General features: G+C 65.0%; 45 protein-coding genes and 1 pseudogene (1 of these 46 cut by a window edge). 27 read left to right on the top strand and 19 right to left on the bottom strand.

The window, feature by feature from the left end:
• From B0O95_RS09680 to B0O95_RS09670, 3 genes and pseudogenes are all read left to right on the top strand, one after another.
• Positions 1 to 234: pseudogene (locus B0O95_RS09680) on the top strand (ShlB/FhaC/HecB family hemolysin secretion/activation protein); the annotation flags it as partial.
• A 308-nt stretch (positions 235 to 542) separates the two neighbouring features.
• A complete protein-coding gene (locus tag B0O95_RS09675) occupies positions 543 to 797 on the top strand; it encodes an AbrB/MazE/SpoVT family DNA-binding domain-containing protein (protein WP_104077731.1) in 255 nt (84 codons plus the stop codon).
• Positions 797 to 1159 carry a type II toxin-antitoxin system PemK/MazF family toxin gene (locus tag B0O95_RS09670; RefSeq protein ID WP_104077702.1) on the top strand — a complete coding sequence of 121 codons (363 nt, stop codon included), beginning with the start codon at positions 797 to 799 and terminating at the stop codon, positions 1157 to 1159. The genes B0O95_RS09675 and B0O95_RS09670 overlap by 1 nt, the downstream gene beginning before the upstream one ends.
• 32 nt (positions 1160 to 1191) lie before the next feature.
• Here the strand turns inward: B0O95_RS09670 and xerD are convergent, their stop codons facing one another.
• The 3 genes from xerD to queG all read right to left on the bottom strand — a co-directional run bounded on the left by xerD (position 1192) and on the right by queG (position 3865).
• Positions 1192 to 2118 (bottom strand): site-specific tyrosine recombinase XerD, encoded by a 927-nt coding sequence (gene xerD / locus B0O95_RS09665; RefSeq protein ID WP_104077701.1) that lies wholly within the window; start codon positions 2116 to 2118, stop codon positions 1192 to 1194.
• A complete protein-coding gene (locus B0O95_RS09660) occupies positions 2115 to 2606 on the bottom strand; it encodes a methylated-DNA--[protein]-cysteine S-methyltransferase (protein WP_104077700.1) in 492 nt (163 codons plus the stop codon). The genes xerD and B0O95_RS09660 overlap by 4 nt, the downstream gene beginning before the upstream one ends.
• 104 nt (positions 2607 to 2710) lie before the next feature.
• The gene (gene queG / locus B0O95_RS09655; protein ID WP_104077699.1) at positions 2711 to 3865 is read right to left on the bottom strand and encodes a tRNA epoxyqueuosine(34) reductase QueG; all 1155 of its coding nucleotides are present in this window, start codon (positions 3863 to 3865) and stop codon (positions 2711 to 2713) included.
• Positions 3866 to 3879: 14 nt separating this feature from the next.
• Here queG and tsaE point away from each other — a divergent pair, with 14 nt between their 5' ends.
• Together tsaE and B0O95_RS09645 are read left to right on the top strand one after the other, a co-directional pair.
• Complete coding sequence (tsaE, locus tag B0O95_RS09650; RefSeq protein ID WP_104077698.1) at positions 3880 to 4404, top strand: tRNA (adenosine(37)-N6)-threonylcarbamoyltransferase complex ATPase subunit type 1 TsaE; 525 nt, start codon at positions 3880 to 3882, stop codon at positions 4402 to 4404.
• On the top strand, positions 4386 to 5963 hold the full coding sequence (locus B0O95_RS09645) for an N-acetylmuramoyl-L-alanine amidase (protein ID WP_104077697.1): 1578 nt from the start codon (positions 4386 to 4388) through the stop codon (positions 5961 to 5963). The genes tsaE and B0O95_RS09645 overlap by 19 nt, the downstream gene beginning before the upstream one ends.
• A gap of 4 nt (positions 5964 to 5967) precedes the next feature.
• Here the strand turns inward: B0O95_RS09645 and B0O95_RS09640 are convergent, their stop codons facing one another.
• Complete coding sequence (locus B0O95_RS09640) at positions 5968 to 6642, bottom strand: DedA family protein (RefSeq protein ID WP_104077696.1); 675 nt, start codon at positions 6640 to 6642, stop codon at positions 5968 to 5970.
• A gap of 332 nt (positions 6643 to 6974) precedes the next feature.
• Here B0O95_RS09640 and mutL point away from each other — a divergent pair, with 332 nt between their 5' ends.
• Positions 6975 to 9077 (top strand): DNA mismatch repair endonuclease MutL, encoded by a 2103-nt coding sequence (mutL, locus tag B0O95_RS09635; RefSeq protein ID WP_104077730.1) that lies wholly within the window; start codon positions 6975 to 6977, stop codon positions 9075 to 9077.
• A 7-nt stretch (positions 9078 to 9084) separates the two neighbouring features.
• Positions 9085 to 10098 carry a tRNA (adenosine(37)-N6)-dimethylallyltransferase MiaA gene (miaA, locus tag B0O95_RS09630; RefSeq protein WP_104077695.1) on the top strand — a complete coding sequence of 338 codons (1014 nt, stop codon included), beginning with the start codon at positions 9085 to 9087 and terminating at the stop codon, positions 10096 to 10098.
• Positions 10099 to 10251: 153 nt separating this feature from the next.
• Here miaA and purM read toward each other — a convergent pair whose 3' ends face one another.
• Positions 10252 to 11313, bottom strand: a complete 1062-nt coding sequence (gene purM / locus B0O95_RS09625) for a phosphoribosylformylglycinamidine cyclo-ligase (RefSeq protein ID WP_104077694.1) — start codon at positions 11311 to 11313, stop codon at positions 10252 to 10254.
• Between the two features lie 111 nt (positions 11314 to 11424).
• Here purM and hda point away from each other — a divergent pair, with 111 nt between their 5' ends.
• The 6 genes from hda to panB are packed head-to-tail and all read left to right on the top strand — an operon-like array spanning position 11425 to position 16676.
• A complete protein-coding gene (gene hda, locus B0O95_RS09620; RefSeq protein WP_104077693.1) occupies positions 11425 to 12135 on the top strand; it encodes a DnaA regulatory inactivator Hda in 711 nt (236 codons plus the stop codon).
• 10 nt (positions 12136 to 12145) lie between these two features.
• Entirely contained in the window at positions 12146 to 12844 is a 699-nt protein-coding gene (locus tag B0O95_RS09615; RefSeq protein ID WP_104077729.1) for a histidinol-phosphatase, read from the top strand.
• Positions 12841 to 14559, top strand: a complete 1719-nt coding sequence (gene pcnB / locus B0O95_RS09610; protein ID WP_104077692.1) for a polynucleotide adenylyltransferase PcnB — start codon at positions 12841 to 12843, stop codon at positions 14557 to 14559. The genes B0O95_RS09615 and pcnB overlap by 4 nt, the downstream gene beginning before the upstream one ends.
• Before the next feature lie 43 nt (positions 14560 to 14602).
• Complete coding sequence (folK, locus tag B0O95_RS09605) at positions 14603 to 15145, top strand: 2-amino-4-hydroxy-6-hydroxymethyldihydropteridine diphosphokinase (RefSeq protein WP_104077728.1); 543 nt, start codon at positions 14603 to 14605, stop codon at positions 15143 to 15145.
• On the top strand, positions 15142 to 15834 hold the full coding sequence (locus tag B0O95_RS09600; RefSeq protein ID WP_104077691.1) for a deoxynucleoside kinase: 693 nt from the start codon (positions 15142 to 15144) through the stop codon (positions 15832 to 15834). The genes folK and B0O95_RS09600 overlap by 4 nt, the downstream gene beginning before the upstream one ends.
• A 23-nt stretch (positions 15835 to 15857) precedes the next feature.
• Complete coding sequence (gene panB / locus B0O95_RS09595; RefSeq protein WP_104077690.1) at positions 15858 to 16676, top strand: 3-methyl-2-oxobutanoate hydroxymethyltransferase; 819 nt, start codon at positions 15858 to 15860, stop codon at positions 16674 to 16676.
• A 10-nt stretch (positions 16677 to 16686) separates the two neighbouring features.
• Here the strand turns inward: panB and pabB are convergent, their stop codons facing one another.
• From pabB to hrcA, 7 genes are all read right to left on the bottom strand, one after another.
• Complete coding sequence (gene pabB / locus B0O95_RS09590; protein ID WP_104077689.1) at positions 16687 to 18600, bottom strand: aminodeoxychorismate synthase component I; 1914 nt, start codon at positions 18598 to 18600, stop codon at positions 16687 to 16689.
• A 1-nt stretch (position 18601) separates the two neighbouring features.
• Entirely contained in the window at positions 18602 to 19729 is a 1128-nt protein-coding gene (gene dnaJ / locus B0O95_RS09585) for a molecular chaperone DnaJ (RefSeq protein WP_104077688.1), read from the bottom strand.
• Between the two features lie 170 nt (positions 19730 to 19899).
• Positions 19900 to 21894, bottom strand: a complete 1995-nt coding sequence (gene dnaK / locus B0O95_RS09580) for a molecular chaperone DnaK (RefSeq protein WP_104077687.1) — start codon at positions 21892 to 21894, stop codon at positions 19900 to 19902.
• Positions 21895 to 21988: 94 nt separating this feature from the next.
• The gene (grpE, locus tag B0O95_RS09575) at positions 21989 to 22615 is read right to left on the bottom strand and encodes a nucleotide exchange factor GrpE (RefSeq protein ID WP_233203269.1); all 627 of its coding nucleotides are present in this window, start codon (positions 22613 to 22615) and stop codon (positions 21989 to 21991) included.
• 501 nt (positions 22616 to 23116) lie between these two features.
• The gene (locus B0O95_RS09570) at positions 23117 to 23524 is read right to left on the bottom strand and encodes an RNA-binding S4 domain-containing protein (protein ID WP_104077726.1); all 408 of its coding nucleotides are present in this window, start codon (positions 23522 to 23524) and stop codon (positions 23117 to 23119) included.
• A gap of 8 nt (positions 23525 to 23532) precedes the next feature.
• Positions 23533 to 24609 (bottom strand): ferrochelatase, encoded by a 1077-nt coding sequence (hemH, locus tag B0O95_RS09565; protein ID WP_104077686.1) that lies wholly within the window; start codon positions 24607 to 24609, stop codon positions 23533 to 23535.
• A 145-nt stretch (positions 24610 to 24754) separates the two neighbouring features.
• The gene (gene hrcA / locus B0O95_RS09560; RefSeq protein WP_104077685.1) at positions 24755 to 25774 is read right to left on the bottom strand and encodes a heat-inducible transcriptional repressor HrcA; all 1020 of its coding nucleotides are present in this window, start codon (positions 25772 to 25774) and stop codon (positions 24755 to 24757) included.
• A gap of 117 nt (positions 25775 to 25891) precedes the next feature.
• On the opposite strand from hrcA, the gene B0O95_RS09555 reads away from it, so the two are divergent.
• A complete protein-coding gene (locus B0O95_RS09555; protein WP_104077684.1) occupies positions 25892 to 26791 on the top strand; it encodes an NAD kinase in 900 nt (299 codons plus the stop codon).
• A gap of 85 nt (positions 26792 to 26876) precedes the next feature.
• Positions 26877 to 28529, top strand: a complete 1653-nt coding sequence (gene recN, locus B0O95_RS09550; protein WP_104077683.1) for a DNA repair protein RecN — start codon at positions 26877 to 26879, stop codon at positions 28527 to 28529.
• 7 nt (positions 28530 to 28536) lie between these two features.
• On the opposite strand, the gene glnE is transcribed toward recN, so the two are convergent.
• Positions 28537 to 31389 carry a bifunctional [glutamate--ammonia ligase]-adenylyl-L-tyrosine phosphorylase/[glutamate--ammonia-ligase] adenylyltransferase gene (glnE, locus tag B0O95_RS09545; RefSeq protein ID WP_233203268.1) on the bottom strand — a complete coding sequence of 951 codons (2853 nt, stop codon included), beginning with the start codon at positions 31387 to 31389 and terminating at the stop codon, positions 28537 to 28539.
• Between the two features lie 57 nt (positions 31390 to 31446).
• Between glnE and B0O95_RS09540 the strand changes: the two genes are divergently transcribed.
• The 4 genes from B0O95_RS09540 to aroG all read left to right on the top strand — a co-directional run bounded on the left by B0O95_RS09540 (position 31447) and on the right by aroG (position 39845).
• Positions 31447 to 35961: a YhdP family phospholipid transporter gene (locus B0O95_RS09540; protein WP_233203267.1), complete on the top strand. Its 4515-nt coding sequence runs from the start codon at positions 31447 to 31449 to the stop codon at positions 35959 to 35961.
• Positions 35958 to 36800 carry a carbon-nitrogen hydrolase family protein gene (locus B0O95_RS09530; protein ID WP_104077725.1) on the top strand — a complete coding sequence of 281 codons (843 nt, stop codon included), beginning with the start codon at positions 35958 to 35960 and terminating at the stop codon, positions 36798 to 36800. The genes B0O95_RS09540 and B0O95_RS09530 overlap by 4 nt, the downstream gene beginning before the upstream one ends.
• 130 nt (positions 36801 to 36930) lie before the next feature.
• Positions 36931 to 38397 carry a metalloprotease TldD gene (tldD, locus tag B0O95_RS09525; protein ID WP_104077681.1) on the top strand — a complete coding sequence of 489 codons (1467 nt, stop codon included), beginning with the start codon at positions 36931 to 36933 and terminating at the stop codon, positions 38395 to 38397.
• A gap of 353 nt (positions 38398 to 38750) precedes the next feature.
• A complete protein-coding gene (gene aroG, locus B0O95_RS09520) occupies positions 38751 to 39845 on the top strand; it encodes a 3-deoxy-7-phosphoheptulonate synthase AroG (RefSeq protein ID WP_104077724.1) in 1095 nt (364 codons plus the stop codon).
• A 73-nt stretch (positions 39846 to 39918) separates the two neighbouring features.
• Here the strand turns inward: aroG and B0O95_RS09515 are convergent, their stop codons facing one another.
• Complete coding sequence (locus B0O95_RS09515; protein WP_104077680.1) at positions 39919 to 40467, bottom strand: cob(I)yrinic acid a,c-diamide adenosyltransferase; 549 nt, start codon at positions 40465 to 40467, stop codon at positions 39919 to 39921.
• Positions 40468 to 40640: 173 nt separating this feature from the next.
• On the opposite strand from B0O95_RS09515, the gene B0O95_RS09510 reads away from it, so the two are divergent.
• Genes B0O95_RS09510 through proC form a run of 6 tightly spaced genes read left to right on the top strand, consistent with a single transcriptional unit; the run spans position 40641 to position 47477 of the window.
• A complete protein-coding gene (locus B0O95_RS09510) occupies positions 40641 to 42083 on the top strand; it encodes an FAD-binding oxidoreductase (protein WP_104077723.1) in 1443 nt (480 codons plus the stop codon).
• Positions 42084 to 42104: 21 nt separating this feature from the next.
• Positions 42105 to 43598, top strand: a complete 1494-nt coding sequence (locus B0O95_RS09505; RefSeq protein ID WP_104077679.1) for an FAD-linked oxidase C-terminal domain-containing protein — start codon at positions 42105 to 42107, stop codon at positions 43596 to 43598.
• Between the two features lie 13 nt (positions 43599 to 43611).
• Positions 43612 to 44694 (top strand): glycolate oxidase subunit GlcE, encoded by a 1083-nt coding sequence (gene glcE / locus B0O95_RS09500; protein ID WP_104077722.1) that lies wholly within the window; start codon positions 43612 to 43614, stop codon positions 44692 to 44694.
• 8 nt (positions 44695 to 44702) lie between these two features.
• Positions 44703 to 45929 carry a glycolate oxidase subunit GlcF gene (gene glcF / locus B0O95_RS09495; RefSeq protein WP_104077678.1) on the top strand — a complete coding sequence of 409 codons (1227 nt, stop codon included), beginning with the start codon at positions 44703 to 44705 and terminating at the stop codon, positions 45927 to 45929.
• 19 nt (positions 45930 to 45948) lie between these two features.
• Positions 45949 to 46653 (top strand): YggS family pyridoxal phosphate-dependent enzyme, encoded by a 705-nt coding sequence (locus tag B0O95_RS09490; protein ID WP_104077677.1) that lies wholly within the window; start codon positions 45949 to 45951, stop codon positions 46651 to 46653.
• An 11-nt stretch (positions 46654 to 46664) separates the two neighbouring features.
• The gene (gene proC / locus B0O95_RS09485) at positions 46665 to 47477 is read left to right on the top strand and encodes a pyrroline-5-carboxylate reductase (protein ID WP_104077676.1); all 813 of its coding nucleotides are present in this window, start codon (positions 46665 to 46667) and stop codon (positions 47475 to 47477) included.
• A gap of 15 nt (positions 47478 to 47492) precedes the next feature.
• On the opposite strand, the gene ubiA is transcribed toward proC, so the two are convergent.
• The 4 genes from ubiA to recG form a co-directional block, all read right to left on the bottom strand.
• Entirely contained in the window at positions 47493 to 48365 is an 873-nt protein-coding gene (gene ubiA, locus B0O95_RS09480; RefSeq protein WP_104077721.1) for a 4-hydroxybenzoate octaprenyltransferase, read from the bottom strand.
• Positions 48366 to 48519: 154 nt separating this feature from the next.
• The gene (dps, locus tag B0O95_RS09475; RefSeq protein ID WP_104077720.1) at positions 48520 to 49002 is read right to left on the bottom strand and encodes a DNA starvation/stationary phase protection protein Dps; all 483 of its coding nucleotides are present in this window, start codon (positions 49000 to 49002) and stop codon (positions 48520 to 48522) included.
• 24 nt (positions 49003 to 49026) lie between these two features.
• Positions 49027 to 49986, bottom strand: a complete 960-nt coding sequence (locus B0O95_RS09470) for a hydrogen peroxide-inducible genes activator (RefSeq protein WP_104077675.1) — start codon at positions 49984 to 49986, stop codon at positions 49027 to 49029.
• A gap of 116 nt (positions 49987 to 50102) precedes the next feature.
• Complete coding sequence (gene recG, locus B0O95_RS09465) at positions 50103 to 52562, bottom strand: ATP-dependent DNA helicase RecG (RefSeq protein WP_199180484.1); 2460 nt, start codon at positions 52560 to 52562, stop codon at positions 50103 to 50105.
• A 104-nt stretch (positions 52563 to 52666) separates the two neighbouring features.
• Between recG and queA the strand changes: the two genes are divergently transcribed.
• Complete coding sequence (gene queA / locus B0O95_RS09460; RefSeq protein ID WP_104077674.1) at positions 52667 to 53719, top strand: tRNA preQ1(34) S-adenosylmethionine ribosyltransferase-isomerase QueA; 1053 nt, start codon at positions 52667 to 52669, stop codon at positions 53717 to 53719.
• A gap of 64 nt (positions 53720 to 53783) precedes the next feature.
• Positions 53784 to 54914, top strand: coding sequence for a tRNA guanosine(34) transglycosylase Tgt (tgt, locus tag B0O95_RS09455; protein ID WP_104077673.1), 1131 nt, complete (start codon positions 53784 to 53786; stop codon positions 54912 to 54914).
• Positions 54915 to 54944: 30 nt separating this feature from the next.
• Here the strand turns inward: tgt and B0O95_RS09450 are convergent, their stop codons facing one another.
• Positions 54945 to 54963, bottom strand: the 3' portion of a protein-coding gene (locus tag B0O95_RS09450) for a PqiC family protein (RefSeq protein WP_104077672.1). The gene runs 722 nt beyond the window's last position; 19 of the gene's 741 nt are visible here — the last part of the coding sequence; its start codon lies off the right edge, out of view; it ends in the stop codon at positions 54945 to 54947.

Raw genomic sequence — 54963 nt, 5'->3', positions numbered from 1 at the left:
CACACCGGGCAGCACGCCTACGCGGCGCTTGATTATGGCCAAGTCTTCGGTCCACTGACACGAGACCAGGGCGGCACGCGGCTCGTTGGCACGGCCCTTGGGCTGCGCGGTACGGTGCCCACGCGCTTGGCCATCTACACGTACGAGTTGTTCGCTGGCACGCCCCTGTATCGTCCAACGGCGTTATCGACGGCCCGCGTCACAGTCGGCTTTCGATTGAGCGCGCAGCTGTAAGCGGGCACACATCATTGATACATTTTCATTTTCCCGCCTTTTCGAGAAAGCCCTATGCGCATCCGGACGAGTAGTCTTGCGTTGTTTGCCGCTTTAGCGCTGTCCCTGACCTCTCATACCGCATTTGCAGCGGACCTAGCTGCCCATACTTGAGGCTCCTCCATGTCTGCACCGCCGTCTAACATCGGTGGTGAAACAACGAACTGCGCGACTTTCGTGTCGCACAAGGCGCATAATGTATAAACACGTTGATACCTCCGGTATGTTTGTATATACTTGTTTATACGATGATAGGAAGGAGTGACATCATGGCAAAAACCGCGACGCTCACAATCCAACAGTGGGGGAACAGCCTGGCTGTGCGCATTCCCGCTGCAGTTGCACGCTCAGCGCATTTCCAGGTTGGCCAAGAGGTGGAGGTGACGACGGATGAAGTTGGTGTAACAGTGAAGCCGGTGGGTCCGCGTAAGCTTACGCTCGCGGAAAAACTGGCGCGGTTTGATCCAATAAAGCACGGCGGTGAAGCGATGGCAACAAGCCGCGTTGGTGCGGAGGTGTTTTAATGACAGGAGCTTTTTGGGTGCCTGACCGACGTGACATTATCTGGATTGACTGCAATCCGCAGGTCGGTCGTGAAATGAAGGATTTGCACCCGATGCTGGTCTTGTCACCGAAACCGTTCAACGAGCGAACCGGCATTGTCATCGGGCTTCCGATCACACCTGCCGACTTCAATGACACTAATCCGTTTGCTATCAAGTTTCAGGGGCCGAAAAACGTCACGAGCTACGTGCTTGGACACCAGCCCAAGTCATTTGACTGGCGAGCACGGGGAGCGAAGGCACATTCGTGGAAGCGCGTGCCAGATGATGTGTTTACAGCCGCATGTGAACAATTAAACCAGATTATTGCGATTGGCGATTAGGAAAACGGGAAAAGACAGTCAGTCCCGCGCACTCACCCGCGCGGATGATGTATCGCATGCAGCGCTTTAAGGCGCTCACGTGCAACATGAGTGTAAATCTGAGTCGTCGAAATATCGCTGTGGCCAAGCAGCATCTGCACCACGCGCAGGTCCGCGCCATGATTGAGCAGATGCGTCGCAAACGCATGCCGCAACGTATGCGGCGACAGCGGCACGTGAATGTCGGCGCGCAACGCATATCGCTTAATGATGTTCCAGAATTGCTGACGCGTCATCGCGCCGCCGCGCGCCGTCACGAACAGCGCATCGGCGCCGCGCCCCCCGAGGAGCACCGCGCGCGCCTCGCGCAGGTAGCGCTCCAGCCAGCCTCGCGCCTCGTCGCCAAACGGCACCAAGCGCTCTTTCGCACCCTTGCCCATCACGCGCACCACACCTTCGTTCAACCCCACCTCGACCGTCTTGAGCGTGACCAACTCCGAGACACGCAACCCACTCGCGTACATCAACTCAAGCATCGCGCGGTCGCGCAATCCGAGTGGCGTGTCTAGGTCGGGCGCACCCAGCAACGCCTCAACCTGCGCTTCATTAAGCGTAGACGGAAAACGGGGCGGCTGCCGGGCCGAACGGATGCGCAGCGTCGGATCAGCCGCGACGCGATGCTCACGCAACGCCCATGCGAAGTAGCGCCGGAACACCGACAGGCGCCGGTTCGCGGAACTGGCCTTACCATCGCTGCGCACCGCCAGGTAGCCATTCAGGTCCGACTCGCGCGTCGCATCGAGTGTGCGCTCATGCGTCGCCGCGAGCCAGTCGCAATACAGCGACAAGTCGCGACGATACGCATCCAGCGTATTGCGGGACAACCCATGCTCGAGCCATAGTGCGTCGCAGAACGCGTCGATCGCTTGCGCGCTCGTGTTGCGATACGCGCTCAATTGTGGGTCTTGCACGTCGCTCATGCGTACAACTCACCCTGCTGCGGCACCCGGATGCCTTCATGGCGCAGCAGCCAACACTTGACGTCCCGAAAAAAACCCTTTCCGGCATGATGCGCAAAACCGCCGAGGCCGTTTGCCGCCACGACGCGATGACATGGAACGACCAGTGGCGCGGGATTGGACCCACACGCCTGTCCAACGGCACGCGGCACCGCGCCGATCGACGCCGCCAGTTGCCCATAGGTCCAGACGGTGCCGGATGCAATGCGACAGATGCCGTCCCATACCCGGCGCTGGAACGCGGTGCCAGCGAGCGACAGCGGCAAGTCGAACACCGTGTCGGCCCGTTCGAAATAGGCCACGATCTGCGCTGCCGCACGCTGGGCCAGCGCATTGTCCGGCGCGCACAACGGGGTCGTGCCGGGCAGGTAAACAATTTCATGAACAAACCGGTCGTCGCTGCGGATGCCGATCCGTCCGAATGGTGCATCGATCACGGCATTGAACATGCCAATCCTCCTGGATGCGCGCGCGGCGGTACGCGGCACGCACGGGTGGATTCTACGTCCGAATTGTATCTGCGGCATCGCGACGGCCGGCAGATGGGCGACGGCTACCCGTGGTCCAACGCCCAGCGCACGTGCTCGCGCACCAGCGCAGATGGATCGTCTTCGCGCTTGCGCAACGCCGCCAGCACAGCGTCGCGCCCCGCCGCGCCGCCACCGGCGCGCAGCGCATTGCCGAGCCCGACCGCGAGATTGCGCAGCCAGCGCTCGTAGCCGATCCGGCGGATCGCGCTGCCCGCCAGGCGCGTGTCGAAATCCTGCTCGCTCCAGCTAAACAATTCGGTCAGTTGTGCGCCATCCAGCCCATTACGCACATCGAAGTCCGCGCATCCGCTCGGCTGCGCAAACTTGTTCCAAGGGCACACAAGCTGGCAATCGTCGCATCCGTACACGCGGTTGCCAATCGCCTCGCGCAGCTCGACCGGAATGCTGCCGCGCAACTCGATCGTCAGGTACGAGATACACTTGCGCGCATCGAGCCGGTACGGCGCCACGATAGCGCCCGTCGGGCACGCGTCGATACAGCGCGTGCAGGCGCCGCAATGCGCGCCCGCGTGTTGCGGCGCGCGCGACGGCTGGCTTTGCGCATCGGTGGGCAACGGCACGTCGACGAAAATTTCGCCGAGAAAAAATAACGAACCGGCGTCGCGATCGAGCAGCAACGTGTGCTTGCCGCGCCATCCGAGTCCGGCCTTTTGCGCGAGTTCGACCTCCAGCACCGGCGCCGAGTCGGTGAACACCCGGTAGCCAAGCGGGCCGATGGCGGCTTCAATCCGCTCGGCCAATCGCTGCAGGCGCTGGCGCATCACTTTGTGGTAATCGCGACCGCGCGCATAGATCGAGACCACCGCAGCGTTCGGATCGGCCAGCCGCGCATGCTCGCGCGCGCGCCACGACGCCGGCGTCTCGGCGGGCAGGTACGGCATTCGTGCGCTGATGACCCGTTGCGTTCCGGGTACAAGTTCGGCCGGCCGCGCACGCTTCATGCCATGTTTGGCCATATAATCCATCTCGCCGTGATAACCTGCGTCGATCCACGCGGCGAGCGCCGCTTCGGCATGGGACAAATCGGTATCGCAGATGCCGATTGCGCTGAAGCCCAGTTCGCGCGCCCATTCGCGCACACGCCGCGCCAGCGACGCAAGCTCGGCGTCAGTGAGCGGCGCGCGGCAAATCTCGGTATCCGGCGGTTGTTTCATCATTCCTATTGTACGCAATGCCAGACGCACCAGCCTCGCCTCGTCCGTTGACAGAACGCGTGTTCGCGCTGCCGGACGAGCGCGCGGCTAACGCGTTCGGCGCAACGTTGGCCACGGCGATCACGGCGGCGATGCGTGCCGCGCCCGCTCATGGCGTGCAAGTGCACTTGGTCGGCGACCTCGGCGCCGGCAAGACGACGCTGGTGCGCGCGATGTTGCGCGCGCTCGGGCACACGCAACGCGTGCGCAGCCCAACCTACACGCTTGTCGAGCCCTATACGATCGAGAACGTCGACGGCGCACCGCTGTCGATCTATCACTTCGATCTATACCGCTTTACGGATCCGGCGGAATGGGAGGATGCCGGTTTTCGCGAGTACTTCGACACCGGGGCGCTGTGCTTGGTCGAGTGGCCGCAGCGCGCCGGCGGCGTGCTTGGCGTACCCGACTTGCAGATCGACCTCGAAGTCCAAGGCGAAGGCCGCAAGCTGACTGCGCGTGCCTATAGCGAAACCGGAAAAGAGTGCCTCGCCCGATGCTGATCAAACCGTTCCGCTCGATTGAATCCGCCGCCACCGCATCGCATTGCTGGCGACGCCGGCAGATCCTGCGCGCGGGCGCCTCGACGCTGTTGCTGGGCCTGGCCACGCCGCGCGTCGCGCATGCGGCTGCGGTGCTGGGCGTGCGCGTGTGGCCGGCGCGTGACTATACGCGCGTGACGATCGAGTCGGACCAACCGCTGCAGAATTCGCAAAAACTGCTACAGGAACCGGACCGGCTCGTCGTCGATCTCGATGGACTGGAGCTGGACCAGACGCTGAAGGATCTGGTCGCGAAGATCACGCCCAACGACCCGCAAATCCAATCGGTACGCGTGGGCCAGTTCCAGCCGCACGTGGTCCGGATGGTGTTCGACCTGAAGGGGTCGGTCAAGCCGCAGGTGTTCGCGCTCACCCCAGTCGGCTCGTACAAGTACCGGCTCGTGTTCGACCTGTATCCGGCAGTGCCGCCCGATCCGCTGCTGGAGCTGCTCGCGCAGACGCAACGCAAGGAGGAAGCGCTCGAGCAACGTTCGGTCCCCGGCGCGACGCTGTCGGGCCCGGCGCTCGCGATGCCGTCGCCGCCCGACAGCGACCCGGGGCGCGACGCGCTGGCTGGCATCGCGCCGCCGGCCAGCGGGCGCGACCCTGCGAGCGACAGCAGCGATGCGTTCTTCCAGCGCTTTGCGCAGGGCGATGCGGCGCCGCCAAGGGGCGCCGCATCGGCCAAGCCCGACCGAGCGCCGTCGGCACCGCCGCAATTCAGCCGCAATGCCGATCGGGGCGCGCTGGCGGCGCGCCGCGACGACGACGGCTACGGCTTCAAGGTGCCGTCGGGCAAGCCCGCCACGGTCCGCCTGCTGACCGTGGCGATCGACCCCGGGCACGGCGGCGAGGACCCGGGCGCGATTGGCGGCGCCGGTACCTACGAGAAGCATGTCGCACTGGACATCGGTAAGCGGCTGCGCGCGAAAATTGACGCGCAGCCGAACATGCGGGCGATGATGACGCGCGACGCGGACTTTTTCGTGCCACTCGCGGTGCGTGTACAAAAGGCGCGGCGTGTCGGCGCCGACCTGTTCGTGTCGATTCACGCGGACGCGTTCACTTCGCCGCAGGCGCGCGGCTCGTCGGTGTTCGCGCTGTCCGAGCGCGGCGCAACCAGCGCTGCGGCGCGCTGGATAGCGCAAAAGGAGAACGCTTCCGATCAAATAGGCGGCGTGGATTTCAAGACCCGGGACGTAACATTGACTCGGGCGCTGTTCGATATGTCAACGACCGCGCAGATCCGCGACTCGCTGAAGTACGGCAATTACGTACTCAAGGAGATCGGTGGCATCAACAAACTGCACAAGGCCAGCGTCGAGCAAGCGGGCTTTGCGGTGCTCAAAGCGCCGGACATTCCATCGATCCTCGTGGAAACCGCGTTCCTCAGCAATCCGGACGAGGAGCAGCGGCTAAACTCCGAAGCGTACCGCGACCAGATGGCCAATGCAATTCTGAAGGGCATCAAGCGCTACTTCGCCGCGAATCCGCCGCTCTCGAAGAACCGGATGGCTTAATGCGTCAGCGCGCTCGCGGCTGGCCGGCCCGGCGCCGGCGCAACATTTTCCAGCCCGCGCCCAGCGCCACCGGCACGATGGCCGCGGCCACGCCGACCAGTACGATCGTATTCAGATGGTCGCGGATGAACGGAATATTGCCGAACAAGTAGCCGCACACGGTCAGCAGCACGACCCACAGCAACGCGCCCAGCACGTTGTATAGCTGAAAGCGCATCATGCTCATGCCGGATACACCGGCCACGAATGGTGCAAACGTGCGCACCACCGGTACGAAGCGCGCGAGCACGATCGTCTTACCGCCGTGGCGCTCGTAGAATTGATGCGTCCTCGTCAACGCGGCCCGATCCAGGAAGCGTTCGCCGAACTTCCAGTGCGCATCGAAGACTTTCGGCCCGATATAGCCGCCGATCAAATAATTCACCGTGTTTCCGCCGATTGCCGCCACCAGCAACAGCACGTTCAGCAATAGCAGATCCATTGAGCCGGACGCGCTAAACGCACCGCCGATGAACAGCAGCGAGTCGCCCGGCAGGAACGGCAACACGACCAGACCGGTTTCGCAGAACACGATTAGGAACAGCACGACGTACACCCAAGCGCCGTACTGCTGGATGAAGTCACCCAGAAACTTGTCGATATGCAGAATAAGGCTGAGAAATTGCAGGAAGGTATCCAAAAGGCATCCTTGAAACCACGAAAAATTGGCGTGGATGATACCGGAATACTCAGCCTGCTCCGATGAAATCGTCCGGTCGCCAGCGCACCAAACGCCGTCACGACCGGGCAGCGGCTTATCGTTAGCGCTTCGTTATCTCGTTAGCGTCTCGTTATAATGTATGGATGTCACAGTCCATTGAGCCAGGCGTGTCCGAGCCAGGCGAGCCCGACGCGGCGCGCCCATCCGTTGACGGCGGATCGCCACCGGCGACGCCTTCATCCCCCGCCGCCGATCCGCCCCTCGTCGCCGATCCGACCTCTACCGACGGACCTGCCGTGCAGCGGCGCGGCATGCCGACGCGCGCCATCCAGCCGTTGCCGGACCAGTTGATCAGCCAGATCGCGGCGGGCGAGGTCGTCGAGCGGCCTGCATCGGTCGTCAAGGAGTTGATTGAGAATGCGCTGGACGCCGGCGCGACAGCGCTGCGCATCACGCTGGACGAAGGCGGCGTCAAACGCATCATGATCGCAGACGACGGCTGCGGCATCGCAGCCAACGAATTACCGCTGGCGTTGATGCGCCACGCCACCAGCAAGATCCGCTCGCTGGCGGAGCTTGAGAGCGTCTGCACATTGGGCTTCCGTGGCGAGGCACTCGCGTCGATTGCATCGGTCGCGCAGACCAGCATCACGAGCCGCACCGCCGACGCGCCGCACGCCACCCGCATCGATGCGCAGACCGGTGCGCTGTCCCCGGCCCCCGGCGGCGTGGGCACGACGATCGAAGTGCGCGATCTGTATTTCAGCACTCCCGCGCGCCGCAAATTTCTCAAGAGCGAGCAGACCGAACTCGGGCATTGCCTGGATGTGATCCGTCGCGCCGCTCTGTCGCGCCCGGACGTCGCGTTCTCGGTGCTGCACAACGGCCGCGCCGTCGAGCACTGGAACGCGGCCAGCGCCGCCGCGCGCACCGCAAAAATCCTAGGCGAGGCGTTCGCGACGTCGCATCTGCCGCTTGAGGAGGCCGCCGGTCCAATCGCGATCTATGGCTTCGCCGGGCTGCCGACCGCCAGCCGCGGTCGCGCCGATCAGCAGTATTTCTTCGTCAACGGCCGTTTTGTGCGGGACAAGCTGCTCACCCATGCGGTGCGTGCCGCCTACGAGGATGTGCTGCACGGCGACCGCTATCCAGCCTACGTGCTGTTCCTCGACCTGCCGCCCGAAGGCGTCGACGTCAACGTCCACCCGTCCAAGATCGAGGTACGCTTTCGTGACTCGCGCTCGATTCATCAGTTCGTCTTCCATGCGGTGCAGCGCGCGCTGGCTCGGCACGCCGGCGCCTCGCCCGACACGACCACGGGCGGCCACGCGGCGCGCCTGACGCCTGCCGTGCCGGACACGGCGGGCCCGGGAGCCGGATCGAGCGGCGGTGTGGGCGCGGGCTCGCAGGCCAAATCCAGTGCCGCGTCGGCGGCGTGGTCCGGCGTGGCGTCGCCACAGGGCGGCGGGCAGTCCGCCGGGCTTCGCCGTGGCGGGCCTGCCGCGACACCGGGAACCTCGAGCTGGATATCGCATACGCGGATGCGCCAGGGCGTGCTACCGGTCGCCCAACCACTGGCCGTCTACGATGCGTTGTTCGGCCGGCGCGATGGGGCCGCGGCCTCTCTGTTGCCCGCGCACGATGACGCCTCTTCCGCGCCTTCGCCGGCACCCGGCTCGGCAGCGGACCAACCATCGTCGCCAACGGACGCCGTAAGCACACGACCCAGCCCGTCCGCCACCGACGAGGCTCATCCTGCCTCTGCCGCTAACGAGGCCCCTCCCTCCTCTCCCGCTAACGGGCCCGCGGCGGCGGCACAGCCGCTTGACGAGCATCCGCTGGGATTCGCGCTCGGCCAGTTGCACGGCATCTACGTGCTGGCGCAGAACACGCGCGGGCTGGTGCTAGTCGACATGCACGCAGCACATGAGCGCATCCTGTACGAGCAATTCAAGCACGCGCTTGCTCAGCGGCGCATCGCTGTGCAACCACTGCTGATCCCGGTGACGATGCAAGCCGATGCGGTCGAGATCGGCGTGGCCTGCGAGGAACGTGAGACGCTCGATGCATTGGGCTTTGACATCGCTTCGCTGTCTCCGACCATGCTGGCCATCCGGGCCGTGCCCGCGCTGCTCAAGGATGCCGACCTGGTCTCGCTGGCGCGCGCGGTGCTTGCGGACCTGCACGCGTACGGCGGCTCGCAGGTGCTGACCGAGCACCAGCATGAGTTGCTCGGCACGCTGGCGTGCCACCATGCGGTGCGCGCGAACCGGCGCCTGAGCATTGACGAGATGAATGCGCTGTTGAGGCAAATGGAAGCCACCGAGCGCGCCGATCAATGCAATCATGGTCGTCCGACCTGGTTTCAGCTCACGCTCGGCGAGCTGGACCGGTTGTTCATGCGGGGCCAATAGTCGCGCCGTGGCATCCGCTCCCGTCATCGCATGCCTGCTCGGGCCGACCGCGTCTGGTAAGAGCGCCGCCGCGCTCGAACTGGCGCGCCATGCCCCGATCGAGATCGTCAGCGTCGATTCAGCGCTCGTCTACCGGCAAATGGACATCGGGACCGCCAAGCCGACCGCGGCCGAACGCGCCGCGGTGCCCCACCATCTGATCGACATCATCGACCCGCTCGACGCCTATTCGGCCGCCCAGTTCCGCACCGACGCACTACGCCTGTGCGCACAGATCATCACGCGCGGCAAATTGCCATTACTGGTGGGCGGAACCATGCTGTACTACAAGGCGCTGGTCGAGGGCTTGAACGAGTTGCCGGGCGCCGACGCGTCGATCCGGGCCGCACTCGACCAGGATGCGGCGCGCGAGGGCTGGCCTGCCCTGCACGCGAAATTGGCGCAGATCGACCCGGTATCGGCGGCGCGGATCGCGCCCAACGATTCGCAGCGGATCCAGCGTGCGCTGGAGGTTTGGCAGCTGACCGGGCAGCCGATGTCCACGCTGCTGCGGGCGGCGTCCCACCCGGCTGCCGATCCGAGCGTCGGGTGCCAGGCCGCAGGCGACGTCCTCGCGCGCGCGGCGACGCGCGCCGGCCCGCCGCCATCGCCCCGCTTTGCTGCCGTTTCGCTGGAGCCATCCGACCGGTCGGTGCTGCACGCGCGCATCGCACGGCGCTTCGACGCGATGCTGGACGCCGGCTTGATCGACGAAGTGCAGCAATTACGCGCACGCGGCGACCTACATCCCGGATTGCCGTCGATGCGCTGCGTCGGATACCGACAGGCGTGGGCGTACCTGGACGGCGAATACGATTATGCAACGATGCGCGACAAGGGCATCTTCGCGACACGCCAGCTTTGCAAGCGGCAGTTGACATGGTTGCGCTCGATGCCCGAACGGATTGTCGTCGACTGTGTCGGCACCGACGCCGGCCCGCGTGCCGTCGACGCGGTGCGTCGAATATGGGCACCGACGTAGCAGACGCCGCGGTCGGTGCGGCGGCGCCACGCCACGACAGGACACGATAGGCCACGGCATGACAGGCCATGACAGCGCTACGACAGCGTCACGACGGCGCCACCAAACGCGCCCCTGCAGCATGCGGCGTCACGCCCCCCGTGCGCAGCAGCGTCACACCACGATCGTCTGTGCCTCGCCGGCGTTGCGCTCGCGCACCGTGCCGAGCGTCCACACTTGTTCGCCGGCCGCCGACAGCACGTCGGCCGCCGTCTGCGCGTGCTCGGCCGCGACGATGACCACCATCCCGATCCCGCAGTTGAAGACGCGATGCATCTCCGCGTCGGCCACGCCACCGTGCTGCTGCAGCCACGCGAACAGTGGCGGCAACGGCCATGCACAGTGATCCAGTTCCGCACACAGCCGCTCGGGCAGCACGCGCGGCACGTTCTCGACGAGCCCGCCCCCCGTGATATGGGCGATACCTTTGACCGGGAGTTGCTGCATCAACTCGAGCATGGGCTTCACGTAGATGCGCGTGGGCGCCATCAGCGCATCGGCCAGCGAGCGGCCATCGAAGTCGGCTTGCAGGTCCGGCGCCGCGCGCTCGATGATCTTGCGCACCAGCGAATAGCCGTTCGAATGGATACCGCTGGAGGCCAGGCCCAGCACCACATCGCCGGCGCCGATCGTGCTGCCGTCGATAATCTTGCTTTTTTCGACTGCCCCGACCGCGAACCCAGCAAGGTCGTATTCGCCATCCGGATACATCCCCGGCATCTCGGCCGTCTCGCCGCCGATCAGCGCGCAGCCCGCCAGCTCGCACCCAATGGCAATACCCTTGACCACGCTCGCCGCCGTCTCGACGTTGAGCTTGCCGCAGGCGAAATAATCAAGGAAGAACAGCGGCTCGGCCCCTTGCACGAGAATGTCGTTGACGCTCATGGCCACCAGATCCTGCCCGACCGTATCATGCCGGTTCAAATGGAACGCAAGCTTGAGCTTCGTGCCCACGCCGTCGGTGCCGGAGATCAGCACCGGTTCGCGGTATTTCTTCGGTACCTCGAACAGCGCGCCGAATCCACCGATGCCCGCCAGCACGCCGTCGCGCATCGTCTTTTTCGCGAACGGCTTGATGCGGTCAATGAGCGCGTCTCCCGCGTCGATGTCGACGCCCGCGTCACGGTAGGACAGGCCCGGCACCTGCGTGCCGGGAGTGGATTTCGGTTGATTCATGGCGAAAGCGCGAGAAGCTCGCGGGAAGGTCGGTAAAATTGCAATTTTACCCGATGCGAGTGTGCCGCCCGCACGAACTCGTCAAACCGCATTCCAGGACCCTTGCCACCCGTGCCGACCTCGTCTGCTTCCCATCGTCAACTCACACTCGACCTGGGCACACCACCGCCGAAGACATTCGAGAACTTCTTCGCCGGTGCCCATGCCGAACTGGTCGCCCGTCTCGCCGGCCTGGACGCCGCCCTCGCGGCCGGGCCGGTCGCAGACCGCACGTTCTACGTGTGGGGGGACGCCGGGAGCGGGCGCAGCCACCTGCTGCAGGCGCTGGTGGCCGGCGCATCCAGCGGCCGCGCGCGCTTTGTCGCGCCACCCAGCCCGCTGTCGGCGTTCGGCTATGATCCGCGTGTCGCGATCTATGCGGTCGACGATGTCGACCAACTCGCCGACGCACAACAGATCGCGCTGTTCAACCTGTTCAACGAGGTGCGCGCCAGCCCAGGCAGCGCGCTGGTGACCACCGGCAACGCCGCGCCGCTGCATCTAGCCGTGCGCGAGGATGTGCGCACGCGCCTGGGCTGGGGCCTGGTGTTCCATCTCGGCGCGCTGGCCGACGAGGACAAGGCGGCCGTGCTCAAGCAAGCCGCGCGCGAACGCGGCCTGACGTTCGCCGACGACGTGCCGACATGGCTGCTCACACACTACCGCCGCGACATGCCCAGCCTGATGCACGTCCTGGACGAGCTCGACCGTTTCGCCCTCGAGCACAAGCGCGCGGTCACGCTGCCGCTGCTGCGCGCGATGCTGGCGGACAGCTTCAAGTAAAATGCGCTCCATGACGAAAACCGCACGCAATCTCGCCCTGTTCGACCTGGACCATACGCTGATCCCCACCGATAGCGACCACGAGTGGGGGCGCTTCATGGTCAAGCTCGGCATTGTCGATGCCGACAGCTTCTCGCGCGAAAACGACCGCTTCTACGCCGACTACCAGGCAGGCAAGCTGGACATCCATGCGTACCTGCGCGCGATGCTCACCCCGCTGGCGAAATACTCGCGGCGACAACTGGACGACTGGCATGAACTGTTTATGCACGAGGTCATCAACCCGCGGATCCTGCCCGCCGCCCGCGCATTGGTGCAAGAGCACCAGGAGGCGGGTGACCTGTGCTGCATCGTGACGGCGACCAACGCGTTCATCACCGCACCGATCGCGGAAGCATTCGGCATCGAGACGTTGATCGCGTGCGAGGTCGAGACGACGGACGGGCATCCCGACAGCCCGTACACGGGCAACCCGATGGGTGTGCCGAGCTACCGCGAGGGCAAGATCGTGCGGGTGCAGGCGTGGCTGGATTCGCTCGGCTGCGACTGGACAAGCTTTGCGCACAGCTACTTCTATAGCGACTCGCACAACGACATCCCGCTACTCGAAAAGGTCACTGACCCGGTGGCGACCAATCCGGACGAGAAGCTGCGCGAGTATGCGCTGGCCCGTGGTTGGCGCATCCTTGAACTGTTTCAATCGACGTGATTACAAAATTCATCCGCAAGTTGTTCGGCTCGCGTAGCGGCGATGCCACCCCGCCGGCCGACACATCGCGCAGCGCCGACGCCGATCGAGGCAGCGCGAATGCCAACACGGACATCGCTCCGACAGGCCGTCAGCGCAATGCGGCGCGCGACGCGCAGCGCAGCGCGCCGGCTGACGCACGGGCCGCGCAGGACACTAGGCTGCCGTCGCGCAAGCCACCGCGCCGCACGCCGCGCCGCAACACCTTAGCCGCCGGCGGCCATGCCAGCAGCCATACTGCTGCGGGTGGCGAAGCCGAAGTACCGGTGATCGTGCCAGCCGACATCCATCGTATCGATCCGGCGCTGATCTCGCGCAATGCCATCCGCGTCACCGACACGCTGCAACAAGCCGGTTTTCGCGCGTTCATCGTCGGCGGCGCGGTGCGCGATCTGCTGCTCAATATCGCGCCGAAGGATTTTGATGTCGCCACGGACGCCACGCCGGATGAGGTCGTCAAGCTGTTCCGCCGCGCCCGGTTAATCGGCCGGCGTTTTCAGATCGTCCACGTCCAGTTCGGACAGGAGATCATCGAAGTGTCGACGTTCCGCGCGCTGATGGATGCGGCGCCAGCTGGCGCCGGGCCCACGGACAGCGAGCCGGCTGCGCCACCGCGCAAGCTGCGACGCGGCGAGCTGGACCGGCGCACGCATGCGGTGGACGCGAGCGGGCGCGTGCTGCGCGACAACGTCTGGGGCGAACAGCACGAGGACGCGACGCGGCGCGACTTCACCGTCAACGCGATGTACTACGATCCGGCGACGCAGACCGTGCTCGACTACCATCGCGGGATGGACGACATTCGCCAACGCGTGCTACGAATGATCGGCGAGCCAGCCACCCGCTTTCGCGAGGATCCGGTCAGGATGCTGCGTGTCGTGCGTTTCGCGGCCAAGCTGGACTTCACGATCGAATCGTCGACGCAGGCGCCGATCGCCGAGCTAGCGGATCTGATCAACAACGTGCCGGCGGCCCGGCTGTTCGACGAGATGCTCAAGCTGCTGCTGTCCGGACACGCGCTCGGCTGCCTGAAGCAGTTGCGCGCGCTGGGCCTGCACCATGGGCTGTTGCCGCTGTTGGACGTGGCGCTCGAGCAGCCCGGCGGGGAGCGTTTTATCACGCTTGCGCTGACCAATACCGACGAGCGTGTGCGCTCGGGCAAACCAGTCTCACCCGGGTTCCTGTTTGCCTCTCTGCTGTGGCGCGAAATGCAACTGCGCTGGCAGCAATACGAGGCCGGCGGCGAACATTCGATCCCGGCGCTGCATCGTGCCATGGACGACGTGCTCGACCAGCAGACCGAAAAACTCGCGATCCAGAGGCGCTACACCGCCGACATGCGCGAAATCTGGGGGCTGCAGCCCCGGCTGGAGAAACGCTCCGGCCGCAGCGCGTTGAAGCTGCTGGAGCACCAGCGGTTTAGAGCAGGTTATGATTTTCTCTTGCTACGCTGCGAGGCGGGCGAGTTGGACGCGTCGGTCGGTCAATGGTGGACGGATTTCATCGCCGGCGATCCGGACACGCGCGAGGCACTGCTGGCACAGGGCGACAAGGAGCGCTCGCCGCGCAAGCGCCGGCGCCGTAGCGGCTCGCGCAACCGCAAGGATCCTAGCGAAGGTGCCCGGCAGGCCTCGTCGCCAACCGACGGTGAACCACGTGGCAACGGCGACGCCTAGCGGCTTGCGCGAACGCCGGCCATCGAATGCAGGAGTCGACGTCATGACCGTAGCCTATCTTGGCCTGGGCGCGAACCTTGGCGACGCGCGCCAGACGCTAAAGGACGCCGTGGTCTGCCTCGCGCAGCAGGCTCCCGTCACCGTACTCGCGAAATCGAGCCTGTATCGCACCGCTCCAGTCGATGCCGGTGGCGACGACTTCTACAATTGCGTGGTGAAGATCGATACCACGCTTGCCGCACGGCAGCTGCTCGCCCTGTGCCACGGCATTGAGCATCACTTCGGCCGCGAGCGCCCGTACCGGAACGCACCTCGGACGCTAGACATCGATATTCTGCTGTACGGCACCGGGCAACTCGACGAGCACGACCTGACAGTGCCGCACCCGCGGTTAACCGAGCGAGCGTTCGCGCTAGTGCCACTGCTCGAACTGGACGCGGCGATTGAGATTCCCGCGCTGGGCCGTGCGGACTGTTACCTGCCTGACGTCGCGTCGCAGCGCATCGAAAAGATCGCCCCCTGCCAATGCCCGTTCCGACGCGTCGCTACTGCGATCGTGGGCGGCAAGTCGGGACCGCGCCAATGAACCCGTCCGCCGTCGTGCCACCGCTGACCGTCCATGCGCCGGTGCAGCACACGCCGTTCGGCTACCTGGTGATCGAGGGGCCAATCGGCGCCGGTAAGACCACGCTGGCGACGCAACTGGCGACACGCTGGTCAATGCAAACGCTGCTGGAGCGCTCGGCTGACAACCCGTTCCTCGAGCGCTTCTATCACGACAACGCGCGCTACGCGTTACCAGCGCAATTGGACTTCCTGCTGCAGCGCGAGACGCAAATGCGCGCGATCGCCGATGCACGGCAGTGCGGCACACCGCTCGTCGTGGACTTTCTGCCGCAGAAAGACGAGTTGTTTGCCCGCCTAGCGCTGCCCGACGATGAATTCACGCTGTATCGAGCGCTGGCCGCACGCGTGCCGCTCGCCCAGCCAGTGCCGGATCTCGTGATCTACCTTCAGGCCAGTCCGGAAACGCTGTTTGCCCGGATCCAGAAGCGTGCGATTCCGATGCAGGCGCATATCACCGATGCGTATCTGCGCGCATTGTGCGCCGCGTACAGCGAGTTTTTCTATCACTACGACGACGCGCCGCTGCTCAGCGTCAATACCGACCATCTAGATCTGGCGGGATCTGACGCCGACCTAGACTTGCTAGTCAAGCACATCGGATCGATGCGCGGCCGCAAGGCGGTATGGGTGAAGGGCACGGCGCTATAACGCTCTCCGAGGATCATTTTGTCATGAGCTATCTGCAAGATTCCGGCCGTCGCGCCGTCACTGTCCCGCGCCTTCAGCAGATGCGCGAGGCTGGCGAGCCGATCGCAATGCTGACGTGCTACGACGCAAGCTTTGCGGCATTGCTCGAGCGCGCGGGCGTGGACGCGCTCCTCATCGGCGACTCGCTCGGCAACGTGCTGCAGGGCCAGGCCACGACGTTGCCGGTCAGCGTGGCGGATATCGCGTACCACACCGCCAGCGTGGCGCGCGGCAGCCGCGGTGACGCGCTGATCGTCGCGGATTTGCCGTTCGGCAGCTACGGTACACCGGCAGACGCGTATTCAAGCGCCGTCAAGCTGATGCAGGCGGGTGCGCAGATGGTCAAGCTCGAGGGTGGTGCGTGGCTTGCCGAGACGATCCGCTTCCTGGTCGAACGGTCAGTGCCGGTCTGTGCGCACCTGGGGCTCACGCCGCAGTCGGTGCACGCGTTCGGCGGCTTCAAGGTCCAGGGCAAGAACGATCTGGCGGCCGAACAGTTGAAAAAGGACGCTCAGTTGATCGAGCAGGCCGGCGCGCAGCTGCTCGTGCTTGAAGCGATCCCTGCCGCGTTGGGGGGCCAGGTCACCGCAGCGCTGACGATTCCGACCATCGGCATCGGCGCCGGAGTTGACTGCTCGGGCCAAGTACTGGTGTTGCATGACATGCTCGGCGTGTTCCCTGGCAAGCGGCCCCGGTTCGTCAAGGACTTCATGGCCGGTCAGCCATCAATCGAGGCAGCCGTCCACGCCTACGTGCGCGCCGTCAAGGAACGCACGTTCCCCGCCGCAGAGCACACGTTCTGAATCGACGTCACTAAAAGCGAAGCAACTGTGCCGGCATCGCGCCGCGCAGCGCATTGCAGACAACGAGCGCGTCGCGGCGCTCGAAGTCGGCCCGCGTGATCGGCCGCTCGATGGCCTGCCACGCCGGATCCGCGAGCAGCACCGAGCGCATGACGCCGGGTAATACGCCGCTGGCCAGTGGCGGCGTGACCCAGCGGCCGTCGATTCGCACGAATACCGTGCTGCGGCCGCCTTCGGTCAGCTCGCCAAGCCGATTGAAAAACAACAGGTCAAACGCGTGATGGGTTTGCGCCAGCCGCCATGCTCGGTCATAGGTATCCCGGCAGGTGGTCTTGTGACGCAGCAACGGATCGTCCGGGTCCGGCGCAGTGATGCCGTGGTCGGCCGCCAGCATCACACGCACCGGACTGGCCGCGAGCGACGGCAATGGCGCCGCGCTGACGTCGATGACCCCGTCCTTGCGCAGCGTCGCACGCATCCGATATGCGCGATCCGGCGCGAGCGCCGCGCAGACCTGCGCGAGCCGTGCCGCAAACACAGCGGCGTCAAACCGGAAGCCGAAATAGCGCGCGCTGCGCTCGACACGGGCGACATGAAGGCCTGCGTGCCGCACGCCATCCCGCGTGGCATACATCGTCTCAAACAACTGGAAACCGGGGTCCACCTCGGTTAAGAAGCGCGCCTTTAACGCACATTCGAGATATTCGTCGTGCGCAACGCTGTCCAGCACGATGCCGGCGCCCACACCGAGCGTTCCCGCACGCACGTCGGCGCCCATACCCGTGTCCGCTCGCGGCGCCAACACCAGCGTGCGAATGGCTACCGACAGGCAAAAATCGCCAAGCGTGCGTGCGTCGGCAGACGTGTCGAGCCACCCAATCGCGCCGGTATACAGCCCGCGTGGTGTCGTCTCAATCGACTCGATCAACGCCATCGTGCGAACCTTTGGCGCGCCGGTAATCGAGCCACACGGAAAAAGCGCCCGTAGCACGTCGGCAAAACTGATCCCGTCACGCACGCACGCGTGCACGGTCGATGTCATTTGCCACACCGACGCGTACGGCTCGACCGTAAACAACGCGGGCACGCGAACCGAACCGGTCCGCGCGATCCTGCCCAGGTCGTTGCGCAGCAGGTCAACGATCATCAGGTTCTCTGCCCGGTTCTTGTCGTCGGCGGCCAATGCCCGCGCTTGCTGCGCGTCGAGCTGCGCGTCATTCGCACGCGGCGCCGTGCCTTTCATCGGCCGCGCGACGATCGTCCCGCCACGATGCTCGACGAACAGTTCGGGCGACAACGACAACACATGGGTGCCATCGGGCAGCGCCAGCAAAGCGCCGAACGGCACCGGTTGGCGCGCCCGCAAGCGTCGATACAATGCAGGCGCCGAGCCGAACATATCGAACGCGAGCCGATACGTATAGTTGACTTGATAGGAATCGCCGTCGCGCAATGCTGCATGAATGCGCGTGATCGCGTCGTCGAACGCGTCACGCGTGACACTGCTGCGTACGTTCGCGATGCCAGCCACGCCGGGATCCGCGTGGCCGCCGTCCTGCTGCTGCAACCACGCCGCGACCTGCTCCGAGGACAGGCGGCGCAACTCGCGGAACAGAAGAATGCGCAGCGCACCGCCGCCGGCGCGCCTAGCCGAGCATTGCAGCCGTACGCCCCATTCGTAGTCCGCAAGTAACAACGCATGCAGCCCCGTGCGCAGATCTGCGTCAACTTCGGCGAGCACTGCATCGAGCCGACCGGGATCGGTACAAGTGCGCTCATGCGAGAACGCCGTATAGAGACGCGAGCGGCATGCAGGGGCATCAGCCGACGCCTCCTCGGACGCGCAGTCGTCGAGCAGCGCGAACACGCGGGCGCTGTCGGGGTCGCCCGCAGCCCGCCCCGCCCCCGCGTCAACTGCCATCATGTCACTCGAAGAAGCTTTTCACGCGGTCGAACCAGCCCTTGCTCTGCGGGCTATGCCGCGCGCCCCCTTCAACCAGCGACTTTTCGAACTGGCGCAGTAGGTCACGCTGCGTATCGGTCAGCTTGACCGGCGTCTCCACCTGCACGTGCACGTACAGGTCGCCCGGCAGGCTCGAGCGCAAACCCTTGATGCCCTTGCCGCGCAGACGGAACGTCTTGCCCGATTGTGTGCCTTCCGACACGGTGAACGATGCCTTGCCGGCCAGCGTTGGCACCTCGATCTCGCCGCCCAGCGCCGCGGTGGTGAACGCGATCGGCATCTGGCAATGCAGGTCGTCGCCGTCACGCTCGAAGACGGTGTGCGGCTTGATGTGGATCTCCACATATAGATCACCGTTCGGACCGCCATTGATGCCCGGCTCGCCGTTGCCGGCGGAACGGATCCGCATCCCCTCATCGATGCCGGCGGGAATCTTCACCTCCAGCGTCTTGGTTTCCTTGACTTTGCCGACGCCGTGGCAATGGGCGCACGGCTCCGGAATGTACGTCCCAGTGCCGTGGCACTTTGGGCATGCCTGCTGGATGCTGAAGAAACCCTGCGACATGCGCACCTGGCCCTGCCCACGGCAAGTCGGGCACGTCTCAGGCTTGGTGCCCGGCTTCGCACCGCAGCCATGGCATACCTGGCACGATGCCCAACTCGGCACGCGGATTTGCGTCTCATAGCCATGCGCGGCCTGCTCCAGCGTGATCTCCATGCTGTAGCGCAGGTCCGCGCCGCGGTACACCTGCGGACCGGCACGCCGGCCGCCGCCTGCGGCTTGCCCAAAGATATCGCCGAAGATGTCGCCGAACGCATCGGCAAAGCCGCCGAAGCCTTGTGCACCGGCGGCACCCATGTTCGGATCGACGCCCGCATGGCCGTACTGATCGTACGCGGCGCGCTTCTGCGAGTCGGACAGCATTTCGTAGGCCTCTTTCGCCTCCTTGAAATGCTCTTCCGCATCCTTGTTGCCAGGATTGCGGTCCGGGTGGTACTTCATTGCCAGCTTCCGATACGCCTTCTTGATGTCGTCATCGGACGCATTCTTGGCGACACCCAGCACGTCGTAGTAGTCCCGTTTGGCCATATCGAGTCAATGCCATCAAACAAAATGGGCCCGGAGAGCCGCTAAGCCCGCCAGGCGCTCTGTCTTCGCCACCGTGCTGCAGTGCACGATGGCACACAAATGGCCGGCCCGGTGGACGCGGCACGCATCGCGCACCGCGCACCGCGCACCGGCTGCCACCGCCGCTTCGCTCAGTCCTTCTTCACTTCCTTGAAGTCGGCGTCGACGACGTCTTCCTCGGCCTTGCCGGACGGTGCAGCGGACGACGCGCCGTCCCCAGCCGATGCCCCGGCCGCGCCCGCCTGGGCCTGCATGTCGGCGTACATCTTCTCACCGAGCTTTTGCGACACCTTCGACAGCGCCTCGATCTTCGCCTCGACCTGCGCCTTGTCGGACGCGCTCTTCAGCGCTTCCTCCAGTTCCTTGAGCGCAGCTTCGATCGCGGTCTTCTCGCTCGCGTCGATCTTGTCGCCGTAGTCGGACAGCGCCTTCTTCGTGCTGTGCACCAGCGCGTCACCTTGGTTACGCGCGTCGGCTAGCTCACGTAGGCGATGATCCTCCTCGGCGTTCGCCTCAGCATCCTTCACCATTTTCTCGATCTCAGCCTCGGACAGGCCCGAATTCGCCTTGATCGTGATCTTGTTCTCCTTGCCCGTGCCCTTGTCACGCGCATGCACGTGCAGGATGCCGTTCGCGTCAATGTCGAACGTCACTTCGATCTGTGGCACGCCGCGCGGTGCGGGCGGGATGCCTTCCAGGTTGAATTCGCCCAGCAGCTTGTTGCCGGCCGCCATCTCACGCTCACCCTGGAACACCTTGATCGTCACCGCCGACTGGTTGTCGTCGGCCGTCGAGTACACTTGCGTGTGCTTGGTCGGGATCGTCGTGTTTTTGTTGATCATCTTCGTCATCACGCCACCGAGCGTCTCGATGCCCAGCGACAGCGGCGTCACATCCAGCAGCAGCACATCCTTGCGGTCGCCGGAGAGCACCTGGCCCTGGATCGCCGCACCCACCGCAACCGCCTCGTCCGGATTCACGTCGCGACGCGGGTCCTTGCCGAAGAACGCCTTGACCTTGTCCTGCACCTTCGGCATCCGCGTCATGCCGCCCACTAGGATCACGTCATCGATGTCACTGACCTTCACGCCCGCGTCCTTGATCGCGGTGCGGCACGGCTCGATCGTGCGCTCGATCAGCTCCTCGACCAGCGCCTCCAGCTTCGCGCGGGTGATCTTCAAATTCAAGTGCTTCGGGCCGGACGCGTCCGCCGTGATGTACGGCAGGTTGATCTCGGTTTGTGCTGAGCTCGATAGCTCGATCTTGGCCTTCTCGGCCGCTTCCTTCAGCCGTTGCAGCGCGAGCACGTCCTTGGACAGGTCAACGCCCTGCTCCTTCTTGAATTCACCGATGATGTAGTCGATGATCCGCTGGTCGAAGTCCTCTCCACCGAGGAACGTGTCGCCGTTGGTCGACAACACCTCGAACTGCATTTCGCCGTCCACGTCCGCGATCTCGATGATCGAGATATCAAACGTGCCACCGCCCAGGTCATAGACCGCGATCTTGCGATCTCCCTTCTCGGTTTTGTCCAGTCCGAAGGCGAGCGCCGCGGCGGTCGGCTCGTTGATGATCCGCTTCACGTCCAGGCCGGCGATGCGGCCTGCATCCTTCGTGGCTTGCCGCTGGCTGTCGTTGAAGTACGCCGGCACGGTGATCACCGCTTCGGTCACCGGCTCGCCGAGGTAATCCTCGGCCGTCTTCTTCATCTTGCGCAGCACTTCGGCGGAAATCTGCGGCGGCGCGAGCTTCTTGTCGCGCACCTGTACCCATGCGTCGCCATTGTCCGCCTTGATGATTTGGTAAGGCATCAGGCCAATGTCCTTCTGCACTTCCTTCTCTTCAAAGCGACGGCCGATCAGCCGCTTGACAGCGAACAGCGTGTTCTTCGGGTTCGTCACGGACTGGCGCTTAGCCGGCGCGCCGACCAGAATCTCGCCATCGTCCATATACGCGATGATCGAAGGCGTCGTGCGCGCGCCTTCCGAGTTCTCGATCACTCGCACCTGGTTGCCTTCCATCAGCGCCACGCACGAATTCGTGGTACCGAGGTCGATCCCGATAATCTTGCCCATTTTACTAATCTCCTGGCTTTGATCTAGCAGACCCGCGCAGTGCGCGGTCATCCATTCACGTCTGCCCACAACGTGGGTGCAACAGCGCTGATTTCAATACCCTGGCGTGCACGCGAGCTTTGTCGTGGCGAGACGCCGGCCGCACTCACTTGGGCGCGGCCACGGTGACCAGCGCCGGGCGCAGCACGCGGTCGGCGATCACGTAGCCTTTTTGCAACACGCTGACGACCGTGTTGGCCTCCTGCTCGGCCGGCACCATCGAAATCGCCTGGTGCCGGTGCGGATCGAATTTCTCGCCGACCGGATTGATCTGCACGACGCGTCCCTTCTCCAAAGCGCTCGACAATTGACGCAATGTCAGTTCGACACCCTCACGCACCTTCGCCAAGTCGCCGGCGGTGTCCGCCAGTGCAGCCTCCAGACTGTCGACGACCGGCAGCAGGTGCTCGGCGAAACTCTCGATCGCGAACTTGTGTGCCTTGGTGACGTCGTCCTGCGCGCGCCGCCGCACGTTCTCCGTCTCCGCGCAGGCGCGCAGGAAACTCTCGTGCAGTTCGGCGATCTTGGCATGCGCTTGCTCGAGCGCCTTGGCCTCGGCGGCGGCATCGGCCTCGCCGAATTGCCCATTGTCGGCGCCCGGCTGTGCCGCCGCGGCGTCCTCGCGCTGAGCCTCGGCCGGTTGCACCTGTGCGTCCTGCGCCGTTTGCGTGCCGTTGCCGGCGGGTTCGGTATCCGATGCGGGGCGATTCTGGCTTGCTTGCTTCTCTTCCATGATGGCCGTGGTCAATTTCAGTCAATGGTTCGATTCGGCTGTTCCCGCGTCCGGCTGGCCTGAACAGGCGCCGGGACGCGGGAAACCGTAGTTGCGCAATCGACATGGGGTCAACGCAGGCCTTTTCAATAGCTCGCCGCAAAAAGTCACGGCGCGGCACCGTATGGCGTTGCAAGCGTGCGTTGCAATATACCGTTACACGATTTCCTGTATCGGTTACACGATTTCCCGTATGTCGCACCGCAAATAGATTGAGCGCCCGCCGACGCTGACCTACACTTTGTTATGAGGCGCTTCAAGACGCGTGCCCCCTGCTTGCGTCAACGGCGCTCCCACCGCCCAGCCAAATGCCCGTTTCCGCCCGTGCCATGAAACTGACTTTTGCCATTGGGGTAGTCGCCGTGGTATTGATCGCGGGAACGACCGCCATTTGCCTGTCCGGGGCCGTCACCGAATCCACGACTGAGTACGGCGGCGTCCACGCGACGTTCGAGTCGCTGTTCAATCCGCACCGGACAATTTGTCAATGATGCGCCGATCGCGCTTCGTCGGCCGCCCGTGAAGCGTCGCAGCAGGCTCCCGAAAAGTCCTGCGCCGCTCCAACTCGGCCAGCCGCCGCGCGTTGCCGGCCGGCGTCTCCTCGTATAGCGTCTGCGCAATCGCCGCCGGACCACGCACATCACATACGCCACGCACCTGCACTTCCCATACGATGCGCTCGATGTCGATTTGCACAATGTCGCCGACGCGCACCTCCTTGGCCGCCTTCACCGACTCGCCGCCGATGCGCACCCGGCCCTTGCCAAGCGCCTCAGCCGCCAGTGAACGGGTCTTGAAGAACCGCGCCGCCCACAGCCACTTGTCGATGCGCAGCCGCGCGTGAGGATCAGTCGAGATCTTCAAGTTCATCGGCGAACTCACGCGGATGTCGTCGCTGCCGCGCTCTGTTGCGGCATAGCAATCGGCCACCCTTGCAAATGGGTGACGACGATCTCGGCCAGCGCGCGGATCCACGGTTGCGCGTCGTTGACACACGGAATCCGATGGAACTCGCGCCCCCCCGCCCGCAAGAACGTATCACGACCCTCAATGCCAATCTCCTCGAGCGTCTCGAGACAGTCAGACGTGAAGCCCGGGCAGAACACGTCAACCCGACCGGCCCCGGCCGCGCCCAACTCCTGCAGCGTCGGTGCGGTATAAGGTTGCAGCCATTGCGCGCGTCCGAACCGCGACTGGAACGTGAGCCGGCATTCGACCTCGGTCAACCCGAGCGCATGGGCCAGCAACGTCGCAGTTTGTCGGCATTGCTCGGCATAGGGATCGCCCAAATCCAACGTGCGCTTAGGCACGCCATGAAAGCTCAACAGCAGCCGATCGCCGGCCGTGAAATCGGGCCGGCCATGCTGTTGCCAATAGCGCAGCACCTGAGACGCCAGCGCCTCGATATAGGCGGGATAGTCCGCATAATGCTTGATCGTGCGGATCTCCAGTTGATTGCGCATACGCGCCAGCGCGGAGAACGCCGCATCGAATGCGCTAGCGCTGGTCGAGGCCGAATACTGCGGATACAGCGGCACCAATAGCACCCGCTCAGCGCCGGCACGCTTGAGTTGATTCAGCACGTTGCCGATGCTGGGGGTGCCATAGCGCATCGCATAATCGACGAGCACGGAATAACGGCCCGCCGCTAGTCGCTGCCTCAGGCCATCGACCTGCCGCTCGGTGTGCACGCGCAGCGGCGAGCCCTCCGCCTCCCAGATCGTCGCGTACTTGCGCGCCGACGCGCGGCCGCGCAACGGCAGGATCAGCGCGCGCAGCACAATCTGCCACAGCGGCGCGGGAATCTCGATGACGCGCGGGTCGGACAAAAACTCGGCCAAGTAGCGCCGCACCGCACGCGGCGTCGGTGCAGCGGGGGTGCCGAGGTTGATCAGCAGCACGCCGACCCGGTGCGATGCGCTCGGCTGCGAGGGCAGCTCAAGATCAAAATGCATGAGAGGATCCGTTGAGCACCGTAATGGTGCACTTGTTATCCGATTATAACGGCCGCTTGGCGCTTGCCGCCGTGGCGCGCAGGCTGGCCATCCGGATAGTGGCGCGCCGCGACGAATCGGCTCAGGCTAAAGCCGCAGGCTCGCGTCAATGCTGAGACAACGCGAACGACAGCAGCCGGGCGGTGATGTCGACGATCGGAATCACGCGGTTGTACGCCATGCGGGTCGGACCGATCACGCCGAGCGTGCCGACGATCTTGCCATCGACCTCATACGGCGCGGTCACAACGCTCATTTCCTCGATCGGTACGAGCGTGGATTCGCCACCGATGAAGATCTGCACGCCCTGCGCATGGCTCGATACGTCGAGCAACTGTAGCAGGCTAGTCTTCTGGTCGAAGACATCGAACAGCTTGCGCAGGCGCGCCATGTCGGACGACAGATCGGCCACTTCGAGCAGGTTCCGCTCACCCGAGATCAGTACGTTGTCGGATTCGTCGTCGGTTTCCGTGCTGGCAGTGACGGCGGCCTGCATGAGTTGCATCATGTCGCCGCGCAGCGCGTCGATTTCCTCGCGCAGCCGGCGTCGCACATCGTCGAACGACAGGCCCGCATAATGCGTGTTGATATAGTTGGACGCCTCGGTCAGCTGCGACGGCGAATAGTCGCGCTGGGTCGCCATGATCCGGTTTTGCACGTCACCTTCGGGGGTGACGATGATCAGCAGAATCCGCTTGTCGGACAGCCGCATGAACTCAATCTGTTTGAACACGTGGCTGCGCCGCGGCGTGAGCACAACGCCGGCGAACTGCGACAGGTTGGACAGCACGCTGGCCGCTGCCGCGACGACCTTCTGCGTCTCGCCCGGCTTGAGCTTGTCCTGCACCGCGAGCTTGACCTCGGCTTCCTGCGCGTCGGGCTGCACGGTCAGCATCGTGTCGACGAACAACCGGTAGCCGCGTGGCGTCGGAATCCGCCCGGCCGACGTATGAGGACTGGCGACAAGTCCTAGCTCCTCGAGGTCGGACATCACGTTGCGGATCGTCGCCGGGCTGAGTTCGAGGCCCGAATACTTGGACAACGTGCGCGAACCGACCGGCTGACCTTCGGCGATATACCGTTCAATCAGCGTCTTAAGCAGGGTCTGGGCACGAGGATCTAGCATAGCGAAAATTCTAGCGTAATCTTGCACGCAGCGAGGGCCGGCATCGATCCGACGCGCACGTGCGACCCAAACCACGAAAGCATACAGTTTGCCAGACACCTATGGTGTAATGCGGGCATGGAAATGGGCCAATTCAAAACCGTTGCGCTGATCGGCCGCAACAACACGCCTGGCATCGGCGAGCCGCTTGCCGCGCTCGCCGGCTGCCTGACGCAACGCGGGTTTCAGATCGTGTTCGAAGCCGACACGGCACGCGAAAACGGGCTGCACGCCTATCCGGCGCTCACGCCGGCCGAGATCGGCACGCGCGCCGACGTCGCCGTCGTGCTCGGCGGCGACGGCACAATGCTGGGCATCGGCCGGCAACTCGCGCCGTACCACACCCCGCTCATCGGTGTCAACCACGGCCGGCTCGGCTTCATCACCGATATCGCCATCGCCGACATGAACCAGTTGGTACCGCAAATGCTTTTGGGCAGCCATGAGCGCGAGGAGCGCTCGTTGCTGGAGGCCCGCATCATGCGCAACGGCGAGCCGATCTACCACGCGCAGGCGTTTAACGACGTCGTCGTGAACCGCAGCGGCTTCTCCGGGATGGCGGAGTTACGCGTGTCGGTCGACGGCAATTTTATGTCGGACCAGCGCTCGGACGGGTTGATCGTGGCCACGCCAACCGGTTCCACCGCGTATGCGCTCTCGTCCAACGGTCCGTTACTGCATCCGCAATTGCAAGGGATCGTGCTGGTGCCGATCGCGCCACACGCGTTGTCGAACCGGCCGATCGTGCTGCCCGACACGTGCCGGATCGCGATCCAGATCATCGGCGGGCGCGACGTCAACGTGAATTTCGACATGCAGTCGTTCACCGCGTTGCAACTCGAGGATACGATCGAGGTGCGGCGCTCCAGGCACACGGTGCCGTTCCTGCATCCGGTCGGCTACAGTTATTACCGAACCTTGCGCAAGAAGTTGCACTGGAATGAGCACTCGTCGCTTGGCGAGGACGAGCCCGGCTGAGCCGGTGCCAGTCACCGCTGCACGCCGGCTCAATCATTGCAAACCCACCCAATCCGCCTTTCACGACGACCGCTTTCGTTCGCCTATGCTGCGTCATCTGTCGATCCGGGACTTTGTCATCGTCGCCTCGCTCGACATCGAGTTCGAGCGTGGCTTTACCGTTTTTTCCGGCGAAACCGGCGCCGGCAAATCCATCCTGATCGACGCGTTGGCGCTGACACTCGGCGCGCGAGCCGACGCGACAGTGGTCCGCACCGGCCAGAGCCGTGCGGACATCACCGCTGAGTTCGACGCGCATGAGAGCGCCGCACAGTGGCTGGCCGAGCATGCGTTCGACGACGGCAGCGCACACGTGGTGCTGCGCCGCGTGATCGACGCTAACGGCCGTTCGCGTGCATTCATCAACGGCACGGCCGCCACGCTTGGCCAGTTGCGGGACATCGGCGAAATGCTGGTGGACATCCATGGCCAGCACGCCCACCAGTTACTGATGCGCGGCGACGCGCAGCGCGCGCTATTCGATGCGCACGCGGGCCTGACGGCGCTGGCCGCGGACGTCGCGCGGGCGTGGCGCGGCTGGCGCGACGCGGCGGCGGCCGTGCAGGCCGCGCAAGCGCGAGAGCGCGAGGTGCAGCTCGAGCGCGAGCGGCTGGTGTGGCAATTGTCGGAGCTTGAGAAGCTGGCGCCGCAACCCGGCGAATGGGATGAAATCAGCGCCGAGCACCACCGGCTGTCGCACGCGGCAAACCTGATCGACGGTGTGCAGGCGGCGCTAGGCGCCTTGTCCGAATCGGACGACGCCATGATCACGCAATTGGGTGCCATCATCGCGAAACTGCGCGGCCTGGCCGAGATCGACAGCACACTCGACGACGCGCTGGCCGCGCTGGAGCCGGCCGAAATTCAACTGCAGGAGGCGGCCTACTCGCTGACCCACTACGCGCAGCGGCTCGAGCTGGACCCGGCGCGACTCGCGCAGGTCGAAGCCCGGCTCGATGCACTGCATTCGACTGCGCGCAAATTCAGGATGCAACCGGATGCCCTGCCCGACGAGTTGCTGGCACGGCGCGCCCAATTGCAAGCGCTGGATGCGGCGACGGATATCGACGCGTTACGCGCCGTGCAGGCATGCGCGGAGCAAGCCTACATGGCGCTTGCGGGGCGACTATCCAAAGCCCGCGTCAAGGCGGCCAAGGCGCTGAGCAGTGCGGTGACCACCGGGATGCAGGACTTGTCGATGGCTGGCGGACGGTTCGAGGTCGCGTTGGAGCCCTTGTCCGAAGGCGGCCAGCATGGGCTCGAGCAGGTCGAGTTCCGCGTAGCCGGCCACGCCGGCGTGCCGTTGCGGCCGCTGGCGAAGGTGGCTTCCGGGGGCGAGTTGGCACGCATCAGCCTCGCGCTGTCAGTGATCGCGAGCACCGCGAGCCCGACGCCGACACTGATCTTTGACGAGGTCGATAGCGGCATCGGCGGCGCCGTCGCGGAGGTCGTTGGACGACTGCTGCACCAGCTCGGCCAGATCCGACAAGTGTTGTGCGTGACCCACCTGCCGCAGGTCGCCGCCCGCGGCGAGCACCACTTCAGCGTGACCAAGTCCACCGATGCGCAAGGCGCAGCGCGCAGCGAAGTGACCGCGCTGGATCGCGCGAGCCGCGTCGAGGAGGTCGCGCGCATGCTCGGAGGCGTCGAGATTACCGCCACCACGCGCAAGCACGCGAAGGAAATGCTGGCCGCTTGAAGCGTCTTCACGCACCGAAGACCTGCTCCCATAGTCGCGTGACCGCGTCGCGCTCGACCTGCACACGTTCAGGCGGCACGCGCGCCTTGTCCATTCCATCGAGCCGCAGCGCATGCTGCAGCTTACGATAGGTCCGATAGGCGCCGCCGACCTGTTCCGCCTGTGTCTCGGACATCAGCCCGATGCGAGCCGCCTCGCGCAGCAACGCGATGTTGCCGGTGTTGCACCGCAGTGCGGGATACGCGCCGGCATGCAGCAGCACCCAGTACTGGACGATGAACTCGATGTCCACCATGCCGCCGCGATCGTGCTTCAGATCGAACAGCGCTGTGGGATTGGGATGGCCTTCGGCCACCTTTTGCCGCATCGCGGCGATCTCCGTGGCCAGCGCCCGCGCATCGCGCGGCTGAGCGAGCACCTGGGCACGGATCGCATCGAACTGCGCGCCGATGCGCGCATCCCCGGCACAGAAGCGCGCGCGCGACAACGCCTGATGCTCCCATACCCACGCGGTGTTGGCGGCATCCCCCTCGCGCAATTGGTACCGCCGGAAGGCGGTGAGGCTCGTGACCAGCAGCCCGGCCTCGCCGTTCGGCCTAAGTCTCAGGTCCACATCGAACAGCGTGCCGGCGCCAGTGGACATGGTCAGCCACGTGATCAGCCGCCGCGCGAACAGCGCGTAGATCTCTGCGGCACGCTCGTCGTGATCGTCGTACAGAAAGATGAGGTCCAGGTCCGACGCATAACCAAGTTCCTTACCGCCGAGCTTGCCGTACGCAATGATTGCGAAGCGCGGCACGTCGCAATGACGACGAGCCAACTGCGGCCATACGGTCTGCAGCGTCACATCCAGGACTGCGTCGGCCAGTTCCGACAACCGGTCGCTGATGTGCTCGACCGATAGATGAGCGCCGAGATCCAGCAGCAGGATCCGGAACACCTCAGCCTGGTGCGCGTGACGCAGCAGATCCATCTGGTGCTCAGTGCCGTCTGCATCGGCAAGTCGGGCGAGCAGCATCCGCTTGAACTCGGTCCAGTCAAACGGGCTCACCAGCGCCTCGTCGTCGAGCAACTCGTCGAGCACCTGCGGATGTCGGATCAGATAGCCGGCGGCCCAACGCGACTCGCCGAGCACGGCGAACACGCGTGCCAGCGCAGCCGGATACTCAACCAGCAGCGCCAGGTACGAGCCACGCCGCGCCACCGCTTCGAGCAGATCGAGAAAACGCAGCAACGTCGCATCGACCCTTTCATTGCAATGCGTCGGCGTCGCCTCCAATGCGCGCAGCACGAGCTTGTCGAAACGCGTCCGATGCCGTTCCGGCAGGCCGGCGTAGCGCGCAGACTGCCAGACCGCATGCAATCGCGACAGGATGGCTGGCGGGTCGTTGAACCCCAGCGATGCAAGTCGAGTGCGCAATTCATCGTCGGCTGCCTCATCAGCGAGTGCACTGCTCCAGATCCATGTGGCGGTCTCCTCCCACGCTGTGCTGCCAATCTTGCCGAGCGCCTGATTGCCGGCGCCGGCCGGCGCCGCCGCGCCGCCACGCTTGTCCGCGAAGATCTGGTCAAACTGCCGCCCGACGAACTCGCGGTGGCGTTCCAGCACGGCCAGTAGTGCCGGATAGTCAGCAAAACCGAGTGATGCCGCCAGTTGCGCGCGCTCGCCTTCATCGACGGGCATCGCATGAGTTTGCGCGTCGTTCACGTATTGCAACCGGTGCTCGATGCAGCGCAGCATTTGATACGCCTGCGCGAGTCGCTGAACCGCGCCACGCGCTATCAAGCCGAGCGCAGCGGCATGATCGAGTACCGCCAGCGTCGGCCGGATACGGAACCCGGCGTCCTGACCGCCCCGGATCAATTGGAAGACCTGCGCGGTGAACTCGATTTCGCGGATGCCGCCGCGACCTAACTTGATGTCATCGGCCTTGTCGCGGCGCGACGACGCACGGCGGGTGGCCTCCTGACGGATCTGCACATGCAGCGCCCGGATCGCCGCAATCACGCCGAAATCGAGATAACGGCGATAGACGAACGGCCTGACCTGTGCATCGAGTTGCGCCGCCAATCGCGCGCCGGCCTCGCTGTCCACGTCCGACACCAGCCGTGCCTTGATCCACGCATAGCGTTCCCATTCGCGCCCCTGCACATAGAAGTACTCCTCCAGCATGCCGATACTGCATACAAGCGGACCCGAATCGCCGTTTGGGCGCAGCCGCATGTCCACGCGGAACACGTATCCGTGCGCGGTATGCTCGGCCAACGCACCGATCAACCGGCGCCCGACTCGGGTGAAGAAGTCTTGGTTCGAGATCGGCGCGCGGGAGCCGCCCTCGGTTTCGCCGTCGTCCTCGTAGACGAAAATCAAGTCGATGTCCGAGGACACGTTCAACTCACGTCCGCCGAGCTTGCCCATGCCGACCACTCCGAGCGTCTGCGGCTGTCGCTGCGCGTTCAGCGGCATGCCATACAGCGCGTGCAACTCGGCACTGATCGAGGCAAGGGCGCGGCGGATCGCCACCTCGGCCAAATCCGTCATCGCGCCAGTCACCTCCGGCACATCGGCCAGCCCGGCCAGGTCGCGCTCCATCACTGCGCAGAACAGCTCGGTGCGCACCAGGCGCAGTGCGCGCTTGAGCACGTTGTCGTCCACGGACTCGTCCCGCGGCGCACCCAGTTGCGCGAGCCGCTGCTCGATCCATTGCCGCGTCAGCGGCGCGCGCGCAAGTTCACGCACCCGCGCAGCCAGTTCGGGCCGTGCCGCGTACTGCCGGGCGGCATAGCGGGAATAGACGGCGCTCAACAGCGGCTCGGCGTCAGAAGCAAGCGGGGAACTTGACGGCGGCATGTCAGTCATCGTGTCATTGGTACGGCATATGCAATAGAACCCGTGGCGGCGGTAGGTTTGACTCGCATGCCGTATGTTACATTTGGTTTTTCCGCCGCCCCCTATCATACGTTCCGCGCTCCTCGCATGCCCGACCGCCAGGAAACACTCGACCCGAACGATGCGCGCAACGCAAAAGCCGGGGGCGGACGGCTGCACGGGCCGAGCGAGCGGATGCTGCGCCGCGTACTCGCGTTCTGCGCTACCCTGGCCATCACACTGTACTTTGGCGCCGCGGCCACGTACGTCGGTCTGCGCTACATCATCTTTCCCCAGTTGGATTCGCTGCGGCCGCGCATCGAGCAACGGATCTCGGATACGCTTCGCGCGCACGTGCACATCGGTCGGCTGACCGGGCGCTGGAGCAGGCTGCAACCAACGCTGGACATCGAGCAACTGACGATCATGGACCCGGACGGCCAGCGCATGCTCGCGGTGCCTGCCGCCAGTGCAACGCTGTCGTGGCGCTCATTGCCGCGTCTGGCGCCGGTGCTCTCGAGTCTGATAGTGGAACAACCCGAGGTCTTCGCCAAACGACACCCCGACGGCACCTATACGATTGCCGGCGTGCAGGTGGATCCACGCCAGCACGGCAATGGCGCGTTCCTGCGCTGGCTAATGACGCAGCGCGCCATCGCGTTGCGCGGCGGCGTCCTGCACTGGACCGACGCGCAGCGCGGCTTGCCGACGCTGACGTTGCACGGCATCCACGTGGCCATCGACAACCACGGCCTAATTCACCGGCTCGGCGTGCAGGCGCAGCCGGACGGACGCTTGCTGCGCGGGCCGATCGACTTGCGCGCACGCTTGCGTCATTCGCCACTGAAGCCGCTCACCGAGCCGACGGGTTGGACCGGCACGATGTTTGTGTCGAGCGGCGACATGGCGCTGCCCGAACTGGCTCGCTACACGGATGCGCGCCTGGATGCGCAAAGCGGCACGCTGGACGTGGCTGCGTGGTTCGACTTTGCGGCCGGTGAATGGAGCGGTGCGCGCGGCGCATTGTCCGGGTCCGAGTTGCGGCTGCGCATGGACCCGACGCTGCCGCGGCTGGACATGCCCAGCATCGGACTGGACTGGTCGCTGCAGCGCAACGACATGCGCAATCTCGATTACACGCTGAACCTGGGCAATCTGCGCGCCGAACTCGGCGGGCAGCCCCCGCTCGCGGACGGCACGCCGATTACCCGACTGCTGAACATCGGCGAATTCAACGGCCGGTTCCGCCGTGCGACGCTGGGCCGTGGTCAATTGATCGGCATCAGCGGCGATACGGTCGATCTCGGGCTGCTCGCGCAGTTCGTGCGCACGTTGCCGCTGCCACATCATGTGCTCAATGAACTGGACCGGTGCGACCCGCGCGGCACGCTGACAAACTACGCGATACAGGTCGAGCGCCGCGCGCCGCGAACCCGCGAGGCCGCCAGCGTGGCGGCCGTCGAAGGCGGCGAGCCGATCGTACGCTATCGCGTCAAGGCCGCACTCGAGGGTGTCAGCGTCGGCGCGCAGGAGCCGCCGCCCGGCCTTACACCGGGCGGCCACCCGCACGTGGGCCTGCCCGGCGCGGACAACATCTGGGGCGAAATTAACGCCGACCAGAACGGCGGTCACGCGGCGATCGATACTATCAACGCCGCGGTCACGATCCCGGGGGCATTCGACAATCCGCGACTTGCGTTCAACCGGTTCGCGGCCGAAGCGACATGGACCGCGCATCCGCTGGCCTCGGACGCGGCCCGCCCGGCTGTTACCGTCAACATCTCGCGATTCATCGTCGATAACGAGGACGTGCGCGCCAGCGCGAGCGGCACCTATTCAAATCCCGGCCACGGGCGCGGCAAGCTCGACATGGAGGCGAGGTTCGACCGGCTGTCGCTGCCCCGCCTCGCGCGCTATCTGCCGACTGGCGTCGACGAACATACCCGCGCCTACCTGGACCATGCGCTGACGGCCGGCACCTCGCGCAATGCGACGATCGCCATCCATGGCGAACTGGCCGAGTTCCCGTACACGCACGACCCACAAGCCGGCATCTTCAAGATCGTTGCGCCGTTTCGAGACGGCGGATTCGATCCGACGCCGCACCCACCGAAGCGGATGAGCAACGGCACGCCGCAGGTATGGCCCGCGTTCGACGGCATCGACGGGCTGTTCCGGATGGACCAGAACGTGCTGCGCTTTGATATCCAACGCGCACGCTACCAACGTGTCGCCCTCACGCAGGTGACCGGCCGCATCGACGATTTGGGCACGCTGAACTCGGATCTGGCGATCAATGGCGTGGCCAGTGGCCCGCTGGCCGACATGCTCGACTACGTGAATCACAGCTCGCTCGCGGTACTGTCCGACCATCTGGGCGAGACCGTGCAGGCTAAAGGCAACGCGACGCTGGCGCTGCGGCTGGCGATTGCGCGCCATCCGGACAAGCCGCATGTCGGCGTGAACGGCTCGGTTACGCTAGCGGACAATACGGTATTATTCGTGCCCGGCAAGCGGCTCGCGGCGCTGCCGCCGATCACGCAGATCCATGGCAAGGTCGATTTCACCGAGCACACGATGACGATCGGGCGCGCCACCGGCCAGTTCCTTGGCGGCGACATCCGCGCCGACGGCGCGCTCCGGCAGGATGGATCAAGCAGCTTCGACGTGTCGGGCCACCTGCTCGCCGATGCAGCCCGGAATGCAGTGCCGCCCGGGCCGCTGGCCACGCTGCTCACCCGCATGTCGGGCGGCGCCCCTTACTCGGTGGCCATGCGCACGCGCAAGAACGAACCGCCCGACATCTCGGCCACCTCCGATCTGAGCGGGCTGGCGCTGCAATTGCCGGCGCCATTCACGAAACCGGCGGGCGCGCCGATGCCATTCTCGTTGCGCCTGCGGCCGACGGCTGCCGGTGAACGACCCACGACAGGCATCAGTCGGCTGGATGCGCGACTCGGTCCGCTCAATGCCATTTATCTGGTGCGGCGCGGCAACCACGACAAGCTGGCCATCATGCGCGGCGCGATCGCCGTGAACCGGGAAGCGGTGCTGCCCAGTGAAGGCGTGACCGCGGCGGTGGACGTGACGCACTTCGACGCAGACGCGTGGCGCGCGCTGCTCGATGCCATGTCGGTCCCCGCCGACGCCATATCAACTGAGCCGGTGGCCGCTGCGCCATCCTCGTGCCCCACTGCGGCTTGCGCCGGCCCATCAGTTTGTTCGCCGGACACGGCCGCCCCGCTCAGCCTGCCCGGCAACGTCGCGGCACTCGTGCCTACCCGCGTCGGCCTGCACTTCGATACGTTGACGTTGTTGAACCGCCGCTGGGAAAACGTGGTGGTCGGTGCGACACAAACACCGGGCGCATGGCAGGCGAATATTGCATCGGACGAAGTATCCGGCCATATCGCGTGGCACGCGAAGACGCCGCGCAGCCCATACGGGCAGCTTGACGCGCGGCTGGCCAAACTGGTGATTCCGGACAGCCACGAGGCGACACTGGTGAGTCGCGCGCTCGAAGAGCCGGCGCAGCATGTCCCGGCGATCGACCTGATCGTCAACGAACTTACCGTGCGTGGACACAACTTGGGCAGGCTAGAAGTCAATGCACGCAACATCGACGAAAACGGCGCGCCAGTCTGGCAATTGGACAAGCTGGATGTGACAAACCCGGCAGCCAAGCTGTCGGCAACCGCGAACTGGAGAACGACGCGCCGCGCCAACGCCAACGCCAACGCCAGCGGCAACAGCAACAGCAACAGCAACAGCAACAGCAACAGCAACAGCAACAGCAACAGCAACGATAGCGGCAGCAGCAGCAACGGCGGCAGCGGCAGCGGCAGCGGCAGCGGCAGCGGCAGCGGCAGCGGCAGCGGCGACGATAACCCGCGGCGTACTGTGCTAGATTTCAAGCTCGATATCGCCGACGGCGGTGCCCTGCTCGACCGTCTCGGCCTGCCCCGCACGCTCAAGGGCGGCAATGGCACGCTGTCAGGCAACGTTGGCTGGCGTGGCGGACCGACGCGCATCGATTATCCGACGCTGAGCGGGAACCTGTCGCTCGGACTGTCGCATGGCCAAATCCTGAAGGTCGATCCGGGCGCCGCCAAGCTGCTCGGCGTGCTCAGTCTGCAATCGCTCGCCCGCGTGGCGACGTTGGATCTGACCACATTGTTTGGCGAAGGACTGCCGTTTGACAATGTGTCCGCTACCGGCACGATCCGCAACGGCGTCGCTAGGACCGACGATTTCACGCTGAGCAGTGCATCCGCAAAGGTCACGATGCAAGGCAACGCGGATCTCGGACGCGAGCAGCAGGACCTGCTGGTGACGGTGGCGCCATCGCTGAGCGTGGGTACCGCGGCACTGGCCACGGCCGTGGTCAACCCGCTGCTCGGCCTGGGTACTTTCGTCGCCGGCCTGGTCTTGTCCGACCCCATTTCGCAGTCGTTCGCGCGCCACTACGCGGTGACCGGCTCGTGGTCACATCCGCAGGTCGAGCAGGTGCCGGGCGATCGCGGTAAGATGGGCCGACCTGAATCTTATGTGTCATGGCAATGAACAACTCCGTTTTCCGCGCAAGCGGCGCCGCGCCCGGCACGTTCGCGCTGGCAGCGCTGCAAATGGTCAGCACGCCGGACGTGTCGCGGAATCTGCAGGCCGCCGGCGAGTTAATCGCCGAAGCCGCCGCCGGCGGCGCGCAACTCGTGCTGCTGCCCGAGTATTTCTGTTTCATGGGGCACCGCGACGCCGACAAGCTGGCCGTGCAGGAAACGCCGGGCGACGGCCCGATTCAGCAATTTCTCGCCGATGTCGCGGTGCGCCATCGCGTGTGGGTCATCGGTGGCACGCTGCCGCTCGTGGCGCCAGAACCCGGGCGGGTGATGAACACCACGCTGGTGTTCGACCCGCAAGGCCGGGCCGTGGCTCGCTACGACAAGATCCATCTGTTCAACTTCGAAAAGGGTGATGAGTCGTTTGACGAGGCGCGCACAATCCGGCCCGGCACCGACGTCGTCGCGTTCGATGCACCGTTTGGCCGCGTGGGCTTGTCGGTATGCTATGACTTGCGCTTTCCGGAGTTGTATCGCAAGCTTGGCGACTGCGCGCTAATCGTCGTGCCATCGGCCTTTACATACACGACCGGCCACGCGCACTGGGAGATGCTGCTGCGTGCGCGCGCGGTCGAGAACCAATGCTACGTGCTGGCCGCGGCCCAGGGCGGCACGCACGAGAACGGGCGCCGCACATGGGGCCACAGCATGCTGGTGGACCCATGGGGCAAGGTCGTCGCAGTGCGCGCGGACGGTGCCGGCGTGGTCGCGGGCACGATCGATGTCCGACGTATCGCGCAGGTGCGGCAGAGCTTGCCGGCGTATCGGCATCGGGTGCTGGCATGAGCGCACCGCAGCGTCGTTGCCCGCAAAGCGGCGGCGGCCCACACCGCTTCCAGCAGGGTCGCCCGCGGCTTGAATCGTGCCGTCGCAACGCCAACCCCTGTCCATTTACCAGTCAAACGGGCGAGCCCGCATGAACATCATCGAACCAAACCTCTGCCATCTCGCCACCGCCAAGGACCTGCTGCTCACGCGCTACGGGCTCGATGAGGCCATCCTGGTGCGCACGCTGGGCGAGATTTTTTCCCATCGCGTTGACTACGCGGACCTGTACTTCCAGACAACCCGCAGCGAAGCGTGGAGCCTGGAGGAAGGCATCGTCAAATCGGGCAGCTTCAGCATCGACCAGGGCGTGGGCGTGCGCGCGGTAGCCGGCGAACGCACCGCATTCGCGTACTCGGATGACTTGTCGCCGCAAGCGCTGGCACAAGCAGCCCAGGCCACCCGCGCGATCGCCCGTGCGGGGGGCGGAAAGGCTCGCGTGCGGGTGGCCGGTGCGTTGCACGGCGTCGCGGGCCGCGACCTGTATCGGCCGGCCGATCCGCTGCACTCGCTGGATGCGAATGCGAAAGTGGCACTGCTGGAGCGCGTCGAAAAAATGGCTCGCGCGAAGGATCCACGCATCACACAGGTCATGGCGGGCCTGGCGGGCGAATACGACGTCGTGCTGGTAGCACGCAGCGACGGGGCACTGGCCGCCGACGTGCGTCCGCTCGTGCGCATGTCGGTCACCGTGATCGCCGAGCAGAACGGGCGCCGCGAGCTCGGCTCCGGCGGTGGCGGAGGCCGCTACGACTATGGCTACTTCACCGACGAAGTGCTGGCGCGATACGTCGACGACGCGGTGCATGCCGCGCTGGTGAACCTGGAGGCGCGCCCCGCGCCCGCCGGCACGATGACCGTCGTGCTCGGGCCGGGCTGGCCGGGCGTACTGCTGCACGAGGCGATCGGCCACGGATTGGAAGGCGACTTCAACCGCAAGGGCTCGTCGGCGTTCGCCGGACGCATCGGCGAGCGGGTCGCGGCCAACGGTGTCACGGTGGTTGACGACGGCACGCTGGCGAACCGGCGCGGATCGCTGAACATCGATGACGAGGGCAACCCCACGCAATGCACGACGCTAATCGAGGACGGCATCCTGACCGGCTACATGCAGGACACGCTAAACGCGCGGCTGATGAAGATGAAGGTGACCGGCAACGCGCGGCGCGAATCGTATGCCGCGTTGCCGATGCCGCGCATGACCAACACCTACATGTTGGGCGGCGACAAGAATCCCGCCGAGATCATCGCGTCGGTCGAGCATGGCCTGTACGCGGTCAACTTCGGCGGCGGACAGGTCGATATCACGAACGGCAAGTTTGTGTTCTCAGCCTCCGAGGCCTACATGATCGAGAACGGCAAGATTGCCTATCCGGTCAAGGGCGCGACGCTAGTGGGCAGCGGACCGGAGTCGCTCAAGTACGTGTCGATGATCGGCAACGACATGTCGTTAGACACGGGCGTGGGCGTGTGCGGCAAAGAAGGCCAGAGCGTGCCGGTCGGCGTCGGGCAGCCGACGCTGCGCATCGACCGCATGACGGTGGGTGGCACGGTATGACGCCAATCGCGCAGATGCCGCAAGCGGATTGCGGTTTTTATTGAAATGACGCAATCATGTGTCGTCATTGTCGCTCCCCTGTTGCCAACGGGGGGTCGTCCAGAGTATAAAGTTGGCGTACTCGGAACCGACGCCACCTTTCAATTCGTTTGCATTTCGCGATGTCCGCCAAGTTTTACTTTTATTTCTTTTGGCATCTCAGGCCGCTGGCGGACCGAGAGGGTGGGTGACGGACAAGCGAATCACCCCACATTCCCGAAAAAACCGCCAGCTCGCCTGGCGGTTTTTTTTCGCCAAGCGCCAGGCCCCGAACACCGCGCGCGAGGCGCGTACCGTTGAACCGGAGAACAATGATGGCCCTGCACAACACCGATGATGTCCGAATCCGCGAGCTTAAGGAATTGACGCCGCCCGCGCACCTGCTGCGGGAGTTTCCCTGCGAGGAGCACGTCGCTGACCTGATCTTCAACGCTCGCCAATCGCTGCATCGGATCCTGCACGGCATGGACGACCGGCTCATCGTCGTGATTGGCCCGTGCTCGATCCACGACACGCGTGCGGCACTAGAGTACGCACAGCGCCTGGTGGAGCAGCGCAAACGCTTTGCCGGCGAATTGGAAATCGTGATGCGTGTGTACTTCGAGAAGCCGCGCACGACCGTGGGCTGGAAGGGGTTGATCAACGACCCTTACATGGACAACAGCTTCAAGATCAACGACGGATTACGTACCGCGCGCGAACTGCTGGTGCGAATCAACGCGCTCGGGCTGCCGGCCGGCACGGAGTACCTCGACATGATCAGCCCGCAATACATCGCCGATTTGATCTCGTGGGGTGCAATCGGCGCACGCACCACCGAATCGCAGGTACATCGGGAACTGGCCTCCGGATTGTCGTGCCCGGTCGGCTTCAAGAACGGCACCGACGGCAACGTGAAAATCGCGGTTGACGCGATCAAGGCCGCTTCGCAACCGCACCATTTCCTGTCGGTGACCAAGGGCGGTCATTCGGCGATCGTATCGACTGCTGGCAACGAGGACTGTCACCTCATCCTGCGCGGCGGCAAAACGCCGAACTATGATGCAGCAAGCGTCGATGCCGCGTGCTCCGCAATCGGCAAGTCGGGGCTGGCGGCGCGAGTGATGATCGATGCAAGCCATGCGAACAGCGAGAAGAAGCACGAAAACCAAATTCCGGTCTGCGCGGACATCGCTCGGCAAGTCGCCGCCGGCGACGAGCGCATTGTCGGCGTGATGGTGGAGTCCCATCTGGTCGCGGGACGCCAGGATTTGAAAGACGGCTGCGAGTTGACCTACGGTCAGAGCGTCACCGACGCCTGCATCGGCTGGGATGATAGCGTGACGGTGCTCGAAGGACTAGCCCAAGCGGTCCGGCAACGGCGGGCGACAGCGATTCATCGCAATGCAATCGACGGCGGTGGCCATTGACGGACAGCGGAACATGGCCATGCGCCGCAATGGGCTGGCGGCACCATGCCGTGACACCGGCATGAGCGGCCCCTTACGCCCGCTCATGCCGCCACAGCACCTCCGGCTGGCCCGTCTCGCCATTAAGCACGCGAGCCAGGACGAACAGCAGGTCCGACAGGCGGTTCACGTACTGCCGCAGCGCCGCATCGACGGCTTGTTCATGGCCGAGCGCGACGATCGTGCGCTCGGCTCGCCGGCAAATGGTGCGGCACAGGTGCGACAACGCAGCCGGCCGCGAGCCGCCGGGCAGAACGAACTCGCGCAGCGGTGGCAGTTGCGCATTGAAGTACTCGAGCCAGTCGTCGAGCCGCGCGACATGCTCGCCCACGATCATCACCTCGCCCGGCATGCATAGCTGCGCACCGACGTCAAACAAATCGTGCTGCACCGCGACGAGCATCTCCCGCACACGGGCCGGCAATGTTTCGGCCAGCAGCACGCCCAGCGATGAGTTCAGCTCGTCTACGTCGCCGATCGCCGCGATGCGCGTATCGTCCTTGGCCACGCGGCTCGTGTTCCCCAGGCCGGTGGTGCCGTCGTCACCTGTGCGCGTGACGATCTTGCTCAAGCGGTTTCCCATCATGGCTCCTGTAATTGACAACCGGATCGAGGGCAGTTTGCCGTGTCCGACGCGCATTATAGTGACGTGCATGCTGCCACGCGGTCTCGTCCAGCACCCTACCTCGCGATGCAAGCGGCTTGGGCAATGCGCATTGGCTTAAAATAGCAAATCAGTTGACCCGCTTGCATGCCATGCGTTCAGGAGACCACCCCGTGACTCATTCGATTGCGCGTGCCGCCGTGCGCAAGCCCTTCCCTCCATCACTGCTCGAGGCGCTCAAGGCCGCATTCGACGAACGCGTCTCGGTCGCCGAAGCCGTGCGCGCTCACCATGGGCGCGACGAGTCGATGTTCGATCCGCAGTGGCCGGATGCAGTCGTCTACGCCCGCACAACGCAGGAGGTCGCGGCCATTGTCGCACTGTGCGCGCAGTACGAGGTACCGGTGATTCCGTATGGCAACGGCTCGTCGCTCGAAGGCCATCTGCTCGCGGTACAGGGTGGTGTGACGATTGATCTGTCCGAGATGAACCGCGTGTTGTCGATCGACGCGCACGACCTGACAGCCACCGTGCAAGCCGGCGTGTCGCGCAAGGCGCTCAATGACGCGCTGCGCGACACCGGCTTGTTCTTCCCGATCGACCCCGGCGCCGACGCGAGCATCGGCGGCATGGCCGCCACGCGCGCTTCAGGCACGAACGCGGTCCGCTACGGCACGATGCGCGAAAACGTACTGGGTTTGACAGTGGTGCGAGCCGATGCACGCATCATCCACACGGGCTCGCGCGCGCGCAAATCGTCGGCCGGCTACGACCTAACACGCGTCTTCGTCGGCTCCGAAGGCACGCTCGGCGTGATCACCGAGGTCACCGTACGCCTGTACCCGTTGCCCGAAGCGATTTCCGCGGCCATGTGCGCGTTCCCGAGCATGGGCGACGCCGTGCGCACCGTGATCGAGACGATCCAGCTCGGCGTGCCGGTGGCGCGCGTGGAATTTGTCGACGCGCTCGCGATCCGTGCGATCAACCGCCACTCGAACCTGACATTGCCGCAGACGCAAACGCTGTTCTTCGAGTTCCACGGCAGCGAGACCGGCGTGCGCGAGCAGGCGCAGACGGTGCAGGACATTGCCGCGCAACATGGGGGGCAAGGCTTTGCATGGGCCACTCGCCCGGAAGAGCGCAGCCGGTTGTGGAACGCGCGGCACAGCGCATACTTTGCAATGTTGCAGCTGCGCCCCGGTTGCCGCGCGCTGACCACCGACGTGTGCGTGCCGATCTCGCGGCTGGCTGAATGCATCGAACAGACAGAGGCAGACCTGAAGCAATCGTCACTGCTGTGTCCGATCGTAGGCCACGTCGGCGACGGCAACTTCCACGTCGCGATGCTGATTGACCCCGCTAGCCCGGCCGAGATTCAGGAGGCGGAGCAGTTGAACCAGCGGCTCGTATCACGCGCGCTGCGCTTTGGCGGCACGTGCACCGGCGAGCACGGCGTCGGCCTGCACAAGATGGATTTCCTCGTCGACGAGCATGGCGCGGATGCCGTTGACACGATGCGAGCGATCAAGCATGCGCTCGATCCGCACAATCTGATGAATCCTGGCAAGATCTTTGCCTTTCACGGACCGCACTAGACACGTCGCGCGGAGCACGCTATGAACGCTTCAGTCGAACCGTCCCTAGAAGCTATCGCGGCACGACAACGCGAAGTGGTTCAGGCGCTAATGACGGTTGTGCCCACGCATTGCCTGCTGTATCGCGCCGAGGATACGGCACCGTACGAATGCGACGGGCTTGCCGCGTATCGACAGCTGCCGCTCGCGGTGGTGCTGCCCGAGACAGAATCGCAAGTGCAGCACGTGCTGCAGACATGCTACCGGCTCAACGTGCCGGTGGTGCCGCGCGGCGCCGGCACGGGTCTGTCCGGTGGTGCAATGCCGCTGCGCGATGGCATCGTGCTGTCGCTCGCGCGCCTCAAAAAGATCGTCAACATCGATCCCTACGCGCGTACCGCGACGGTCCAGCCGGGTGTACGCAATCTGGCGATCTCGGAGGCGGCCGCGCCATACGGGCTGTACTACGCGCCTGATCCATCATCGCAGATCGCCTGCACGATCGGAGGCAATGTCGCCGAGAATTCGGGCGGCGTGCATTGCTTGAAATACGGCTTGACCGTACATAACGTGCTGCGCGTGCGCGCGGTCACGATGGAGGGCGAGCTGGTCGAGTTCGGCTCACTGGGGCCGGATTGTGCAGGGCTGGACCTGTTGGCGGTATTGATCGGCAGCGAGGGCATGTTTGCCGTCGTCACGGAAGTGACGGTCCGGCTGATCCCGAAGCCGCAAGTGGCGCAGGTCATCATGGCCAGCTTTGATGACGTGGTCAAGGGCGGCGACGCGGTCGCGGCGATCATCGCGGCCGGCATCGTGCCTGCGGGCCTCGAAATGATGGACAAGCCGGCCACGCACGCGGTGGAGGAATTCGTGCAGGCCGGCTACGACCTGGACGCGCAGGCCATCCTGCTGTGCGAGTCCGACGGCACGCCCGAGGAGGTTGCCGACGAGATCGTGCGCATGACTGCGGTGCTGCGTGCGCACGGCGCGACGCGGATCCAGATCTCGCGCTCGGAGACGGAGCGGCTCAAGTTCTGGTCCGGGCGCAAGAATGCATTTCCGGCCGCGGGACGCATCTCGCCGGACTACTATTGCATGGACGGTACCGTGCCGCGGCGGGCGATCGGGCCGCTGCTCGCGCGCATCGCCGAGATGGAAAACCAATACGGGCTGCGCTGCATGAACGTCTTCCATGCGGGCGACGGCAACATGCATCCGCTGATCCTGTTCAACGGCAACGATCCCGATGAGTGGCGACGCGCCGAGGCATTCGGCACACAAATTCTGGAGGCCTGCGTGGCGTTCGGCGGCACGCTCACCGGCGAGCATGGCGTGGGCATCGCGAAGATCGATTCGATGTGCGTGCAGTTCTGTGCGCAGGAGCGCGACGCGTTCCTCGCGGTCAAGCGCGCGTTCGACCCGTCAGGGCTGCTGAATCCGGGCAAGGGCATCCCGACGCGGGCGCGCTGTGCCGAGTACGGCAGGATGCGGGTCCATCGAGGTCTGCTGCCGCATCCCGAGTTGCCCAGGTTCTGACACGATGACGCAGATGCCACACCCCTACGCGAGCCTGCGCTCGCAGGTCATGCAAGCCAGCGAGCGCGGCGTGCCGCTGCAGATCCGCGGCGGCGGCACCAAGTCGTGGTATGGCCAGCACATCGAGGGGGAAGTGCTCGATACGCGCGTGGTAAGCGGCATCATCGCCTACGATCCGGCCGAACTGGTGATCACCGCGTACTGCGGCACGCCGTTGGCCGACATCGAGGCGGCACTGGCCGAGCATCGTCAAATGCTCGCGTTCGAGCCGCCGCACTTCGGTCGTAGCGCGACAATCGGCGGTTGCATCGCCGCCGGTCTGGCTGGCCCACGCCGGGCCAGCGCGGGCGCGCCGCGCGACTTCGTGCTGGGTACGACTGTGATGAACGGACGCGGCGACGTGCTGCGCTTTGGCGGGCGCGTGATGAAGAATGTCGCCGGCTACGATATCGCGCGGCTGATGGCCGGCTCACTCGGCACGCTCGGCCTGCTGCTAGACGTGTCGTTGAAAGTGCTGCCACGCCCGAATGCGGAGTTGACGCTGAAGTTCGACATGAACGGCACCGACGCGGTACGCAAGCTCAACGAATGGGCTGGCCGACCGCTGCCGCTGACCGCCAGTGCATGGCGCAACGGCACGCTGGCGTTGCGACTGGGCGGTGCGGACAGCGCGCTCAAAAGCGCGCGCAACAGGCTCGGCGGCGAGGTGGTCGACGCGGTGGAGGCCGAGCGCTTCTGGATGGGGCTGCGCGAGCAGACCGATGCGTTCTTTCAGATGATTCCAGCCGACGCGGCGCTATGGCGCCTGTCGCTGCCATCGATCACCGAACCGCTACAGTTACCCGGTGCCCAGTTGATGGAATGGGGCGGCGCGCAGCGCTGGTGGGTCACCGATACCGATGCGCAGACGGTGCGCATGGCGGCGCGGCAGGCCGGCGGCCATGCGACGCTGTTTCGCTGCGGTTCGCGCTACAATCGTAACGTCAGTGTGTTCACCCCGCTGCCCTCGCCGCTGATGAACATTCATCGCCGCCTGAAAGCGGTATTCGACCCGGCACGCATCTTCAATCGTGGCCGGCTCTACCCGGACTTCTGACTGCTGCGATGCAGACCAATCTCGCGGACTTCATTCGCAATACACCGGACGGCAACGAGGCCAATGCCATCCTGCGCAGATGCGTGCATTGCGGTTTCTGCATGGCGACCTGCCCCACCTATCAAATCCTCGGCGACGAGTTGGACGGCCCGCGCGGGCGCATCTATTTGATCAAGCAAATGCTTGAGGGCGCACCGGTCACGCGTAGCACGCAGTTGCACCTGGACCGCTGTCTGACGTGCCGCAATTGCGAGACGACTTGTCCGTCCGGCGTGCAGTACGGGCGACTGGCGCAAATCGGGCGCAAGCTTGTCGAGCAGAAGGTGCCGCGCCGTTGGCGCTCGCGGCTCGTACGGCGCCTGCTGGCAAGCTTGCTGCCGAATGCGGCACTGTTCACGCCGGCGATGCGGCTCGGACAGCATTTGCGTGCGCTGCTACCCAAGCGGCTGCGCGACAAGGTGCCACCACGGCAACGTCCGCGCGCGTGGCCAACAGCGCGGCACCCAACCAAGATGCTAATGCTGACCGGCTGCGTGCAGCCCGGCATGATGCCCAACATCAACGTAGCGACCGCGCGCGTGCTCGACGCGCTCGGCATTGAACCGGTCGTGGCCGGCGACGCCGGCTGCTGCGGTGCCATCCGGCTGCACCTGGGGTACCACGCACAGGCGCTCGATGACGCACGCCGCAACATCGACGCATGGTGGCCCCACATCGAGCAGGGCGCCGCCGCCATCGTCATCAATGCCTCCGGATGCGGCGTAACGATCAAGGAATACGCACACCTGCTGCGCGACGATCCAGCGTACGCCCACAAGGCGGCGCACGTGGCCGGCCTGGCACAGGACCTGGCCGAGCTGCTGCCCCGCTATGAAGCCGAACTCGCGTCCCGCCTACGCCGGCGCGGCATCCATACGGTCGCCTACCACCCGCCATGCACGCTGCAGCATGGGCAGAAAATCACCGGGCGCGTCGAGCGGCTGCTCCAGGCGCTTGGCCTGGAAGTGCGTGTGCCATCCGACGCACACATTTGCTGCGGCTCGGCCGGCACGTACTCGGTGCTGCAGCCGGCGCTGTCCTACACGCTGCGCAACCAGAAGCTCGAACGCTTGTCGGCACTCGAGCCGCAGATGATCGTCTCGGCGAACGTGGGCTGCATTGCGCACCTACAAAGCGGCACGTCGACGCCGGTCGCGCATTGGATCGAACTCGTCGATCGCCTGCTGTCCGATTAAACCCTTCCCGTTCCACGTCATGCCCTCCCTCATTGCGCAACATTTGGACGAAGTCCGCCGACGTATTGCCGCGGTGGCTGCGGCCGCCGGCCGCGATCCGGCGAGCGTGCAATTGCTCGCCGTGTCCAAGACCTTTCCGGCCGACACCCTACGCGCCGCCCACGCGGCGGGCCAGCAGGCGTTCGGTGAAAACTATGTGCAGGGGGCATTGGACAAGATCGCCACCCTGCAGCCGTTGCGTGCGTCGCTCGAATGGCATTTCATCGGGCCACTGCAGTCGAACAAGACGCGGCCGGTCGCTGAGCAGTTCGACTGGGTGCATTCGGTCGACCGACTCAAGATCGCGCACCGGCTGTCCGAGCAACGGCCCGCCCACCTGCCGCCGCTCAATGTCTGCGTGCAGGTCAACGTCAGTGGCGAGGCGTCCAAGAGCGGCGTCGCGCCCGATGATGTTGCCACGCTGGCACGCGACGTGGCGGCGCTGCCCCGGCTGCGGCTGCGCGGACTGATGTCGATCCCTGAGCCCGTGTCCGGGCTGCACGCGCAGCGCGCGCCGCATCGGCGATTGCGCGAACTATTCGATGCTGTCAATGCACAAGGCCTCGGCCTCGATACACTGTCGATGGGCATGTCGGCCGATCTGGACGCGGCCATTCTCGAAGGCGCGACGATCGTGCGGGTCGGCACCGCGATTTTCGGCGCACGAACCTATCCCACTCACTGAACGGAATCCCCATGAAAATTGCATTCATCGGCGCAGGCAACATGGCCGCCGCCCTGATCGGCGGGCTGCTCAAGCGTGGCATCCCGACCGCCGACCTGTACGCCATCGACCCGTCAGCCGACGCGCGCGCGCGCTTGGCGCAACAACACTCGATACATACCGGCGACGCTGTCGACGCCTCGCTCGGCGACTACGATGCGATCGTCATCGCGGTCAAGCCTCAGGTGATGAAAACCGTGGTCGAATCGCTCGCGCCGTGGCTGCGTGCGCAGCTGATCATCAGCATTGCCGCCGGGATCCGCGCGGCAGACATCTCGCATTGGCTCAACGGCTACCCGCGCGTGGTGCGCACGATGCCCAATACCCCAGCGCTGATTGGCATGGGCGTAACCGGTCTGGCAGCGCTACACGGTGTCGATGATACCGACCGAGCGCTCGCCGAGCGGGTGCTGCGCGCGGTCGGCGAGATCGTGTGGTGCGACGATGAATCGAAAATCGATGCAGTGACGGCCATTTCCGGCAGCGGCCCGGCCTACGTGTTCTACTTCATCGAGGCCCTGCAGCGCGCCGCGCGCCAATTGGGACTCGACGATGAACAGGCGCGCGCCCTGGCGCTCGCCACGTTCACCGGTGCCGCCCAACTGGCCGCACAGTCAGGCGAGTCCGCCAGCGTGCTGCGCGAGCGCGTGACCTCGAAAGGTGGCACAACGGCCGCCGCGCTCGAGTCCTTCGAGGCCGACGGCATCGGCGCGGCGATCGTACGCGGCGCGTTGGCGGCCCACACCCGAGCGATCCAGATGGGCGGCGCGTTCGGCAAACAATGAGCAGGCGCCGCGCGCTTAGAGCCCCGTGCTTGCATAGTGCGCGGCGAGACCGGCGAACAGAATACCGCCGAGCCAGTTGTTGTGCATGAACGCCGCAAAGCACCGCATCCGGTCGCGGTCGCGGATCAACGTGTAGTGGTACGCTGCACAGCCGAGTGCGCCCGCCCATCCAGCCCAGTACGCGACGGACCAGTGCCGTGCATAGCCGATCCACGCATAAATGCCCAGCATCGCTGCGTAGCACAGCATCACGGCCAGCACGTCGAAACGGCCGAACGTCAATGCGGACGTGCGAATGCCGATCTTGATGTCATCATCGCGGTCCACCATCGCGTAGGCGGTGTCGTAGGCGAGCGACCAGAACACGTTCGCCAGCAGCATCAGCCACGCGAGCGGCGGCACATGGCCCTGGATCGCGGCGAACCCCATTGGGATCCCGAAGCCGAACGCAATGCCCAAGTAGGCCTGCGGAATCGCGAAAAAGCGCTTCATAAACGGATACGTGCCCGCCACGAACAGCGCCGCGACAGAGAGCCACTTGGTCAGCGAGTTCAGCGGCAGGATCAGCAGGAACGACACCAGCGCAAGCACGGCCGCTACCGCAAGTGCTTCCCACGGGGCAATCTGGCCCGACGTGAGAGGGCGATCCTGCGTGCGCTTCACATGCTTGTCGAAATCGCGGTCTGCGTAATCGTTGACCGCGCATCCGGCCGAGCGCATCAGAACAGTGCCAATCGCGAAGATCGCAACGATATAGGCGGGGGGATGGCCGTCTGCTGCTACCCATAACGCATTGAGCGTCGGCCACAGCAGCAGCACGCTGCCGATCGGCCTGTGCAGCCGCAGCAGGCGGAAATACAACGGCAGACGCAAGGTTAGCGTGGACATCATGCAGCACTCGGATCGAAACGTCGTGATCCGTTATTCTAGGTGAAAACGCGCGTAGGCCGCTGCTTGCTGCTTGTCGTTTGCCGCCTGCTGGTCGCGCCGCGCCGCTTCGCGTGGGCCGGGCCGCCCGGACAGCGGACCGGCGCGCAGGCCATCACCCGTAGTGATGCGCGTCGACCTTCCACAGGTGTTCGTCCACGCCGCGGGAAATTTCGGTGAACAGATCGGACGATGTCGGGTCGCCGACGTCGGCCGTTGCGATGATCGCCTGGTGGACCTGCTGGCCGTACTTGGCCAACGCATCGGCAAGTTGCCGGACGTGGTCCTTGCCATCCCTGAGTTCGAGCGGATACGGCGGCAGTGGCGATTGGCCGGCGACCTGCTGAATGCGGCCATCCGCTGTGCCGCCAAGTGCGACCAGTCGCTCGGCACTCAAGTCCGCCCATTCGACCGCTGCCGAGTGGACTTCGTCGAACAACAGGTGCAATGCGATGAATTGTGGCCCCTGGACATTCCAATGCGCCTGCTTCGCCTGCCGCTGAAGATCGATTGCCGTGATCAATGACTGTCCAAGCAAGCCGATCGATTGGCGGCGGATGTCCTCGGGCAGCGTGTTACGAGTGGGGTGAAGTGACATCATGGCCTCCGTGGAAAAAAACAGTCAGTTGACCGCGGCGGGCAATTCGAGTTTGCGCGTACCGGGTAACTCGCACGCGCGGACCGCATCGCAGATCGCATCGATCGCCGGCATCCGCGTGAAGCTCTTGCGCCATGCCAGCACCACGCGCCGGTCCGGCTGCGGCTCGGTAAACGGCACGTAGCTAAGCAGGCCATTGTCCACGCCGCTCGCATGCGCGCGTACTTCCTGCACCGAGGTGCGCGGCAGCACGGTGATGCCCACGCCGCTGGCCACCATGTGACGGATCGTCTCCAGCGAGCTGCCCTCGAACGTCTTCTGAATCCCGTCCGCGTTCTGCGAAAAGCGCATTAGCTCCGGGCACACGCCCAGCACATGGTCCCGGAAACAGTGGCCGCTGCCCAGCAGCAACATCGTTTCCTGTTTCAGGTCCTCGGCATTGATCGCATTGCGCCGCTCCCACGGGTGTCCCGCAGGAAGCGCGACCACGAACGGTTCGTCATACAGCGCACGGACCATCAAGCCGGTTTCCGGGAACGGCAGCGCCATGATCGCGACGTCGATCTCGCCTTGCTTGAGCAGTTCGATCAGCTTCAGCGTGAAGTTCTCCTGCAGCATCAGCGGCATCTGCGGCACCGTCTCGATCATCTGCTTGACCAGCGCCGGCAGCAAATACGGGCCGATCGTATAAATCACGCCGAGCCGCAGCGGCCCGACCAGCGGATCCTTGCCCTGCTTGGCGATTTCCTTGATTGCGAGCGTCTGCTCGAGCACACGTTGCGCCTGGGTGACGATCTGCTCGCCGATCGGCGTGACGCTGACCTCGCTGGTACCACGCTCGAAGATCTGAACGTTCAGTTCGTCCTCGAGCTTCTTAATCGCGACCGACAACGTCGGCTGGCTGACGAAACACGCCTCCGCCGCCCGGCCAAAATGGCGTTCCCGGGCAACGGCAACGATGTACTTGAGTTCGGTGAGCGTCATTATCGACTAATCAAGGCGATACTTTCGATAGATTTCTCTTATACGCGTTGCCGGCCCATTTGCCAAGGGGCCTTTATCCCCCTCGCCGGCATGGCCGGAAACCTGCCTTCTCACCTTCACGCCTTCAAGTACTGCTCGCGGCTGCCGAGCCAACGTGCCAAGTGCGCGGCGGCGGCCTGCGGATACTCGCCCAGCAGCCGCTCGGCCGCGCGCCGTGCCGGCTCGATCAGCCAAGCATCCTGTTCGATGTCTGCAAAGCGCAACATCGCTGCGCCGGATTGCCGCGCGCCAAGGAATTCGCCTGGGCCACGGATCTCCAGATCCCGGCGCGCGATCTCGAAACCGTCTGTGGTCTCGCGCATCGTGCGCAGTCGTTCGCGCGCCGCCAACGACAGCGGGCTGGCGTACATCAGCAGGCACACCGACGACTGGCTGCCCCGGCCGACCCGGCCGCGTAATTGGTGCAATTGCGCGAGGCCGAAGCGCTCCGCGTGCTCGATCACCATCAACGACGCATTGGGCACGTCAACGCCAACCTCGATCACCGTGGTCGCTACCAGCAAATGAATCTCATTGCGGGTAAAGCGCGCCATCACGTCGGCCTTGTCGGCTGCCGCCAGGCGACCGTGCACCAGCCCCACCTGCAGCTGCGGCAGCGCGACGACGAGTGTCTCATAGGTGTCCACGGCAGTCTGCAGTTGCAGCGCCTCGCTCTCCTCGATCAACGGGCACACCCAGTACACTTGGCGTCCAGCCAGGGCGGCCTCGCGCACGCGGGCAATCACTTCATCGCGACGCGCGTCCGATACCAGCTTGGTAAGCACCGGCGTGCGCCCCGGTGGTAACTCATCGATCGTGGACACATCCAGGTCCGCGTAGTACGTCATCGCGAGCGTGCGCGGAATCGGCGTCGCGGACATCATCAATTGATGTGGCTGGAACCCCGACACCGCGGCTTCGGCCTGCGCCTTCGCGCGCAATGCAAGCCGCTGCTCGACGCCAAAGCGGTGCTGCTCGTCCACGATCACCAAACCAAGCCGGGCGAATTTCACCGCCTCCTGGATCATCGCATGCGTGCCGACCACCAGCTGCGCGTCGCCGCTGGCCACCGCCTCCAGTGCGGCGCGCTTATCACGCGCCTTCAGGCTACCGGCCAGCCACGCAGTGCGCACACCCAGCGGCTCGAGCCAGCCGCGCAGTTTGCGCGCATGTTGTTCGGCCAGCAACTCGGTGGGGGCCATCAGCGCCGCCTGGTAGCCGGCATCAATCGCCTGCGCCGCCGCCAGCGCGGCGACCACCGTCTTGCCGCTGCCCACGTCCCCCTGCAGCAACCGCTGCATCGGATGCGCCGCGGCCAGATCCACCGCAATTTGCTCGCTGGCCCGCTGCTGCGCGCCGGTCAGTTGGAACGGCAGTGCGGCATGCAACCGCGTGACGAGCGCGTCGCGATCAGCGGCGGGACGACGCGCCATTGCCGGTGCGGCGCGCAAGCGCCGCTCGTCATGCGCGCGTTTGAGCGACAATTGCTGCGCGAGCAACTCCTCGAATTTGATCCGCAACCACGCCGGATGGGTTCGGTCCATTAGGGCGGCCTCATCCGCATCCGCACGCGGGTGATGCAGCGTGCGCACCGCATCGGCCAGCGACGGCACCCCAAGCGGGGCCAGGAACGCGTCGGCGATCCGCGGCGGCAGCAACTCCGGCAAGGGTGTGCGTTGCAGCGCGCTGTCGATCGCACGGCGCAAATACGCCTGCGATACGCCGGCCGTACTCGGATACACAGGCGTCAATGCGTCAGGCAACGGCGCATCGTCTTCGACCACTCGGTATGCCGGGTGCACCATCTCCATCCCGAAGAAGCCCCCCCGCACGTCGCCACGCACGCGCAAGCGCGCGCCAGACGCGAGTTGCCGGGTCTGGGAGCCCCAAAAGTTCAGAAACCGCAGCATCAGCGCATCGCCATGCTCGTCGCGCAGCCGTACCAGCATCTGGCGGCGTGGTCGGTAGGCGATTTCGTTGTCCACCACTTCACCCTGGACCTGCGCGGTCATGCCCGGCAGCAATTTGCCGATCGGCGTCAGCGTCGTCTCGTCCTCGTAGCGCATCGGCAAATGCAGCACCAGGTCGATGTCACGCGCCAGCCCCAGCCGAGCCAATTTATCGCTCGGCCTGCCACCCGACTTGCCGGCGGGCTTGGCCGCCGCCTTGGCGGCGGGTTTGACTGAAGTCTCGGTAGCGGGCTTGGCTGGAGCGTCGGTAGCGAGCTTGGCCGAAGCGTCGGTAGCAGGTTCAGCCAGGGCCTGGATGGTGGGCCCCGTCGCAGCCTTGTCGGTAGGCTTAGCCGAATCGTTACCAGCGGGCCGAATGGCGGGACTGCCGACAGCTTGGGCAGCCGTGTCAGCAGCGGCTTGGACCGCAGCCTTGTCGCCGACCGTGGCCGCCGGGGAGCGCTGTGCCGACGGCCCGACGGCGGCGCGCCCGGGCACGGCGGCACCGCCTGCGGCGGCATCGTCAGGCACGGCATCGGGTTCACCTGATCGCGGTAACACCGGCTGCGGATAACGGGACAAAGGCATCAGGCTATCGCAAGTACAATATCGATTTTATTGGCACGGCCCTGCATTGTGCATCAGGGTAGCGCGGTTGCGCGAGCGTGCCGTTGCGCTGCCCGTCCTATTTCATGTACACGCTGTCCGATTTCGATTTTAATCTGCCCCCGGAGCTGATCGCACAGCATGCGTTGCCCGAACGCAGCGCGAGCCGCCTGCTCGAAGTCACGCCGAGCGGCGCACTGCTGGACCACCGTTTCGGTGAACTGCCGGCTTGCATCGAGCCCGGCGACCTGCTGGTGTTCAACGACACGAAAGTGCTCAAGGCCCGCTTCGACGGGGTCAAGGCGAGCGGCGGACGCGTCGAGGTGCTGATCGAGCGCGTGACCGGTCTGCGCACCGCACTCGCGCAAATCCGTGCAAGCAAGCGCCCCGCGCCGGGTTCGACAATCCGGCTCGCAGGCGCATTCGACGTGAGCGTCGGCGAGCGCGTCGAGCCATTTCATACGCTGCATTTCCCGCACGACTGCATCGAATTGATTGACCGGTATGGGCGGTTGCCGCTACCGCCCTACATCGAGCACAGTCCCGACACGTACGACGAGGCACGCTATCAAACCGTGTTCGCGACGACGCCAGGCGCGGTCGCAGCGCCCACCGCCGGCCTGCACTTTGATGCGCCAACACTGGCTGCGCTGGATGCGCGCGGCGTGCGCCGTGCCACGTTGACGCTGCACGTGGGTGCCGGCACGTTCCAGCCGGTGCGCACCGACGACATTGCACAGCACAAGATGCACAGCGAGTGGTACCACATCCCGCCAGCACTCGTTGAAGCAATCGAAGCCACGCGAGCTGCGGGACACTCGGTGATCGCGGTCGGCACGACGTCGATGCGCGCACTAGAAGCGGCAGCCCGCGATGCCGAGCGCGATGGCCGTGAGCTGCATGCGGTCCATGCCGAAACGGACATCTTCATTACGCCCGGTTACCAGTTCCGCGTCATCGACCGGCTCGTGACGAACTTTCATTTGCCGAAGTCGACGCTGCTGATGTTGGTGTCCGCATTCGCCGGTGTCGAGCCGATCCGCCTCGCGTACCGCCACGCGATCGCGCAACGCTACCGTTTTTTCAGCTACGGCGACGCGATGCTGCTCACGCGGGCCGCGTCCGTTGCACAGCCATGACCCGACATCGCCACCCGCGCTCGCCGTCATCGCGCACCGCCCACGAGCCCGCCTTGAACCCATCATGTTGAAATTCGACCTCTTGCGCACCGATGGCCTCGCACGGCGCGGCCGACTAACGCTGAACCACGGCACGATCGACACGCCGATCTTTATGCCGGTCGGCACCTATGGCACGGTCAAGGCCATGGCGCCACGCGAGCTTGAGGACATCCGCGCACAGATCATCTTAGGCAACACGTTTCATCTATGGCTGCGTCCAGGACTCGATACGATCACCGCGCATGGCGGCTTGCATCGCTTCATGGGTTGGCAACGACCGATCCTGACCGACTCCGGCGGCTTCCAGGTATTCTCGCTCGGCGAGTTGCGCAAAATCACCGAGGACGGCGTGACGTTTGCGTCGCCGATCAACGGCGACCGGCTGTTCCTGTCGCCCGAGGTGTCAATGCAGGTGCAAAAGGTGCTGAACTCCGACATCGTGATGCAGTTCGACGAGTGCACCCCGTACGCAACCGACGGCGTGCCTACCTCGCATGATGCCGCGGCACGTTCGATGCAGATGTCGCTGCGCTGGGCTAAACGCTCGCTCGACGAATTCAGGCGCCTTGCCAATCCAAACGCACTGTTCGGCATCGTGCAGGGCGGCATGTACGAGGCACTGCGCGACGAATCGCTTGCGGGGCTGTCGGATATCGGCTTTGACGGCTACGCGATCGGCGGCCTGTCAGTCGGCGAACCGAAGGAGGACATGCTGCGCGTACTGCAACACATCGGCCCCAGGCTGCCGGTCGACAAGCCGCACTACCTGATGGGAGTCGGCACGCCGGAGGACCTGGTGGCCGGCGTGGCTGCCGGCGTCGATATGTTCGATTGCGTGATGCCCACACGCAACGCGCGCAACGGCTGGCTGTTCACGCGGTTCGGCGACTTGAAGATCCGCAACGCAATGCACCGCAACGACACGCGGCCGCTGGATGAAAGCTGCGCCTGCCATACATGCCGCCACTTTTCGCGCGCGTACCTGCACCACCTGCATCGCGTCGGTGAAATCCTCGGCGCGCAGCTGAACACGATCCACAATCTGCATTACTATTTGAACCTGATGCAGGAGATCCGCGATGCCATCGAAGCGGGAACGTTCAACGCGTTCGTGACGCGCTTTCACGCGGACCGCGCACGCGGCGTCGAATAGCGGCTCGCGCACTTAAACAAGAGCCGGACATCACAGCGCCGAATCCGGC

The sequence above is a fragment of the Mycetohabitans endofungorum genome, assembly GCF_002927045.1.
GTDB classification, from domain to species: domain Bacteria; phylum Pseudomonadota; class Gammaproteobacteria; order Burkholderiales; family Burkholderiaceae; genus Mycetohabitans; species Mycetohabitans endofungorum.
Note: the sequence above shows the minus strand (reverse complement) of the source record. Positions and strands in the feature narration are given on the sequence as shown.

Bases quoted from the DNA above. Each gene is read 5' to 3' on its own strand.
- B0O95_RS09675 (WP_104077731.1), top strand. From the start codon at position 543: ATGGCAAAAACCGCGACGCTCACAATCCAACAGTGGGGGAACAGCCTG.
- B0O95_RS09670 (WP_104077702.1), top strand. From the start codon at position 797: ATGACAGGAGCTTTTTGGGTGCCTGACCGACGTGACATTATCTGGATT.
- xerD (WP_104077701.1), bottom strand. From the start codon at position 2,118: ATGAGCGACGTGCAAGACCCACAATTGAGCGCGTATCGCAACACGAGC.
- B0O95_RS09660 (WP_104077700.1), bottom strand. From the start codon at position 2,606: ATGTTCAATGCCGTGATCGATGCACCATTCGGACGGATCGGCATCCGC.
- queG (WP_104077699.1), bottom strand. From the start codon at position 3,865: ATGATGAAACAACCGCCGGATACCGAGATTTGCCGCGCGCCGCTCACT.
- tsaE (WP_104077698.1), top strand. From the start codon at position 3,880: ATGCCAGACGCACCAGCCTCGCCTCGTCCGTTGACAGAACGCGTGTTC.
- mutL (WP_104077730.1), top strand. From the start codon at position 6,975: ATGCCGACGCGCGCCATCCAGCCGTTGCCGGACCAGTTGATCAGCCAG.
- purM (WP_104077694.1), bottom strand. From the start codon at position 11,313: ATGAATCAACCGAAATCCACTCCCGGCACGCAGGTGCCGGGCCTGTCC.
- B0O95_RS09615 (WP_104077729.1), top strand. From the start codon at position 12,146: ATGACGAAAACCGCACGCAATCTCGCCCTGTTCGACCTGGACCATACG.
- folK (WP_104077728.1), top strand. From the start codon at position 14,603: ATGACCGTAGCCTATCTTGGCCTGGGCGCGAACCTTGGCGACGCGCGC.
- B0O95_RS09600 (WP_104077691.1), top strand. From the start codon at position 15,142: ATGAACCCGTCCGCCGTCGTGCCACCGCTGACCGTCCATGCGCCGGTG.
- panB (WP_104077690.1), top strand. From the start codon at position 15,858: ATGAGCTATCTGCAAGATTCCGGCCGTCGCGCCGTCACTGTCCCGCGC.
- pabB (WP_104077689.1), bottom strand. From the start codon at position 18,600: ATGATGGCAGTTGACGCGGGGGCGGGGCGGGCTGCGGGCGACCCCGAC.
- dnaJ (WP_104077688.1), bottom strand. From the start codon at position 19,729: ATGGCCAAACGGGACTACTACGACGTGCTGGGTGTCGCCAAGAATGCG.
- dnaK (WP_104077687.1), bottom strand. From the start codon at position 21,894: ATGACCGCGCACTGCGCGGGTCTGCTAGATCAAAGCCAGGAGATTAGT.
- grpE (WP_233203269.1), bottom strand. From the start codon at position 22,615: ATGGAAGAGAAGCAAGCAAGCCAGAATCGCCCCGCATCGGATACCGAA.
- B0O95_RS09570 (WP_104077726.1), bottom strand. From the start codon at position 23,524: ATGAACTTGAAGATCTCGACTGATCCTCACGCGCGGCTGCGCATCGAC.
- hemH (WP_104077686.1), bottom strand. From the start codon at position 24,609: ATGCATTTTGATCTTGAGCTGCCCTCGCAGCCGAGCGCATCGCACCGG.
- hrcA (WP_104077685.1), bottom strand. From the start codon at position 25,774: ATGCTAGATCCTCGTGCCCAGACCCTGCTTAAGACGCTGATTGAACGG.
- B0O95_RS09555 (WP_104077684.1), top strand. From the start codon at position 25,892: ATGGAAATGGGCCAATTCAAAACCGTTGCGCTGATCGGCCGCAACAAC.
- recN (WP_104077683.1), top strand. From the start codon at position 26,877: ATGCTGCGTCATCTGTCGATCCGGGACTTTGTCATCGTCGCCTCGCTC.
- glnE (WP_233203268.1), bottom strand. From the start codon at position 31,389: ATGACTGACATGCCGCCGTCAAGTTCCCCGCTTGCTTCTGACGCCGAG.
- B0O95_RS09540 (WP_233203267.1), top strand. From the start codon at position 31,447: ATGCCGTATGTTACATTTGGTTTTTCCGCCGCCCCCTATCATACGTTC.
- B0O95_RS09530 (WP_104077725.1), top strand. From the start codon at position 35,958: ATGAACAACTCCGTTTTCCGCGCAAGCGGCGCCGCGCCCGGCACGTTC.
- tldD (WP_104077681.1), top strand. From the start codon at position 36,931: ATGAACATCATCGAACCAAACCTCTGCCATCTCGCCACCGCCAAGGAC.
- aroG (WP_104077724.1), top strand. From the start codon at position 38,751: ATGGCCCTGCACAACACCGATGATGTCCGAATCCGCGAGCTTAAGGAA.
- B0O95_RS09515 (WP_104077680.1), bottom strand. From the start codon at position 40,467: ATGGGAAACCGCTTGAGCAAGATCGTCACGCGCACAGGTGACGACGGC.
- B0O95_RS09510 (WP_104077723.1), top strand. From the start codon at position 40,641: ATGCGTTCAGGAGACCACCCCGTGACTCATTCGATTGCGCGTGCCGCC.
- B0O95_RS09505 (WP_104077679.1), top strand. From the start codon at position 42,105: ATGAACGCTTCAGTCGAACCGTCCCTAGAAGCTATCGCGGCACGACAA.
- glcE (WP_104077722.1), top strand. From the start codon at position 43,612: ATGCCACACCCCTACGCGAGCCTGCGCTCGCAGGTCATGCAAGCCAGC.
- glcF (WP_104077678.1), top strand. From the start codon at position 44,703: ATGCAGACCAATCTCGCGGACTTCATTCGCAATACACCGGACGGCAAC.
- B0O95_RS09490 (WP_104077677.1), top strand. From the start codon at position 45,949: ATGCCCTCCCTCATTGCGCAACATTTGGACGAAGTCCGCCGACGTATT.
- proC (WP_104077676.1), top strand. From the start codon at position 46,665: ATGAAAATTGCATTCATCGGCGCAGGCAACATGGCCGCCGCCCTGATC.
- ubiA (WP_104077721.1), bottom strand. From the start codon at position 48,365: ATGTCCACGCTAACCTTGCGTCTGCCGTTGTATTTCCGCCTGCTGCGG.
- dps (WP_104077720.1), bottom strand. From the start codon at position 49,002: ATGTCACTTCACCCCACTCGTAACACGCTGCCCGAGGACATCCGCCGC.
- B0O95_RS09470 (WP_104077675.1), bottom strand. From the start codon at position 49,986: ATGACGCTCACCGAACTCAAGTACATCGTTGCCGTTGCCCGGGAACGC.
- recG (WP_199180484.1), bottom strand. From the start codon at position 52,562: ATGCCTTTGTCCCGTTATCCGCAGCCGGTGTTACCGCGATCAGGTGAA.
- queA (WP_104077674.1), top strand. From the start codon at position 52,667: ATGTACACGCTGTCCGATTTCGATTTTAATCTGCCCCCGGAGCTGATC.
- tgt (WP_104077673.1), top strand. From the start codon at position 53,784: ATGTTGAAATTCGACCTCTTGCGCACCGATGGCCTCGCACGGCGCGGC.